General features: G+C 50.9%; 42 protein-coding genes (1 of these 42 cut by a window edge). 14 read left to right on the plus strand and 28 right to left on the minus strand.

Annotated features, from left to right (window positions below):
• Both DFP94_RS19720 and DFP94_RS19725 read left to right on the plus strand, forming a co-directional pair.
• A protein-coding gene (locus DFP94_RS19720; protein WP_114498192.1) for a heme-copper oxidase family protein crosses the window boundary here: on the plus strand, positions 1-1000 show its 3' portion. Its footprint begins 242 nt before the window's first position; 1000 of the gene's 1242 nt are visible here — the last part of the coding sequence; its start codon lies off the left edge, out of view; the stop codon is at positions 998-1000.
• Between the two features lie 17 nt (positions 1001-1017).
• Entirely contained in the window at positions 1018-1317 is a 300-nt protein-coding gene (locus tag DFP94_RS19725) for a metal-sulfur cluster assembly factor (RefSeq protein ID WP_114498193.1), read from the plus strand.
• A 313-nt stretch (positions 1318-1630) separates the two neighbouring features.
• Here the strand turns inward: DFP94_RS19725 and DFP94_RS19730 are convergent, their stop codons facing one another.
• The 3 genes from DFP94_RS19730 to DFP94_RS19740 form a co-directional block, all read right to left on the minus strand.
• Positions 1631-1999 (minus strand): cupredoxin domain-containing protein, encoded by a 369-nt coding sequence (locus DFP94_RS19730; protein ID WP_114498194.1) that lies wholly within the window; start codon positions 1997-1999, stop codon positions 1631-1633.
• A 173-nt stretch (positions 2000-2172) separates the two neighbouring features.
• Positions 2173-3630: an N-acetylglucosamine-specific PTS transporter subunit IIBC gene (nagE, locus tag DFP94_RS19735; protein ID WP_114498195.1), complete on the minus strand. Its 1458-nt coding sequence runs from the start codon at positions 3628-3630 to the stop codon at positions 2173-2175.
• Between the two features lie 29 nt (positions 3631-3659).
• A complete protein-coding gene (locus DFP94_RS19740) occupies positions 3660-4160 on the minus strand; it encodes a PTS sugar transporter subunit IIA (RefSeq protein ID WP_114498196.1) in 501 nt (166 codons plus the stop codon).
• Between the two features lie 414 nt (positions 4161-4574).
• Between DFP94_RS19740 and DFP94_RS19745 the strand changes: the two genes are divergently transcribed.
• Positions 4575-6737 carry a YhgE/Pip domain-containing protein gene (locus tag DFP94_RS19745; RefSeq protein WP_114498197.1) on the plus strand — a complete coding sequence of 721 codons (2163 nt, stop codon included), beginning with the start codon at positions 4575-4577 and terminating at the stop codon, positions 6735-6737.
• Positions 6738-6779: 42 nt separating this feature from the next.
• On the opposite strand, the gene DFP94_RS19750 is transcribed toward DFP94_RS19745, so the two are convergent.
• Both DFP94_RS19750 and hrpB read right to left on the minus strand, forming a co-directional pair.
• Positions 6780-7322, minus strand: coding sequence for a general stress protein (locus tag DFP94_RS19750; protein ID WP_114498198.1), 543 nt, complete (start codon positions 7320-7322; stop codon positions 6780-6782).
• 73 nt (positions 7323-7395) lie between these two features.
• Positions 7396-9942 carry an ATP-dependent helicase HrpB gene (gene hrpB, locus DFP94_RS19755; protein WP_114498199.1) on the minus strand — a complete coding sequence of 849 codons (2547 nt, stop codon included), beginning with the start codon at positions 9940-9942 and terminating at the stop codon, positions 7396-7398.
• A gap of 172 nt (positions 9943-10114) precedes the next feature.
• Here hrpB and DFP94_RS19760 point away from each other — a divergent pair, with 172 nt between their 5' ends.
• Positions 10115-11443, plus strand: a complete 1329-nt coding sequence (locus DFP94_RS19760) for a hemolysin family protein (RefSeq protein ID WP_114498200.1) — start codon at positions 10115-10117, stop codon at positions 11441-11443.
• Between the two features lie 14 nt (positions 11444-11457).
• Complete coding sequence (gene gluQRS / locus DFP94_RS19765) at positions 11458-12423, plus strand: tRNA glutamyl-Q(34) synthetase GluQRS (RefSeq protein ID WP_114498201.1); 966 nt, start codon at positions 11458-11460, stop codon at positions 12421-12423.
• 131 nt (positions 12424-12554) lie between these two features.
• Here gluQRS and DFP94_RS19770 read toward each other — a convergent pair whose 3' ends face one another.
• The 5 genes from DFP94_RS19770 to DFP94_RS19790 all read right to left on the minus strand — a co-directional run bounded on the left by DFP94_RS19770 (position 12555) and on the right by DFP94_RS19790 (position 16310).
• Positions 12555-13361 carry an SDR family oxidoreductase gene (locus DFP94_RS19770; protein WP_114498202.1) on the minus strand — a complete coding sequence of 269 codons (807 nt, stop codon included), beginning with the start codon at positions 13359-13361 and terminating at the stop codon, positions 12555-12557.
• 102 nt (positions 13362-13463) lie between these two features.
• Positions 13464-14093, minus strand: a complete 630-nt coding sequence (locus tag DFP94_RS19775) for an ABC-2 transporter permease (protein ID WP_245954995.1) — start codon at positions 14091-14093, stop codon at positions 13464-13466.
• 1 nt (position 14094) lies between these two features.
• On the minus strand, positions 14095-14961 hold the full coding sequence (locus tag DFP94_RS19780) for an ABC transporter ATP-binding protein (RefSeq protein ID WP_114498204.1): 867 nt from the start codon (positions 14959-14961) through the stop codon (positions 14095-14097).
• Positions 14958-15344, minus strand: a complete 387-nt coding sequence (locus DFP94_RS19785) for a GntR family transcriptional regulator (RefSeq protein ID WP_114498205.1) — start codon at positions 15342-15344, stop codon at positions 14958-14960. The genes DFP94_RS19780 and DFP94_RS19785 overlap by 4 nt, the downstream gene beginning before the upstream one ends.
• A gap of 135 nt (positions 15345-15479) precedes the next feature.
• A complete protein-coding gene (locus tag DFP94_RS19790; protein ID WP_114498206.1) occupies positions 15480-16310 on the minus strand; it encodes a hypothetical protein in 831 nt (276 codons plus the stop codon).
• Between the two features lie 358 nt (positions 16311-16668).
• On the opposite strand from DFP94_RS19790, the gene DFP94_RS19795 reads away from it, so the two are divergent.
• Positions 16669-16908, plus strand: a complete 240-nt coding sequence (locus DFP94_RS19795; RefSeq protein ID WP_114498207.1) for a hypothetical protein — start codon at positions 16669-16671, stop codon at positions 16906-16908.
• 51 nt (positions 16909-16959) lie between these two features.
• Here the strand turns inward: DFP94_RS19795 and DFP94_RS25600 are convergent, their stop codons facing one another.
• The 5 genes from DFP94_RS25600 to DFP94_RS19815 form a co-directional block, all read right to left on the minus strand.
• The gene (locus DFP94_RS25600; RefSeq protein WP_181873231.1) at positions 16960-17100 is read right to left on the minus strand and encodes a hypothetical protein; all 141 of its coding nucleotides are present in this window, start codon (positions 17098-17100) and stop codon (positions 16960-16962) included.
• A 119-nt stretch (positions 17101-17219) separates the two neighbouring features.
• On the minus strand, positions 17220-18431 hold the full coding sequence (locus DFP94_RS19800) for an MFS transporter (protein WP_114498208.1): 1212 nt from the start codon (positions 18429-18431) through the stop codon (positions 17220-17222).
• A gap of 219 nt (positions 18432-18650) precedes the next feature.
• Positions 18651-19733, minus strand: coding sequence for a ribosome small subunit-dependent GTPase A (gene rsgA, locus DFP94_RS19805; RefSeq protein ID WP_114498240.1), 1083 nt, complete (start codon positions 19731-19733; stop codon positions 18651-18653).
• 452 nt (positions 19734-20185) lie between these two features.
• The gene (locus DFP94_RS19810; RefSeq protein WP_114498209.1) at positions 20186-20884 is read right to left on the minus strand and encodes an HAD family hydrolase; all 699 of its coding nucleotides are present in this window, start codon (positions 20882-20884) and stop codon (positions 20186-20188) included.
• 135 nt (positions 20885-21019) lie between these two features.
• The gene (locus DFP94_RS19815) at positions 21020-21493 is read right to left on the minus strand and encodes a DUF3939 domain-containing protein (protein ID WP_114498210.1); all 474 of its coding nucleotides are present in this window, start codon (positions 21491-21493) and stop codon (positions 21020-21022) included.
• 219 nt (positions 21494-21712) lie between these two features.
• Between DFP94_RS19815 and DFP94_RS19820 the strand changes: the two genes are divergently transcribed.
• The 3 genes from DFP94_RS19820 (at position 21713) to DFP94_RS19830 (ending at position 24135) form a co-directional block, all read left to right on the plus strand.
• Complete coding sequence (locus tag DFP94_RS19820) at positions 21713-22705, plus strand: YpdA family putative bacillithiol disulfide reductase (RefSeq protein ID WP_114498211.1); 993 nt, start codon at positions 21713-21715, stop codon at positions 22703-22705.
• A 41-nt stretch (positions 22706-22746) separates the two neighbouring features.
• Entirely contained in the window at positions 22747-23199 is a 453-nt protein-coding gene (locus tag DFP94_RS19825; RefSeq protein WP_181873232.1) for a DUF441 domain-containing protein, read from the plus strand.
• Positions 23200-23400: 201 nt separating this feature from the next.
• Positions 23401-24135 carry an SDR family NAD(P)-dependent oxidoreductase gene (locus DFP94_RS19830; RefSeq protein ID WP_114498212.1) on the plus strand — a complete coding sequence of 245 codons (735 nt, stop codon included), beginning with the start codon at positions 23401-23403 and terminating at the stop codon, positions 24133-24135.
• Positions 24136-24292: 157 nt separating this feature from the next.
• Here the strand turns inward: DFP94_RS19830 and DFP94_RS19835 are convergent, their stop codons facing one another.
• The gene (locus DFP94_RS19835) at positions 24293-26044 is read right to left on the minus strand and encodes an ABC transporter ATP-binding protein (RefSeq protein ID WP_114498213.1); all 1752 of its coding nucleotides are present in this window, start codon (positions 26042-26044) and stop codon (positions 24293-24295) included.
• A 17-nt stretch (positions 26045-26061) separates the two neighbouring features.
• Positions 26062-27024, minus strand: coding sequence for a phosphotransferase family protein (locus DFP94_RS19840; protein ID WP_114498214.1), 963 nt, complete (start codon positions 27022-27024; stop codon positions 26062-26064).
• Between the two features lie 201 nt (positions 27025-27225).
• Between DFP94_RS19840 and DFP94_RS19845 the strand changes: the two genes are divergently transcribed.
• Positions 27226-27741: an ADP-heptose synthase gene (locus tag DFP94_RS19845; RefSeq protein WP_114498215.1), complete on the plus strand. Its 516-nt coding sequence runs from the start codon at positions 27226-27228 to the stop codon at positions 27739-27741.
• A gap of 151 nt (positions 27742-27892) precedes the next feature.
• Here the strand turns inward: DFP94_RS19845 and DFP94_RS19850 are convergent, their stop codons facing one another.
• Positions 27893-28189, minus strand: a complete 297-nt coding sequence (locus DFP94_RS19850; protein WP_114498216.1) for a HesB/YadR/YfhF family protein — start codon at positions 28187-28189, stop codon at positions 27893-27895.
• Positions 28190-28717: 528 nt separating this feature from the next.
• Between DFP94_RS19850 and DFP94_RS19855 the strand changes: the two genes are divergently transcribed.
• The 3 genes from DFP94_RS19855 to DFP94_RS19865 all read left to right on the plus strand — a co-directional run bounded on the left by DFP94_RS19855 (position 28718) and on the right by DFP94_RS19865 (position 33046).
• Positions 28718-30475, plus strand: coding sequence for an ABC transporter ATP-binding protein (locus DFP94_RS19855; RefSeq protein WP_114498217.1), 1758 nt, complete (start codon positions 28718-28720; stop codon positions 30473-30475).
• 1 nt (position 30476) lies between these two features.
• Positions 30477-32540: an ABC transporter ATP-binding protein gene (locus tag DFP94_RS19860; protein ID WP_114498218.1), complete on the plus strand. Its 2064-nt coding sequence runs from the start codon at positions 30477-30479 to the stop codon at positions 32538-32540.
• Positions 32541-32683: 143 nt separating this feature from the next.
• Positions 32684-33046: a RidA family protein gene (locus DFP94_RS19865; RefSeq protein ID WP_114498219.1), complete on the plus strand. Its 363-nt coding sequence runs from the start codon at positions 32684-32686 to the stop codon at positions 33044-33046.
• 133 nt (positions 33047-33179) lie between these two features.
• Here the strand turns inward: DFP94_RS19865 and DFP94_RS19870 are convergent, their stop codons facing one another.
• From DFP94_RS19870 to DFP94_RS19880, 3 genes are all read right to left on the minus strand, one after another.
• A complete protein-coding gene (locus tag DFP94_RS19870; protein WP_114498220.1) occupies positions 33180-34067 on the minus strand; it encodes a protease complex subunit PrcB family protein in 888 nt (295 codons plus the stop codon).
• A gap of 129 nt (positions 34068-34196) precedes the next feature.
• Entirely contained in the window at positions 34197-34532 is a 336-nt protein-coding gene (locus DFP94_RS19875) for a four-helix bundle copper-binding protein (protein WP_114498221.1), read from the minus strand.
• Positions 34533-34698: 166 nt separating this feature from the next.
• Positions 34699-35739: a CobW family GTP-binding protein gene (locus tag DFP94_RS19880; protein ID WP_114498222.1), complete on the minus strand. Its 1041-nt coding sequence runs from the start codon at positions 35737-35739 to the stop codon at positions 34699-34701.
• A 195-nt stretch (positions 35740-35934) separates the two neighbouring features.
• Between DFP94_RS19880 and DFP94_RS19885 the strand changes: the two genes are divergently transcribed.
• Positions 35935-36447: a MogA/MoaB family molybdenum cofactor biosynthesis protein gene (locus DFP94_RS19885; protein WP_114498223.1), complete on the plus strand. Its 513-nt coding sequence runs from the start codon at positions 35935-35937 to the stop codon at positions 36445-36447.
• Positions 36448-36550: 103 nt separating this feature from the next.
• Here the strand turns inward: DFP94_RS19885 and DFP94_RS19890 are convergent, their stop codons facing one another.
• From DFP94_RS19890 to DFP94_RS19920, 7 genes are all read right to left on the minus strand, one after another.
• Complete coding sequence (locus DFP94_RS19890; protein ID WP_114498224.1) at positions 36551-37087, minus strand: hypothetical protein; 537 nt, start codon at positions 37085-37087, stop codon at positions 36551-36553.
• 176 nt (positions 37088-37263) lie between these two features.
• Entirely contained in the window at positions 37264-38256 is a 993-nt protein-coding gene (locus DFP94_RS19895; protein WP_114498225.1) for an acrylyl-CoA reductase family protein, read from the minus strand.
• Between the two features lie 79 nt (positions 38257-38335).
• Positions 38336-40642 (minus strand): thiamine pyrophosphate-dependent enzyme, encoded by a 2307-nt coding sequence (locus DFP94_RS19900; protein ID WP_114498226.1) that lies wholly within the window; start codon positions 40640-40642, stop codon positions 38336-38338.
• Between the two features lie 26 nt (positions 40643-40668).
• Positions 40669-41676 (minus strand): 2-oxoacid:acceptor oxidoreductase family protein, encoded by a 1008-nt coding sequence (locus DFP94_RS19905; protein ID WP_114498227.1) that lies wholly within the window; start codon positions 41674-41676, stop codon positions 40669-40671.
• Positions 41677-42090: 414 nt separating this feature from the next.
• Positions 42091-43545, minus strand: a complete 1455-nt coding sequence (locus DFP94_RS19910) for a nicotinate phosphoribosyltransferase (RefSeq protein WP_114498228.1) — start codon at positions 43543-43545, stop codon at positions 42091-42093.
• A 61-nt stretch (positions 43546-43606) separates the two neighbouring features.
• Entirely contained in the window at positions 43607-44386 is a 780-nt protein-coding gene (locus tag DFP94_RS19915; protein ID WP_114498229.1) for an NUDIX domain-containing protein, read from the minus strand.
• A 106-nt stretch (positions 44387-44492) separates the two neighbouring features.
• Positions 44493-44894: a PaaI family thioesterase gene (locus tag DFP94_RS19920; protein ID WP_114498230.1), complete on the minus strand. Its 402-nt coding sequence runs from the start codon at positions 44892-44894 to the stop codon at positions 44493-44495.
• Positions 44895-45092: the final 198 nt, after the last annotated feature.

Here is a 45092-nt window from a genome sequence, read left to right on the forward strand (position 1 = left end):
TTACATCCATTATTTCCTTTTTACCATCGGACTCTTCGGCCTTCTGTTCGGCTTTATTCAAGGGGAAATATCCTGGATCGCCGGTTTTGCCACCCTGGCCTTCGCCGGAATTATCGTCTTTGTCTGGAACATGGCCGTGACTTTAATCCGGGCGGCCAAATGGAACTCAATTACGATCAGTACGGGTTGCGCCGTGCTCTACCTTTTGCTGACGGGATTGTTCGGTATGGCCATGGGCCTGGATTTCGCTACAGGCTGGTTCGGCGAATTCCACGAAAACCTGTTCGGCGCGCATATCTGGCTCGGGACGCTCGGCTGGTTTGGACTGCTGATCACTGGTTTCAGTTATAAACTATTCCCGATGTTCTTCCTGTCCCATGACTACAAAACCTGGCTTCAATACATTACCGTAGGGTTATGGAATATAGGCGTGCTGCTTGGAGCTATCTCCTTCCTGTTTGGTTTACACAATATTGTGTTATGGATCTCCCTTTTGATCATCGTGCTTGCCCTGGTTACCTACAATATTCATCTGCTGCAAATCCGGAAAAAACGTCATAAACGCAATCCCGGCGCCGGGATTAGCTGGTCGCTTTACGGCAACCAAGTCTTTGCGGTATTTGCCGTCGCCCTGCTGCTGAAATTGGCAGGGTCACCAGATCAGTTGATGAATACAAAGACCATGCTCATGGTCGGCTGGGTATATCTGAGCGGCTGGGTATCCTTCATGGTTCTGTGCTACTCGTCCAAAATCGTTCCTTTTCTGTGGTGGACCCACAAATACGGCAAACAGGTCGGCAAGCCCGGCACACCCGTGATGGCCGACTTATTAAACGAAAAGAAAGCGAGCCTAGGCCTGGCACTGATTGCTGTTACCAATCTGTCCGTCCTGGTCGGAATCGCATTGGATTCTCAAATCGTTATCGCCATATCCGGCGTTGCATTTTCCCTGGTTTCCCTTGCTTATATTTCTCTGATAGCACTCGTATTTTCCCGATAAATGGAGGTATGGATAACATGGATAGAACAGAGCAAATTCGTGAGTGGCTACGGGAGGTTTACGATCCCGAACTCGGCGTCAACATCGTGGACCTTGGCCTTGTCTTCGATATTCGCGATCAAGGTGATCGCATTTATGTTCAGATGACGCTCACAACCCCGGGATGTCCGATGCATGATACGATCGTGGGCGGCGTCAAACGCATTCTGGAGGAACAGCCGGAAGTCAGCGAAGTAGAAGTGGATCTCGTCTGGGAGCCCCACTGGTCACCCTATATGATGTCCGAAGAAGCCAAAAGACAGCTCGGCTATTTCTAATTCGTAACCCGGTCAAACTAAAAACTAAGTTGCACAAACAAACGAGCCGCTAGAATATTTTCTAGGGCTCGTTTTGGTATGCCTTGGCGGCGGTGTCGGAGGGCATTTAACTGGATATTCTGCATATAATTTACTAATTTATAGAATTATTATATAAATAAAGGGAAAACCCCCATCTAGTTTGCCACATATCTCCTTGAAGACGTCTTTGCGGCATAATTAACTGGAGGATTTCCATTTAATTCGCGGATTAAGCCACTCGGTTGAAGTTTAACTGGAGGTTTTCCAGTTGTTCATCCCTCAGCTTTCTGTTTTATTTAACGATCAGCTTTCCAGTCATTTGTTTATGGTTTTTCCCGCAAGAAATATTGCAAGAATACACAAACTCTCCCGCTTTGTCCGCCACGAAAGTAATGCTCTTCCCGCCTCTTACCTCTTTGTTATAGCCCTTAATTTTCAGGGAATGCATACCCTGATCGTTCTTGAGCGTAATCTTGACGGTATCTCCCCGCTTCACTTTGATTTCCTGTAAATCGTATCCGGTACTCCGGGCGTGGACGGTAAACTGTTTGACTGGTCCGCCCAAACTCCCGCCGGCTGATTGATCCTCAATCTTCCCGCAGGCCGACACGGTAAGTGCTGCGACTATCATGAAACATACAACAAGATATCTTCGGATCATGAGTTATTCCCCCTTACTGCTCTTTCTTTCAGTTTAGGAGAAACCCATAAGTAGGATCGTGATTAGCGTCACAAAGTCCTTGTCATTAACCATAATCTCTACTCATCGCCGTAAAATAAGGCAGGACGGATTCAAAAAATCCATCCTGCCTATGGGAATTTAGGGAGTTAGCGTTATAACATTTTCTTGATTTCGTCTTTGATCGCTTCGGATTGCGGTCCGAATACGACTTGCACGGCGCCTTTGCCGAGTCTCATGACGCCGGATGCGCCAAGTTGTTTCAAAGCTGCGTCATTGACCGCCTTGTCGTCTTTCACAACCAGACGAAGGCGAGTGATGCAGGCATCTACGGATTCGATGTTCGAAGGTCCGCCGATTTGAGTCAGGATTTTGGCGGCGCGGCTGTCTCCGGATATGGAACCTCCGGCACTTGTTTCCTCTTCCAGTTCAACAGTTTCATCTTCACGTCCCGGTGTCTTGAGGTTCATCTTAACAATCAGGAACCGGAAGATCACGTAGTAAATGACGGCGAAAACCAGGCCAATCGGTATTAACAGCAATGGTTTCGTGGAGATCTGATAGTTGATGGCGTAATCGATGAAACCGGCCGAGAAGCCAAAGCCGAGCTTCATCCCCACCGCGTAGGATACAAAGGCTGCAATTCCGGACAGGACGACGTGAACCCCGTAAAGTACAGGAGCTACGAACATAAACGCAAATTCAAGCGGTTCGGTAATCCCCGTCAGGAATGAAGCCAGGGCGGCGCCCAAAAAGATCGAAGCAACCGTTTTGCGTCTTTCGGGTTTAGCCGTGTGAATAATTGCAAACGCAGCTGCCGGAAGCCCGAACATCATCACCGGGAAGAAGCCCGTCATGAACATGCCGGCTGATTTATCCCCAGCGAAGAAACGGTACAAATCGCCGTGAATGACATCGCCCGCCGCGTTGGTGAAATCACCAATTTGGAACCAGACGATGGAGTTAATAATATGATGGAGACCAAACGGAACGAGTAGACGGTTTGCCACCATGTGAATAGCAGAACCGATACCGCCGAGACTCGTAACCCAGTTGCCGAATATATCGAGTGCGGCTTGAATCGGCCCCCAGATCAGCCCGCAAATCAGACCGACGACTACCATCGTAATAGCTGTAACCATAGGCACGAAACGTTTTCCGCCGAAGAAGCCCAGCCAATCCGGAAGCTTGATGTTATGGTATTTTTTATAAAGGAATGCCGCGATACAACCAACCAGAATTCCGCCGAGAACGCCCATGTTCAATTTTGCATCTGGCGATTTCATCAAATCGGGGAATATGCCCGGTACGATGGAAAGAACCTTAAGCAGGATCAAATGTCCGATTACGGCTGATAAAGCAGCTACGGCATCGGCAGCCAAGCCAATCGCAACACCGACTGCAAAAATCAGCGGAAGGTTATCGAATATCGTTCCACCGCCTGCATTCAGGAAAGGAGCGATGTAAGTATTCAAGAAGCCCCCTACACCGTCACCCATGTGGAAATCCTTGATGTAATCAATGTTGCCGAACCGTAACAAAATGGCCGCCGCCGGCAATGTGGCGACCGGAAGCATAAGCGACTTCCCTATTTTCTGGAGAAAAGCCAGCATGTAACAATCATCCTTTCAAAAATGTGATGTTATGACTTCAAAACCGCCTTTAAAATGACGTCTCTGCCTGCCGTCACAGGCCCGGTGATTTTCTCCAGGTCGCTAGCCACTTCGTCAGCGTTTGTTACAATGATCGGGGTGATAACCGGATATCCCGCTTCTTTGATTTTGGCGATATCGAATTCGATCAGGATTTGCCCGGCTTTAACCGCATCTCCGGTAGTTACATGGCATGTAAATCCTTCCCCTTTGAGCGACACGGTGTTAATGCCGATATGGAACAAAAATTGCATCCCTGATGCATTCTCCACCATCACCGCATGACTGGACTTAATGACATGGACCACGGTCCCGTCAAACGGCGCGATCAATTTGCCTTCCGTTGGCTCGATAGCGATTCCCTGCCCCATATGCCCCCCGGCAAATGCTTCATCCGGAACTTCCTTCAACGAAACGGCCCGGCCCGTCACTGGTGCTACCATGTCTACAACTTGATTTTCAGCAGATTTCTTTCTCCATTTTGAGAACATTTTGCGGCCTCCTATTTAAGTGGGTGACTACAGCACTAGGTTTGAGCTGAATCCTCACTATTTACTACCGATGACATGTTTGCATACGTTCTATTATTATGCCTGGCGGGTCGTTGTATTATTTCAAAAGGCAATAAAAAGAGCCAAGAAAAGAAGCCTATGGTCTAGGTCTGCTTTCCTTGGCTCATGCCCATTAGTAGTAACGGTAACACGCCATATGAAATCGGTTTTTTGTTATGTGCTAATCATAAATCAAGCATCTTCACTCGTCAACAGAAATTTTGAAAGCGGTACCTATTCCATAAATGGCCAATATACATAGCTTGTCTGCTACTAAAGTCCCTATTCCCGTACACAAGAATCGAAACCATTTCAAGTGGGATACTAACGCACAAAAATGAAACGGAGCAGCCAATGAAATCCATATTCTCCATCTATGCAAAAGATCTGCGCGGCATTGTGACGAACTGGGCAACTGCGGTGATCATTGGAGGATTGATTATCCTCCCTTCCCTGTACGCCTGGTTTAACATTAAAGCCTCCTGGGATCCTTACGGACAAACGTCCGGGATTCAGGTCGCCGTCGTGAACGAGGATACAGGCACGACTATGCGTGGACAACCATTGCGAATCGGTGACGAAATCATCGGTTCGCTGAACCAGAATCATAATATCGGATGGAACTTTCTCGGGGAGAAAAAAGCAATGACCGGTTTGAAGCGGGGGCAATATTATGCGGTAATTATCATCCCCTGCAACTTCTCGGCAAGAATAGCATCCGTATTGACGCCTAATCCGGAAAAAGCCGAAATTCTGTATTATGTCAACGAAAAAATTAATGCGGTTGCTCCCAAAATCACGGCCAAAGGCGCAAGCTCCGTCATCAGCGAAGTGAACCGAAATTTCATCAAAACGGCGAACGGAACGATATTCAGCATTTTTAATCAAATCGGTCTGGAGCTGAAGCAGGAATTACCGTTAATCCGCAAAATAAAAACCTTGGCTTTCCGGATTCAGGAGCTTTACCCGGAAATCAATCAAGCCGCCGGTACCGCGGTGCAAGATTTGCATACGAGCCGGGAAATTCTCGGCAATGTTCAGGCGGAGCTGCCGCATGCTGCGGATTTGGCTGCAACAGGTCAAGCATGGTCCGGAAAAACCTCTCAGTTTTTGGACGAGAGCGGCAAGGTTCTGGAGGCAGCCTCCCCTGCCGTTGAGGAAACGCTAAGCACCATGGCTAACACTGCGGAGGCCGTAGCCCAGTCGACCGGCTTGCTTTTAGCGGCGCTAGATCAGGACGAAGATGTCACCCCGTTCCCCTCCAAGCTATCGGATAAGCTCGCTCCGATTATAACAACTGTAGCGGATTCAACGGATTCGCTCTCCGCTATGCTGTTGCGTCTGGAAGCCGCTGCTCCAGGGGACAAGCTAGCCGGAGTGATAACTTCGCTTCATCTGGCCGGGGAGGAATTCAGGCAAATGGCCCAGCTTGTTCAGGACTTCAATAACCAGGCAAAAGAAACCAAAGCCAACGCCAAAACCTCGCTTAAAAATCTGAACGATCTGGCCGCATCGTCTGCCCTCCGGCTAGATCGGCTAGCTGGCAGCTATGATACCGAGATCTATCCGGCCATACAGTCGGTAGTCGCGAAACTGAAACAGGAAGCGGAACATGCCGGTGATATGCTGAAGAAAGCGGAGTCGGATTTACCCGTCATTGATAAGGTACTTACGGACGCCGCGAAAGGATTAACCGTCGCTGTTAGCGGTGCCGAAGATATTGTTAAGGATTTGCCGGCGGCCGAAATAAAACTGAGTGAAGTTACAAACCGGATCACCTCGCTCGAAAAGGAAGGAAGTCTGGAGGATCTGATCGGTCTGCTCAGCCTGAATTTTTCCGCAGAAAGCGAGTTCTTTGCCGAACCGGTCATATTAAAAGAGAACCGGGTATTTCCCCTCCCTAATTACGGGTCGGCGATGTCTCCCTTTTTTACGACATTGTCGGTCTGGGTCGGAGGATTGCTGCTCGTATCCATGCTTACCGTCGAAGTTCATGATACTTACAGCGGTATCCGCAGTTACCAGGAATATATCGGACGATTCCTCACCTTTTTAACGCTGGCGCTACTCCAATCCGTGTTCACGACCACAGGGGACTTGCTGCTGCTTGGCACATATGCCGCGGATCCGATGCGGTTTGTTATTTACGGCCTGCTATTGGCCGGGGTATTCATGCTGATTATCTATACGCTCGTTTCCGTCTTCGGAAACGTGGGCAAAGCAATGGCTATCGTCCTGCTCGTGCTGCAACTGGCTGGATCGGGAGGAACTTTTCCGATCCAGGTCACCCCGCCTTTTTTCCAGGCGATCTATCCCTTCCTCCCTTTTACGTACGGCATCAGTCTGATGCGCGAAGCGGTCGGAGGCAGTGTACGGGATATTGTAACGAGGGATATTATCGCGCTGCTGATCTTTGCCGGATTGGCACTGGCGCTCGGCCTCGGACTGAAGAAAGTCGTTAATAAGGCGGCCGCCAAGTGGGTGAAAAAAGCCAAATCCGGCCATTTGATCCACTAGGCGCCCGCCCCTGAAGTCACTTACGAAAAATGATGTTTATGCCTATAACCTGCCGGAAGGATCCTCACGATACGGATCGGCCAACCCGGAAGCATAAATGTCCGAATTCAACGAACGATTTGTACGGAATGTATCATAGACGCTAACGCTACGGTTATCTTCCTCGACCAGAACGAGAATCTTTCCTTCGTCCAGATAAGACTCGTACGCCTTCGCTTCCTCCTCGGGAATGCCAAGGCCAATCAGACCTCCGGCCAATCCGCCCGCACCTGCGCCCGCGGCCATGCCGGTCAAAGCGGCCGCAATCGGACCCGCGGCAACGATAGGACCGATTCCCGGAATCGCCAAAGCTCCGAGGCCTGCCAGCAGACCGGCTACACCGCCCAATACTCCTCCGGTGGTAGCACCTACGGCTACGCCTTCAGGGGCCTTGCTTCCGGTTTCATCCTGAATCGCTTCCCGGTCGCGCCGGTCGCGGGACAGTACCGAAATTTCTTCCGCCGAAAAGCCCTGTCGCTGAAGCGACTCAATCGCGGCTGTAGCTTCCCTTTCGCTATCGAAAACACCGACTATTTTTTTGCTCATAGGGATCAACCTCCTGGTATGTTGGTTTCCCTTTATTACCCGAAGGTCTTTCACCTCAAACGGAATCTTTCCGTTATTGCCCGTTACCGGGCCGGACGCGTCTGGTTGCTGTCGCCTGCAGGGGGTCCTCCGGCCAATAATGTTTCGGGTAACGCCCTTTCAAGTCTTTCTTGACTTCAAAATACCCGGACTTCCAGAAGCTGGTTAAGTCTGAGGTCACTTGCACCGGTCTGCTCGCAGGGGACAACAAGTGCAGCGTTACGGGAATCCTTCCGTATCCGATTACCGGTGTCTGCATCATCCCGAATACTTCCTGTAAACGGACGGAAGCATAAGGGGCTTGCGGCCCGTCATATTGAACCGGAATCTTCGAACCGCTCGGTACCAGCAAATGGGTCGGTGCCTCTACGTTCAGCTCCTGGGTATGCTGCCAGCCCAACCGGTTTTCCAATATCGTAAAGAGGGATAGTGATTGCAAATCACTTTTTTTGCGGAACCCGGCAACATAAGCACCGAACCACTCCTCCGCCTCTGCCGATAAAGCTTCATCGGATACATCCGGCCAACGTTCCTCGTTAAGCCGGCGCAAAAACATGATTCTGGCTTGAAACTGCCTCGACTTGGCATTCCAGGGCAAAATCCGGGCGCCTTGCTCCGCCACTACCCGAAGCAATGCAGCTTGGACCCTGTCCGGCGATGGATTCGGGTCGGGATGATCTTTCAGCATGATAGCTCCGAAGGACAACGTAATCCGGGCCCGGACCGCCCCTACTTGGTCGTCCCATTCGGCCGTCTTCTCCTCCAGCAACTCGTCGCGGTAAAATTCGGTCAGCCAGCTCTCCTCCAGCGGCGCAGCCAGCAGAATCCGCCCCTCCGTTCCCTCGTCGTCGACATCGGCGATCGCCAAAAACGGTTCCGCGCTCAGCGGCTGCTGGCGGATGAAAGCCGCGCCCCGGCCGCTGCGCAGCAAATAGCGGCCGTCCCCCCGGCGCCGCGCGATTCGGTCGGGATAAGCAAACGAGACGAGCAGGCCGCAATACCTCCACCAGTCGCCCGCTCTATCCGATTCGGAAGCACCTTCCGAGAACTGGGTCTCCAGGCGGCGTTCCCACTGCCGGCTTACGGTGAGCAGGCGCTGAACATCGCCGGGATCTGCTGTCAGTCCGGCGGCATGATCCCGTGGACCGGATTCCCCGGCCACGGCCATCAATAAGGCGAGGCGGCTGCGCAGGTCGCCGTCGCTTCCAGCGGCCGGGCCTTTGGCGAGGCCCGGCTCTTCCAGCAGGGCGGCCAGGCGGCAAGCCGCCCGGCCGAGGCCGAGCGGCTGCGCGCGCAGCAGCATGTGCGCGAGCCGCGGATGCAGGCCGAGCCCGGCCAGGCGCCGGCCGTGCACAGTGATGCGACCGGCAGCGTCCAGCGCGCCGAGCTGCCGCAGCAGTTGCAAGGCCTGCCCGTAAGGCGCGGCCGGCGGCGCATCGAGCCAGGCCAGCTCGGCCGGCGACTCCGCGCCCCAGGCGGCCAGCTCCAGCGCCAGGGGCGTCAAATCCGCCTCCAGCATTTCCGGAGGCGTGCTTGGGTCAAGCGCCCGGTCTTCCGCCTCGTTCCAGAGGCGGTAGCATGTCCCGGGCGCCGTGCGACCCGCGCGGCCGCGCCGCTGGTCGGCGGAGTCGCGTGCGGCGCGAACCGTAACGAGCCGGCTCATGCCGGTGCGCGGCGAGAACAGCGCGGTCCGGCGCAGGCCGCTGTCGATGACGACAGTTACGCCTGACACCGTCAGGCTGGTCTCGGCAATCGACGTAGCCAGCACGACCTTGCGCCCGCCTTCCGGCGCCGCTTCGATCGCCAGCTGCTGCCGCTCCTGCGACAGCGCGCCATACAGCGGCGCGACCGTCACGCCCGCTGGCATCTGTCCGGCGAGCGCCGACTCCACCCGGCGGATCTCCCGGGCGCCGGGCAAGAAGACCAGCACGCTGCCCTCATGATCGGCCAGCGCCAGGCGCACCGTCCGTACGACCGCCGCTTCCAGCGTCTCCTGCTGCGGACGGCCCACAAATATCGTCTCCACCGGGTACATTCTGCCCCGGCTTTGCACGACCGGCGCCTGCCCCAGAAGCTCCGCCACGGCCCCGGCATCCAGGGTGGCGGACATGACGAGCAGGCGCAAATCCTCGCGCAGCAGCTGCCGGCTTTGAAGCGCCAGCGCCAATCCCAGATCGGCGTGCAGGCTGCGCTCATGAAATTCATCGAAGATCACCAGTCCCGTGCCGATCAGCGCGGCATCCTGCTGCAGCATCCGGGTCAGGACGCCTTCCGTGACGACGAGAATCCGGGTACGGGCAGACACCCGGCTGTCCGTACGGATCCGGTAACCTACCGTCTCCCCTACCCGCTCGCCGAGCTGCTCCGCCATATAAGCGGCAGCGGATCTGGCAGCGAGTCTGCGAGGCTCCAGCATAATCATTTGCTGTCCCTCCATCCACGGCTCGTTTAGCAGCGATAGCGGCGTCCGCGTCGTTTTCCCCGCCCCGGGCTCCGCGATCAGCACCGCCATTCCCGGGGACCGCAGATGCTCCCGTAGATCCGGAAGGATTTCATCTATTGGCATCGCAAGTCTATTCATCATTCTCTCCTTACGAGGTTACACTATTTCTTAAGTTCGTTTCTCGTAGCATCAGCTACGGATATTCCATTTTATCACACTCGCGGACAACCGTGTTTGCTTTGAAGCCCGGGGGCCTGTTTTGTATAATTAGGAAAGGTCCGCCGAACACCAGGGAGGTATTATCAATTTCATGTTTTTGGACGGAACCCTTTTGAGCTTCCTGCTGGTCATCACACTGGTGGCGCTGACTTCTTTTTTCGTGGTTGCGGAATATTCCATCCGCAGACTGCGTGCCGGCCGGGTGGACATTCTGCTCCGGGAAGGCCGGAGAGCCGCGGTCCCGTTTGCGAAACTGATGCGGCGGCCCCAGCAGGCGCTTTCTGCCTGCCAGCTTGGCGTCACGATGACCTCACTGATTCTGGGCTGGCTAGGACAACCGCTGGCAAAACATTTGCTTCAGCCGTTGTTTCTGCTGGTGAGGCTGCCGGAGAAACTGGAAAGCATTCTTTCTTTTGTCATTGCCTTTCTTGTCATTACTTATTTGCACGTCGTGCTCGGAGCCTTAGTCCCCCGGATGTTAGCCGCTCAGAAAGGCGAAACCTTCGCGCTCGCGGCATCCCGTCCGTTGCTCTGGTTCGCGACCTTGATGTCGCCCTTAGTCTGGCTGCTCAACCGGTCTTCCGGCCGGATCGTCTCCTTGCTGGGGCTCCGGGCTCATCTGGAACTGGACGACGCGCATTCGGAAGAAGAATTGCAAGCCCTGCTCAGCGCAAGCCTGGAGCAAGGGGAGATCAACAGCAGCGAATATAACTATTTGAGCCGGATCTTTGCTTTTGACGAACTATCGGCCAAAGATATCATGGTACCCCGAACGGACATGGTATGCCTTTACGCCAACAAGTCGCGGGAAGAAAATCTCGAAATTATAAAAGCGGAACAGTACACCCGATTTCCGGTGATCCGCGAAAACAAAGATGACATTATCGGAGTTATCAATACGAAACAGCTGTTTTTAATCCATGAAGATGAACCGGACGCTCCCTTGGAATCGCTGGTTCGCCCGGTCATGACAGCATCGGAAAACATTTCTTTGACCAGCCTGCTCTCCCGCATGCAAAAAGAACGTTCTCATATCGCCTTGCTGATCGACGAATACGGCGGTACCTCAGGGATGATTACGATCGAGGATTTGCTGGAGGAAATCGTCGGGGACATCCGTGACGAATTCGATGCCGAAGAAGAGCAGGAAATCATGATCCTCGAAGAGAACCATTTCATTGTGGACGGCAAAGTCTCAATATCCCATATCAATGACCTACTGCTTACCGAGTTGGAAGACGACGATACCGACACGATCGGCGGCTGGGTCTATGGACAAGACATGGATATCGAGGAAGGCACCGTTCTGAATTACGGCGATTTGAGCTTTACCGTGTTGGAACGCGTAGATAGCCGCATCCGAAAGATCGAAATCGAAAAAGCCGTGGCGGATGACGCAGAAAATATTGAAGGAATTTGAAGGAAGTGAAGCCCATGAGACGAGGCCGTTTTGCACCTACGCCATCCGGCCATATGCACCTGGGAAACGCAAAAATCGCGTTGTTGTCCTGGCTGGAAATGCGGGCGGCAGGCGGAATTTTTATGATACGCATCGAAGATATCGATATTCAGCGATCCAGGCCGGAAATTACGGAATGCATTCTGGAAGACCTGCGCTGGCTCGGACTGGATTGGGACGAAGGGCCTGGCGCGGATGACGACTCCGGCCCTTATTGGCAAAGCCAGCGCCTCGATTACTATAAGGAGGCTCTATCCCGGCTGCAGGATACGGGAAGACTATATCCCTGTTACTGCAGCAGAGCCGAATTGCTGGCCGTGGCCGGCGCCCCGCACGGTCTTTCCTCCGAAGGCGCGCCTTATCCCGGAACATGCCGAGGGCTGAGCCCCGCTGAGCAGACGGAACGGGCGGCGCGCAAAACGCCGTCGCTCCGGTTTGCGATGGGGACGGAGCCCGTCCGCTTTCACGACGGCATCGCCGGGCCGCAGACCTTCCCGCCCGGTAGCGGCGGCGATTTCGTCGTGCGGCGCGCAGACGGCTTGTACTCGTACCAGCTCGCCGTCACGGTAGACGATGCCCTGATGGGCATCACCGATGTGCTGCGTGGCGGCGATCTGCTGGATTCAACGCCGCGCCAGCTTGAACTTTACGCCGCGCTTGGATTTAAGCCCCCGGCCTTTACCCATGCGCCGCTGCTCCTTGGCGAGGACGGCCGACGGTTGGCTAAGCGGCACGGCGATCTGGGCATCACCAGCTTGCGCGCCGCCGGAAGCAAGCCGGAAGCGGTGATCGGATGGCTGGCCTATATAAGCGGCCTGATAGACCGGTTCGAGCCGCTCACCGCACAGGAATTAATCCCTTGTTTCTCTTTAGACAGGGTGTCCAAACAAAACTTTATACTGCATCCGGAAATCTTGAACCAGCTTATCTCCTTACAATGAACCACGATGTTATTTTCTGCGTAAACCAAGCACTCAAATATTACATTTTACGTCAAAATAAAAACCGGCTTCCCTTTGTCATTAAGTTTCCATAGGAAAGCCGGTTTTCTGTGATGTTTTTGCCGTTCGCCTTACAAGAGCGACTCGGCACCGTCGATGACGATGCGCGCGCCAGTTACATGAATGGATTCGTCCGAAGCAAGGAAGGCAACCAAATCCGCGACATTTTCAGGTTGGCCCGGTCCGTCCGCGAGCGGCTGCGCTCCTTCGGGATATTCCACCGGGATAATAATCTCCTCCAGTTCTTCGCTGATTTCCGAGGTGGAATCGATGTTGGTGGCAATGGCTCCGGGGCAAATCGCATTGACCCGAATTTTGTACTTGGCCAGCTCAAGCGCCGTCATTTTGGTAAAAGCGACCTGGCCGGCTTTCGTCGTACTGTAAGCCGACATGCCGAATCCGGCAAACCGGTCGTTCCCGTTGATCGAACTCGTAATGATGATGCTGCCGCCCCCCTGCTTTTTCAAATAAGGCACGGTATATTTGACGGTCAGGAATGTTCCGTTTAAATTGATGCGCAGCGTTTTTTCCCAATCTTCAAAACTCATTTCGTCCACCGGGGCCAACGATCCGTTGATTCCCGCATTCGCGAAAACGATATCGATGCCGCCGAACACTTTGGCCGCATCATGGACCGCCTTCTCCATCCGTTCCGGATCGGAGACGTCCACGTCAAAAGCGCGCGAGATACCGCGGTAAATGTTGTTGATCTGGTGTTCCGTGCTGCGGGTGCGGTCATTCATCAGATCAAAGAGTGCGACCTTGGCCCCTTCTTTTGCCAGCCTGATCGCAGTCGCCTTGCCGATTCCGGAGCCCGCTCCGGTTACGATCGCTGTCTTGCCCTGAAACCGCTGACGATTACTTTGATTCTCAGCCATGATGCCACACGCTCCTATTTTCATGAATTGGGTTAAAGACTTATGTCAAGTACCTGTCTCAAGATTACCCAAAAAGAGGTGCGGTTTAATCATTTGCTAAGCTTACAAATCCTTTTTCCTGAAAATGGAGACGGAAATCAGATAAGAAATGACCAGCGCCAAAACGGTTGCACTCGCAAGGAGCGCCCCGGAAGCCAAAGCATGAGAGGAAAGCCAACCGAGCGGCGCGGCCATGTCATCGCTGCTTAACAAAGCGGTCACCGCTCCGTTTCCGACCATGATAATCAACATCATAGCAATATTCAGGAACTGGGTGCCCCTGACGCCGAGCCAGTAATACAGCGGCAAATACAAGGAGATAAACAAGATCATCGAGATCAGCGTACCGAGTACAAAGGGGAGATCGATTCGCACCGTTCCGAAATCGATCATATCTGTGGCCACATTCAGGATTATGCAGATAGCAATTGACGAGACGAGAAAAATAAGTGAGGATGCATACTTCGACAATACAAGATAACTGCGTTTTACCGGAAGCGTGACCAGAAACTGCTGGTTTGGCAGTCTCGCATCGGATCCGATCCCCAGAATCAACACCAATCCCGGGAGCAAGCCGTAAAGGAGCGTCGAATTATTGCTTTGAATAAAGCCTGAAAATACGAAGGCATAAATCAAAACCAGCCACATGTAACGATAAACCAGCATTATATCTTTGCGGATCAAACATATCATTCTAGGCACGCGGCTTCCCTCCCTTTGCCGTAAAATACATAATATCTTCCAGGGTAGGCTGCTCATACAGGGCTTTGTCGCCGAATAATTGTTGCGCCCTCTTCCGGTCGCTGGACAACCCCTCAAATCCTAGATCACTTTCCCGGATGCCGAGCAGTTCATTACGGATATCGCCATCCAGCAAATCTTTGCCGCCTTTTACGATCAAATAGCTCTCCAGGATATCATCCTTTGTATCCGAAAATACGAGACGCCCCCGGTTAATAAAGGTTACGTAATCGGCCACCCGGTCAAGATCGGTCGTTAAATGGGTAGAAAAGAGAATCGTATGCTCCTCTTCGAGGATATATTCCGCAAGCAAGTCCAGCAATTCCCGCCGGAAGACCGGATCAAGGCCGGCTGTCGGCTCGTCCATAATCAGGAGCGAAGGATGATGGGACATCGCCAGCGCAATCGAATATTTCATCTTCATGCCTTTGGAGCAGTCTTTAATTTTTTTGCGCGACGGGAGTTCAAACTGATCCATATATCTTCTATACAATTCTTCATCCCAACGAGGATAAAAAGGGGCAACGATCCGCTTCATTTGTTCCAGCGTCAGATAGTCGTAAAAAATATTTTCATCCGAGATATAGCCGATATCTTGTTTATAATCGCCTTCCTGCGGTCCCACGCTCCGGCCGAACACGGAGACCTCGCCCTTGTCCGGAACCACCATTCCCATAATGGTTTTAATAAGCGTGCTTTTTCCCGCGCCGTTAGGACCGATCAAGCCCGTAATATAACCGCGCGGAACCGAAAAAGACATCTCCGACATCGTAAAGCTGCCATAACTTTTGCCGAGCCCTTCCACTTCAATCGCATTCATTCCTCATGGCCTCCCTCATTCTCCAGCAGTCTGATCCACTCGATCAATTCATCGACACTTACCGGAATACTACGGCATTCCTCCAGCAACTCCCTGAGTTTGTCTTCCAGCATTCGGATCCGCTGTTCACGGATGAATTCCTGGTTTCCTCCGGCGACAAACGAACCCTTGCCTACCATGGAATCAATCAGTCCCTCTTGCTCCAACTCGTTGTACGCCCGTTTCGTCGTAATCACGCTGATCTGAAGATCCTTTGCAAGCTGGCGGATCGAGGGGAGCGGGGTGCCGGGGAGTAGTTCTCCCTGTAAAATACTCCCCCGCATCTGCCTGACAATTTGCATGTATATCGGCTCACCTGAAGAAGTTGACAGCAAAATATTCATAGCTCACCACCCCTAATTCTGTATTACATGATATATTGTATATATTCAATATACACAATATATACGATATATTCAACTTTTTTTTGCAAAAAAAAGAGCCCCGGCTTAATGGAGCTAAATTCGTAATGAAAAAATTTAATGTCCGTCCTCCACGTGGCTGCTTGGTTGTCGAAACCAGAGCTGAAGCATTTCCTGAAATTTTTCGTTCGGTGTCGGCGTAGCGATTAGCCAGTCCTCTTCTTCCCTTGAACTGGCGCGGATCAACCAATTCATATGATGATTGTTGATAAATTGTGCCCTTTGACTCTCCCACCGTTCCCCTTTGCGGGCAAAAAACTGGAGATCTCCATGCGAAATGCTGGTCTTCATGCATTTAGCCAAGGCAATGATTCCCTCCTGATCATCGGATACTTTGGATAGTTCCGACAAAATCTCCTCCAGCTCCAATTTATCCAAGTGGGCGACGATTTCCGCAAACTGCCGTCTGGAAAGCATCAAAGCAGGTAATTCGCCGGGAGTACGCCGGTTCCATTTCATCTTTCCGGCCAGCATGCCGCAGGCCTCGCTTACACAGCCGATCTCATCTACCCTATGAAGGCTCGAATTCTCTGGCAATCGTTCCAGCGCGACAACCCGCTCATTCGTAATATGTAAAAATTCTTCAAAAGTTTGAGTTCCGGTTTGGTATTTCATCCAGCAGGCCTTGTCCGAAAATAAAACGGCTGCCAGGCTTGAAAACATCTGCTGCGTGATCATCATGCCGTTCGCTGCCCGGTTAATAACGCCTTTCATTATCAGGGATTCTTGGACCTCTTCCCGATCTTCGTCCATTCCGCCCTGTAAATACCCCCTAAAAGGACTTTCCGTGCCGTCCAGGCAATCCGCCCCAAGCAAATCCGCCAGATAATATAATTCTTTCGATTCCAGCGTTACGGCTCCCAGGGGAGATGTATCAGTAATGATCATTCAGCCTACCTCCTTTTACCTACGTCATATCTTTGCTGACTTCTTATCCAATAGGGTCCTTGTAGTTCAGGATGTTGTTATCATATCATTCTTTTAAATTCAAGTTGCCCAAAAATTCATGGTAATCTATTACAACATACCCAATTAAATAGGAATTGAATCGCACTTTTTTCTTAAATATATGAAACTTATTTCCTGAACTATTCGTAATAAATGAAAAGGCAGTTCGAGAATCTAGCATTTTCCCGCTGCCTATCGTCACAAAACCTTAATTTAATTATAATCTTATCTTAATCTTTTTTTAAGAAATGTGATTTACAATGTGTAATATGAGACCACTGTATAGAGGTGATTAGCTATGAAAATCTTAATTACTTTCCAAAACACCCAAGTTCCCGTATATTTCAACACCGATACCAAACAACCCGTTCAACGTACTTTGAAACTCCTGACCAGTGCGTTGGAGAACAAATTCCGCACCGGTAAGCAAGCGTTGAAGAAATGCCTGAATTCGTTGATCAGCATCGAAATTGAAGGTTCCGAAGCCATCCTGCACAGTAAAAGCGAATTCGACTCTTTGGCTCTGTCGCTATACTAAGCGAAGAATCATGAGTATTGATAGCAAAAAGAAAGAGGCCCCAGACGGCGGTTAATAAACTGCCGTTTTGTGGGCCTCTTCTTCATGCATGGCTTTTTCAATCCGGATTAAAAAGAGTCTCAGGAGATTCAGACGCATCGGTTCATAGGTGCAGGTTTGAATTTTTTTGATAATAAACCGGTCTATGGCCATATCTTTTTCCTCCAGCACGTTATTGAAACGTTACAGGAACAAATTTCCTGCTTCGCTCTTATTCCTAAATTAACCCATTTTAAAAGGATTAAACGAAAAAACGCGCCTGACAAGGATTCTTAGAGTTCGACATGTTTCTGGCGGCTTGCGTTTCGGACTGTGCCCCGTCTCATAAGAAGCAGACAAGCCGTAGCCATCAGAAGCGCGCCATTCAAAACGAACACGACAGGAATGGGCACCCAGCCCGCCAACACACCGCCGGCAATCGGTCCCGCCATATGCCCGAGTTGTGCTGACGATTGATTCAAGCTGAAAGCTCTGCCGCGAAATTCAGGTGCCGTTGCTTCAACAATCAGCGCGTTAAGCGCCGGGAAAACGGCTGCAAAGAACAGGCCGTAGATGAAACGGAGAGAACCAAAACCAATCAGGCTATGGAAGAACAGTTGCAGAATATTTCCGATACCACCGCCCAAAAGTCCGATCATCAGCGTGTTTCGGTACCCGATCCGCTCTCCAATCTTCCCCCATACAGGCGCTGCTAGTACCGTAGCAATCCCCACCGCCGAAAAGATAATTCCGGAGCTGAGCGATGCATCCGAAGAGGAAGCTCCCAAGTCTAGCACATAAAGTGAAAGCAGCGGCTCCAGCACCATGACGGAAGCCGTAACGATTAACACGACGCCCAAATGTCTCATGAAAGCCGAGTTCGCCTTCGCTTCCCTAAGATCGTCGATTACATGCGAACGTTCTCGGGTTCGGTCAAAGTTCTCTTCCTTTACGAACAGCCAGGCGATAATCGCGGAGAGCAGCACTACGAAGCCCGCCGCCAGGAACGATTCGCGGTATCCCAGATACTTGCTGACAAAACCGCCGATCATCGGTCCGATGATCCCGCCGGCCGCGCTGGCGGTCGACATGATTCCGAGCGAAAAGCCCACCCGCTTCTCGGGCGTATTCGTGGCGACCAGAGCAATCGCCGCAGGGATATATCCTGCAAGGAGACCTGATAGTATGCGCACCGCAATCAGTTGTATCGGATTCTGTACTAGCGAGTTAAGAAGATAAACCGCACATAGTGCAAACCCGGAACGAAGAAGCATCGGCTTGCGGCCATACTTATCCGAAAGCGATCCCCAAAAAGGAGAGATCAGCGCACCGGCCAAAAAAGTGATTCCAAATGCAAATCCCGACCATAGGGTCAAATGTTCGGTGACGCCCAGATCATTCGCTATAAATAGAGACATAAACGGGATCACCATCGAATAGGCCATACTGCAAAAAAACGCGCCAAGCCATAAAACGTACAAATTTCTTTTCCAGGGGAATTCCATCGTTATCCACCCCCATTGTTGTAAAGACTATTTTCCCCGGGTAGACAGCTATTGTTCTATTGTACCACTTTATGGACAAGGCAGATTTGAAAACTTTACGGATGCAGGAAGCAGCGGTCGTGAGGATATAAAGAGAGTAGTCATCCCCGGGGGCATGACTGGGCCTACTGGGATTCCCAAACCCAGAAGGCTGCCGCTTTAATCTAGCGGCCAGTCGATTCAATCCCGTTCCAGCTCAAACCGTCTTCGCTGCTCGCCTTTACCCCGGCGGGTTTCTTTTTTGCCGGATGTTTTGCGGTCGTTTCGCTGGCGAGCCTGCTCTTTAGTAGCTTGATACTTCAATTCACGCTGGGTTTTACGGTAATTCTCCAGCCGCTTCTGATCCAGATCTCCGCTTCTTACCGCTTCCTGCACCGCGCAGCCCTCTTCCCGCTCATGACGGCAATCTCCGAACCGGCACTGCGCCGCGAACTCTTCTATGTCCGTGAACGCTTCCGACCAGCCCCCGCCGGCATCATCCCAAAGCTGCAGTTCGCGCATTCCCGGCGTATCGATCATCACGGCTCCCTGCGGAAGCACGAACATTTCACGGTGCGTGGTCGTATGGCGGCCGCGGCTGTCGCTTTCCCGGATTCCCTGCGTGAACTGCTTCTCCTCCCCGGCCAACCAGTTCAGAATCGTCGATTTCCCGGCACCGGAAGATCCGGTAAGCGCCACCGTCAAGCCGGGCCGAAGCAAAGCTTCAAGTTGATCCCGCCCCTGATCTTCCATGGCACTGACGGCGATCACGGGAACTCCCGGAGCAATCGACTCCGTCTCCTTCACAAATTGCTCCGGATCTTCGCATAGATCCGCTTTGCTGAGCAAAATAACCGGATTTGCTCCGCTATTCCAAGCCATTACGAGGTAGCGTTCGAGCCTGCGGAGATTGAAATCCAGATTCAAAGCGGCCACGAGCAGCAGTACGTCTACATTAGCGGCAATAATTTGTTCCGTCGGCACCGACCCGGCGGCCCGGCGGGAAATTGTACTAAATCTCGGCAATATTCCGTGAATGATGCCGTCTTTCTCTGATTCCGAAAAGAAACGCTGCGCAATCCAATCGCCTACCGCCGGATACGCGCTCCGGTCTCCAAGCTCATGCTGAAGCTTACCTGACAATTCCGCCCAGCCTTCGCCCCGTTCGGTCATTACCCGGTACTTATGCCCATGATCTGCGATAATTCGGCCAGGTTGTGCTCCCTCGAGCTTTAGCTCAGCAAAGGCTTCCTCCCATTTCTGGTTCCAGCCTAGTACGGCCATACTCAAATCTTTATTGCTTCTTTTTGACTGTAAATTCAAATTGGTTTCCTCCCGGTTAGCTGTTTGTGGTTTTAGAAAACAAAAAAAGACGCGGGTCAATTCACCCGCGTCTTCGAATATGGACATAGAACCCCATTTAACTTAAATAGCAAGGAAGATCGTTATCCATCATTTCGTATCCGGAAATATGAAAAGCTCCGGATACGAAAAAACGCAGGACCTGTACGGTCCTGCGGCAATATCCATTTATCGAGGCGTTAATTCCCGTTGTTCAAATAAACAACCCATTGGCGCCCGTTAAAAGTTATCCCGTCCAAAGACCGTAATCATGTATTGGATCGCAGCGAACATATCATTGTTAACTTCGTACATAATTACCAGCCTCCTTAAAAGATTTGTCTACATCATATTCGAACCCGGAAACATTTGTCAACCTGCCATTGCCAATATTTTTAAATTTCGGGTAAACAGCAGGCTTGAAGCAATGGGGCAACCTCGCTCAATTCGTTGATAGTGCGCCAAGGGGCCCCGCCTTCGAGATCCTCGAACCAGACATGTTTCCTGAGCAACCAGACGCCGCGTATCCCAACCTGGGAGGCTCCCCAAATATCGTTTCGCGGATGATCCCCGACGATAATTGTCTCCTCCGCCGCTACCCCTAATCTTTCTAACGCATTCCGGTAGATGCGCTCATCCGGCTTTTTAATTCCGATATCACCGGATACGACGACGGCATCGAAATACCCGCGAAGGTCCAGCAAATCGATTTTGCCATGCTGTAAATGACTGAACCCGTTCGTAATGATGCCAAGCTTCAGTCCAAGAGACCGGCACGTTTGCAGCGCATCCACTGCATGCTCCATCACACGGGCGTGGGACATATAATTTTTATCATAATAGGTTTTCAATTCGGTTAAATCAGGCTTCACGGTCCATGGCAACGTATCGATCAATTCCCGGAAAAAGCCTTCTTTCGGCCGATACCCGTCCACATCGCTTTCGATCATATAAGCAACGATCTTGTCGATCTCCTCCTGATCTTTGACACGCAAGCGCTCCCGCACCAACTGCTTAGCGAATTCCCGGAAAGTCCAATCCCGGTCCATCAGCGTATTGTCCAAGTCAAACAAGACCGCATTAATTCTCTCCATACCATCCCTCTATTTCTATCGTTCTCCTTTTTATATTGTAACAGCGTATTGTTCATTTTGCAGGCAAGGAAAATAAAAAGCACAAATCCATAGGCCGGACCTGCGCTTTTCAAATTGAAGCTTAATTTAATTTAATTAAATAATCTGCTTCGGCCGATGACTCAGCAGCATTTCCTGATCCGTGATATATAACGGAAACGGCGGTATTTCCTTCAGGTAATGCTCTCTTTGCAACAACCTGTAGTCCACTTGATGCGGTTGATCCGGCTTCAACACGGGAAGCTTGCCGGTTTCCTCCACATAAACGTCCACAGCAACTTGCACGAGATCCAGGAAATAAGGGATTTCCCGATCCTCTTCTTCGAAGATCTCGTAAGTTTCACGGGATAAATAAAACTTCTGCTCACTGACTCCGCCCAAATAACGCGACAATCGTCTTAAATCCAGACTTCCATCAGGCAAAAGCAGCGATTTGCGATTAATGCCTTCCGGCATCTCTGCCTCATATCGCAGAACGCCTAGTTTGACATCTTCGAGCGTCACCTGCACGGCAGGAGGAGAACCGGCAGCAAGACGGCGCTTACGGCTATTTTTTGTCCAAAACAGCATGACAGGTACCTCCTAACTTGGATTATTTGTATGGGAAGCGCTTACAATATTATTGTATCCTGATTCACCTGTTTTGAACGCTAATTTAGCTAAACGTCATAGAATAGTCATACCCTGGACAAGCCAATCGGCGCCAAACGCACGTCTCTGGATATTCTCCGGCGTTTGCGGTAGGATGATAATGTTCAGCAAGCCAAAATCATACCTAGGAGGACTCTCATGCAGGACGTCATAATTATCGGAGCGGGTCCTTGCGGACTCTCCGCGGCCATTGAATGCCAACGGCGCGGCTTACATACGCTCATACTTGAAAAGAACTGCCTCGTCCATTCGATCTATTCTTATCCTACGCATATGCAATTTTTCAGCACTCCGGAAATGCTCGAAATCGGGGATATTCCATTCGTTTCTCCCAACGAGAAGCCTTTTCGTCACGAGGCGCTTGCTTATTACCGCCGGGTAAGTCAACATTACGGCTTGCAAATTGCAGCCTATGAAGAAGCCACCAGGATCGAGCGCCAACCCGACGGCACCTTTATTGTCCATTCCGTCACGCGTAGCGGTGAACCATGGGAATATCCTACCCGTTATGTCGTTATTTCCACAGGTTACTTTGACCATCCTAATATTTTGGGAATTCCGGGAGAAGATACCGATAAAGTATCCCACTACTTCCAGGAAGCCCATCCTTATGCCGGCATGAAGGTTGCGGTCATCGGGGGCAGCAATTCAGCGGTCGATGCCGCTATGGAACTGGTTCGCGTCGACGCTGACGTCACGGTCATCTACCGCGGCAAAGAAATGTCCCAGTCCGTCAAACCTTGGGTGAAACCTGTCTTTGAAAGCATGGTCAGCAGAGGGAAAATCAAACTTCTTCTGGAGTCAAAGGTCGTTCAGATTCGCGAGCGGGAAATTATCGTCGAATCCGCAGAATACCGGGAAAAAACTTCGCTGCCGAATGACTTTGTATTGGCGCTGACAGGGTTTTGCCCGGACCGGAAGCTCATGCTGGATGCCGGGGTGGAGATGTCCGGCGAAATGGAAAAGCCGGTGTTCGATCCGGTTACCATGGAAAGCAATATTCCCGGCATTTATGTCGCCGGCGTCATCGCCTCAGGCCGCAACGCGAACGAAGTGTTCATTGAATCCGGCCGCGGGCATGGCCGCCAAATTGCGGAGCATATCGCTGGATTGATGGAGCTTGAAGCCTAGCCTGGACCGCCGGGAAACCCGGTATAAGGAGAATTCTTAAGATGAATCAAATCGATGTTGTTTCGCTTCTACTATTATTCATGGCCGCACTAGGGATCTTTAGCAGCAATATGCCGATTACCGTGGCCATGATCGTTCTTCTGCTGATCCGGGTCTTGCATATGCACTATGCTTTTCCCTGGCTGGAGAAATACGGCCTGACCGTAGGAATCATCATTCTGACCATCGGCGTAATGGCGCCCGTAGCCAGCGGAAAGCTTTCGCTTCAAATGCTGTGGTCGTCTTTTTTTCACTGGAAGTCGCTGCTCGCCATTGCCATAGGCATGCTCGTGGCCTGGCTAGGCGGACGCGGAGCCGCGCTTATGGGCAGCCAACCGACCGTAGTCGCCGGTCTCTTGATCGGCACCGTGCTCGGCGTCGCCTTCTTCCGCGGTGTGCCGGTCGGCCCGCTGATCGCGGCGGGGATATTGTCGCTGCTGATCGGAAAGGTGTAAGCAAATAAAGAGGTTGATCCCATGGACAAGGAGTGGGACAACCTCTTTTTATTAAAAGCATTAAAGAATGGAATTAAGAAGATTATATCTTTTTCTTCATGGACTAACGACCAAGTTTAGTTGGAGAAGGCATTAAAAAATGATCATGATACAATGTTTAGTTAGGTGGAGAAATAAACAGAGGCGGAGAGGAGATCTAAAATGCTTAATCATAGAAAAGTAATCATAACAGGTGCGGCTTCTGGAATTGGAAAAGAAATTGTTAAACACTGCTTACATGAAGGTGCTTCAGTAATTGCATGTGATATTAATGAACCAGCCTTACGTGATCTAAAGAGGGCTATGGACAACCATGATGCTTTACATATATATCAGTTAGATATAAGTAAGCATCAAGAGGTCGTTAAATTTTTTGAATATGTTGAGAAAGAACATTACGACATAGATAGTTTAATTAATAATGCAGGGATTTATTTGGCGAAAAATATACTGGACTATCAAGTGGATGAAATTGATAAAGTCCTAAATATAAATCTTAAGGGGGCTATTTATTTTTCCCAAATGTTCGGAAAGAAACTGTTCCACAGCAAACGTAATGGAGTTATCGTGAATATGTCTTCAGTTTCAGGTATGGAAGGCAGTTCAGATGCAATATATGGACTATCGAAAGCAGCAATATTGGGTTTAACCAAAAGTTGTGCAATGAATTACTCGCCATATATCCGTGTTAATGCTGTTGCTCCTGCGATGGTTAATACTCCTATGATGGATTTAATACCTGATTGGAGGAAGGAACAATATTTAAGCCATCAGCTCATTGATACGCCTGTAACACCTGAGGATGTTGCTGATACTGTTATCTTCTTATTATCAGATAAGTCCAAGCATTATACAGGTGCAACATTCGATATTAATAATGGCGGATACCTAAGATAATTCCAATTTCTTGTTAACTAATTTGGGAGAGATAATTTAATTAGCCGCCCGTTCAAGTGGGCGGCATTCTTTTTTTCAAAATCAATATTTCGATGCTTGATAAATTAATTCCGCCATACCGGATTACTCCGAATCGGGGCGGACCTTTGAAAACTTATCAAGCGTTCAAATTCTGAATACTATACAGCTGCGCGTAAACGCCATCCTCCTTGGCCATTAGCTCTTCATGCGTACCGCGTTCCGCGATCGAGCCGTTCTTCATCACGATGATGAGATCGGCATGCGTAATCGTGGATAGCCGGTGGGCGACGATCAAGGTAGTACGGCTCTGAGACAAATGCTGAAGCGATTGCTGGATTAAATGCTCCGATTCCAGATCGAGCGCCGAAGTCGCTTCGTCCAGAATAAGGATCGGCGGATCCTTCAAAAAGACGCGGGCGATCGCGACCCGCTGCTTCTGGCCGCCTGACAGCTTCACCCCCCGCTCGCCAACCTCGGTGTCATAGCCTTGCGGGAGCGCCTCAATAAATTCGTGGGCATTGGCTGCTTTCGCAGCGGCCACCACCGCCTCCTCATCAGCATCCGGATTGCCCAGTTTGATGTTATCCCGCACGCTGCCGCTGAACAGGAAATTATCCTGCAGCACCATGCCGATCCGGCTGCGTAAGCTCTCCATCGTCCAGTCGCGGATATCTCTACCGCCAACCATAAGCGTGCCTTTCTGAATGTCATAAAAACGGGGGATCAGTCCGACCAGGGACGATTTTCCGCCCCCGCTCATTCCGACAAAAGCAACCGTCTGTCCGGGGTTCACTTGCAGTGAAATATTTTTCAGCACCCAGCTTCCCTGATCCTGATATTTGAACCAAACGTTCCGGAAGATTATGCCATGAGTACCCGCCGGCATGACCGCCGCATCCTTGGCATCGGTCATATCATAAGGTTCATCCAGAAGCTCCAACACCCGTTCCCAGGAAGCGGAAGCCTGGGTCAAGATCGTGGAAGAGTTGATCAGACGCTTCAACGGCGCATACAAACGGTCCAGGTAACCGAAAAAGGCGACGAACGTTCCCAGCGTCAGACGGCCTTGAATCACCTCATATCCGCCGTACCCGATTACCAGCAACGGTGCGATATCCGTCAAAGTGTTGATAATAGCGAACGTCCAAGCGTTCCAACGGCTGTGTGCCATCGCCCGGCTCAAATATTTACCGTTAATGCCCTCAAATTGGCGCGCTTCATGGCGCTCCAGGGCAAAACTGCGGATCACGGAAATTCCCTGAATACGCTCATGCAAATAAGCCTGAATACCGGCCAACGCGGCGGAGCGGTCCTTGGTAAGCTTTTTCAGCCGTTTGTACAGCACTTTCACCGCCAGCGCATAGAGCGGAAATATCGCAATCGCTACGAGCGTAAGCAGCGGATTGAGATAGAACATGAATCCGAGTACAAACACCAGGGTAAAAGAATCCAGCCAAACGTTCATCATGCCGACTTCGACGATATTTTTCGTTTGTTCCGCGTCGTTGATAAAGCGGGAAATGACCTCTCCCACCTTGGTGTTTTGATAGTACCTGAGCGATAGCCGCTGCAAATGGGCATAGAGTTTGTTGCGTAAATCGAACAATATTTTGGCCGTAATGAATTGGGCAAAATACTGTCTGGCATATTCCACCGGCCCCCGTACGATGACGAAGAGAAATAATGTACCTCCGAGTACCGTAAGAAGCCGGTTTATTTTCTCGCCGATGTCCACGCTAGGATTGAGCAAAATATCGTCAACGACATACTTCTGGACCAACGGTAGCAGCGAGGGGATGCCGAACTTCAGGATTCCGATGATCAAGGTTAAAATAATCCACTTCGTATAAGGTTTTACAAACTGAAAATAAGCTTTCCAATGCATCAACTTGATTGCACATCCCTTTAGTTATCTCTTCTTCTAGCTTTCTTCGCCAAACTTTCCGCATAATCATCCAGACGCGACTGGATCAGGCCTGCATTCAAACCTCGAAATCCGAGGTCTTCCCATCCTTTATATACCCCTGGAGGCCCCGGCAGCACCTCGATTAAACAAAGCATGTCCCAATATGGATTAGCTGCCTCCGCTACACTACCTTTAGAATCCAGATATGCTTTCAGAAAAATATCCGCCGTTTCCGTTCCGTACAACTGAACCAGGTTCAGCCGGCAATGTCCGGTATCGATCCCCGCCGGACCCTGACACGCATTTACCCAGTCGACGACACCGCTCACGTGCTCATCCTGCCAAAGCACGTTGGCCGGGTGAAAATCCCGATGAATCAATCGGGGCGCATAACCGGGAAGCGGGCCTTGGAGACATTCAATTATTTTAGCCCATGCGGCAGGCTTGGTCGTCCATTCCGGAATTTGAAGCCGCTCTATCTTATTGTACGTAAAATAATTCCACGATATCGGCTCGGCTTTCGACGCATGCAATTTTGCTGCAATCCCTGCCAATCCCTGAAGCCAGGGAAGCGAAGGGGCTTGCGGCGGTAGAACCACCCGACCCGGCAATCGGCTCATCAGCACCGTCGGCAGCCCGCAGCGCTTGCCGTCAGGATCTGCTGCGATCCATTCAGGCGATGGCAGCCCTGTAGGCCTGGCGGCCTGCAATGCCGCTGTTTCATGCAGAGCCAAATCGGGCTCAATCTGGAGCCAGTTCGTATCCGTAAACTGCCGAATTACCCAATGGATTTGCTCGTTATTCTCACCGTGGTAAACTTCCAAAGCAACTACCGCGGAGGAAATCCCGCCTTGAAGCGGAGTTACCTGCACCACCCGGGATTGTGTCCCGGCTTGCTCCTCTATCCATGACAGCACTTGCTTTGGCAACGCCGGATACCCCGGCCGATCGAAAACTTCCATTCCGTGCTCCCTTCCGCTGGACAACCGCTCATTTTTTGCGTAATGCTGTATTTGTCAACTCAATAATGATATACTCCATATTAACATGTCACTGCCTGCAAGAGCGTTATTAGTTGCGGTGTAGCATGAGCAGAACCCGCTCGGGCCGCGCTACTTAGGAGACAGTCAACCATAGGCGGCAGCCGCATTAGGAGGATAACCATGTCACGTCGATTTGTCATCGAAGCCGTGATGGTGGCGATTTACGGTGAATTGCTGGTGCCTTCAGCACCTGTCGAATATATTGTCCCTTACACCACCGTCATGGAGCTTTACGAATTTCAAAATAGTCCGGAACCGTTGATGAACGATGCTTCGGACGACCTGCATGTCAAAAACAAGATCAGCGAGCTGATCTCCTATCTTGAGGAACCGCTCAACCGCAAGAAACTGGAACGTGCGCTATCCGTGCCATGGTCCAAGAGCCCGGCCATTTTGTTCGGCGATAACATTTCCTGGATCGTCATCAACGCGGTTGATAATGAACAGTTCGGGGAGTTGCTCGATCCGATCGAAACCGAAATCGTGCTTACCGCACAACGGGAAAATGCACCGGTATTAACCGATCAGCTTGAGCTTATCCGTCGTATAATCGAAGCCGAGGCTCCCGTTCAGGTGTTTGATATCGGCGATTTCGACTTTGCGATGGAGGACAGCATTTTCTCCAACCTGAATTAAAGTCTTATATTCGGACCCTTTGCTGAACCGGAGCAATGTTTTCCCTCTTCCAAGCGTTTTCATTATGGGCCGATAAACATAAAAGGATCGGGCGATGTCCTTCATCGCTCAATCCTTTTTTTCTTCTCCGGGGAATTTCCTTAACCTACGTTCAAGGAGCTATTGGCTCGTATTCATATTCAATATCGTCTTCAGTGGAGTTATAGGCGACCTTAAGGTTGTATCCATCCAGGTACCACTTGTCCTGATCCTCCATGAAGAACGTAATTCCCTCCGCTTCGGAGGAAATTCCCGGCGAAACCGGATGATCTGACTGAATGCCGAGTGAAAAACCGGGATGGATATGACCGCCGGCGCTGTAACGGGCAAATAATCGAACCGACTGGCCTTGCTTCAGATCAAGCTCTTTTTTGAACCACTGTGCGGCTTCTTTGGAAATTTCAATCATCTGCGTCCCCTCCTGTTCTCTCCTTATTTTAGCCCAATCCTTATAAATTGCAAAAAATAAATTGACACCTTTGCAAAACCGATGATAAAATCGTCAACATACGAGATCGAAGTTTGAATTAATTACCATTCAGAAAGGGGGTACGGTGTTTATGTTTAACAATTTTCCCGCTCACGTTCAGAGCGACCGCAAACAACAGAATACCGTAGTAACCCCTGCAGGCTTCAATGGAGCGTTGTTGTACCGAATCCTTTCGTACAATTAGGCATGTGAGAAAAGCAGCTTATCCATTTCGCGGCGGTTACTTGCGCAGGTCGAGTAGCGTATGCGACATATGTTAAAGTTATTAAGGCATATCGTTTACGGACGATATGCCTTTTTTGCTGTTTTCATGCTATTGGAATGCGCTTGAATAGCTAAGCGCCCTGGCAACTGCATCACCTATTGGGAGTAAAAGGCGGTTTCCGGCACCTGTAGAGGTTAGAAAGACAACAAACTGGATGTAGAGAAAAGGAGGAAACCTTCGCTATGTTTTCTGTACTAAAAAATTTGGGATGGTTCTTTAAAAGAGAAAAAAGGCGGTATATAATCGGCCTGATTCTGCTAATCGTGGCAGGAATCATTGAACTCGCACCGCCAAGGCTGCTTGGCAGCGCTATCGACGAGATCGTGGCCGGCACCGTTACCTGGAATTCGCTGACCATTTATATCTTGCTCATCATCGCCGTCCTCGCCGTTATTTATCTGATCACGTACATATGGATGCATAAATTGTTCGGTGGCTCCAATCTGGTGGAGCGTTTGCTGCGTACCCGATTTATGAACCATTTGTTGGGCATGACGCCCCCGTTCTTTGAACGTAGCCGGACAGGCGACCTGATGGCCCGCGCGACGAACGATCTGCGCTCGGTAGCGGCAACCGTCGGCTTCGGGATGCTGACGCTGACGGATTCCACCGCTTATCTGTCGGTCATTTTTATTGCGATGAGTACGCTGATCAGTTGGAAGCTGACCTTGGCCGCGATCATCCCTCTTCCCTTTATCGCGCTGGCGATGAAAATTTACGGCCGGATCATTCATGAGCGTTATACGCTTGCCCAGGATGCCTTCGGGGACATGAACGATCAGGTGTTGGAATCGGTAGCCGGCATTCGCGTCATCCGCGCCTATGTTCAGGAGCGGAATGACGAAAAACGGTTTGAGGAGATTACGAACGACGTGTACCAAAAAAATCTGGCCGTGGCCAAAGTGGATGCCTACTTTGAACCGACCATCCGCCTTTGTGTCGGGCTCAGTTATGCGATCGGCCTGACCTACGGCATTTATCTCGTATTTAACAATGAACTGACCCTAGGCGATCTCGTATCTTTCAACATGTACCTGGGGATGATGATTTGGCCGATGTTTGCGATCGGCGAACTGATCAACGTCATGCAGCGCGGCGGCGCTTCGCTGGATCGCGTGAACGAAACGTTGAATGTACGCCCCGACGTCGAGGACCCGGAGCATCCGGTGGATATCGCCAAACCGGAAAGCATCGAATTCAAAGACGTCACGTTCCGCTATCCGACCTCGACCATTAACAATCTGGAGAATATCGGCTTGACCATCCGGCGCGGCGAAACCCTCGGCATTGTAGGCAGAACCGGCAGCGGGAAATCGACGCTGTTGAAACAATTGCTGCACGAGTATCCGTCCGGAAGCGGTGAGCTTGCGATCTCAGGCGTTCCGATCGGGCAGATTGCCCTAAACCGGTTACACGGATGGATCGGCTATGTGCCTCAAGAACAGGTGCTGTTCTCCAAAACGGTCCGGCAAAACATCCAGTTCGGACTTTCCGACGCGCCGGATGAAGTCATCATGGAAGCGATCCGGACCGCAGCCTTCGACCAGGACCTCGGCACATTGTCCGATGGGCTGGATACGCTTGTCGGCGAAAAAGGCGTCGCCCTGTCCGGTGGCCAGAAACAGCGCGTCTCGCTGGCAAGAGCGTTTATCGCCGATCCGGACATCCTGATTCTTGACGACGCCCTGTCCGCGGTCGATGCACGGACGGAGGCCCGGATTATCGGGAATATCCGAAGTAAACGCTCCGGCAAAACAACGCTCATTTCCACGCACCGCTTATCGGCGATCGAACATGCCGACTGGATCGTCGTGCTGGAAAAGGGGCGCATCATCGAGCAAGGTACCCACGAAACGCTGCTGCAGTCCGGCGGCTGGTACCGTGAACAATATGAACGCCAGCAGGTGGAATCCAACCTGACTGACGGGGAGGTGTCCTAAGATGCACACCCATACGGGAAAAGCACTGTTTAAATACGCCTTAACGGCGAAAAATACATTCATTCTGGCTTTAGTCATGCTGGCAATCGGTGTGGCCGCCGAACTGGCCGGCCCGTTTCTGGCCCGGACGATGATCGACGATCATATGCTGGCGATCGAGAAGCCGTTCTTCGAAACGGCGAAAGCCGGTGACAGCACCGTCGCCTATGACGGAGTCAATTTCAAACGGGGCGATCGGTTTGCCGACGGGGAAGTCCGCGGAGCCGAGGCCCGCATTTTACAAGTCGGCAAATCCTTCGTTTTCGTAAACTCCGCGGTACCCAACGTCTCCGGCGACCGCAGCTTCAAAGACGGTATTCTAAGCTTCTCCCATAACGGAGAAGTCACCGAATATCCGGCCCAAAAGTTGGGAGCATCCGAAGTGTTTGCTTTTTACAAGCCCGAAATCCCCGGCATTCTGACATTGGTCGGCTGGTATTTCGTTTTCCTGGCCGTCTCGATTGTCATGGAATTCGGCAAAACTTACTGGCTGCAATCATCGGCCAATAAAGTCATTCAAAAATTGCGGATGGACGTGTACGCTCATATTCAGCGTCTGCCGGTTCATTTCTTCGATAATCTTCCGGCAGGGAAAGTCGTCTCCCGGGTCACGAACGACACAGAGGCGGTGAAGGATCTGTTTATCGCCGTATTGGCCAACTTTTTCTCGGGTATCATCAATATGCTCGGCGTGTTCGTCGCCCTGTTCCTGCTCGATGTCCGGCTTGCGCTGATCTGTCTATTCGTCGTACCAATTATCTGGCTTTGGGTGGTGCTGTACCGGAAATTCGCCACCAAATACAACACGATCATCCGCTCAAGACTGAGCGAAATCAACGCCATTATCAATGAATCGATTCAGGGCATGTCGATCATCCGGATTTTCCGCCGCGAGGCGCAAACCAAAGCAGAATTCGAAAACTTGAACGACGATTATATGAAGCATCAGAACAAGATGCTGAATTTGAACGCATTTACTTCGCATAATCTGGTTAACGTAATCCGAAGCCTTTCGTTCGCCGTAGTCCTCTGGTACTTCGGTTCCGCGCAATTGACCGGCGCCGGCATCATCTCGCTCGGCGTGCTGTATGCCTTCGTCGACGTGCTCGGCCGTTTGTTCCAGCCGATTACCGGAATGGTCAACCAGTTGGCGGCTCTGGATTCCTCCTTGGTCTCGGCCGGCCGTGTATTCACCCTCATGGATGAGCCGGGCGAACCCGTCACTGACGGATCGATGCCGCGTTACAAAGGAAATGTGGAATTCAAAGACGTATCGTTCGCTTACAAACGGGATTATGTGCTGAAGAATATTTCATTCGAAGCGAAGCAGGGTCAAACCGTGGCGCTCGTCGGGCATACCGGCTCAGGCAAAAGTTCGATCATCAATCTGCTGTTCCGGTTTTATGACCCGCAAAAAGGCAGCATCACGATTGATGGACAGCCGGTAAAAGATTTGCCTAAACAGTGGATCCGCCAGCATATGGGGATTGTACTGCAGGATCCTTACCTGTTCACCGGCACGATCGCTTCGAATGTGAGTCTGGGCGACGAGCGCATCTCCCGCGAGACAGTTGAAAAGGCCCTGGAGGATGTTGGAGCGAATCGCATCCTCGCTCACCTGCCTAAAGGACTCGATGAGCCGGTCGTCGAAAAAGGCAGCACCCTGTCCGCAGGCGAACGCCAACTGATTTCGTTCGCGCGTGCGCTGGCCTTCGATCCGGCGATCCTCATTCTCGATGAGGCTACCGCCAACATCGATACGGAAACCGAAGCACTGATCCAATCCGCGCTCGAAGTGCTCAAACGGGGGCGGACGACCTTCATCATCGCCCACCGGTTGTCCACGATCCGCAGCGCGGATCAGATTCTCGTCCTGCACCGCGGTGAAATCGTCGAATGCGGCACGCACGAGGAACTGCTCGCGCAAGGTGGTCGCTATTATCAAATGTACCGCCTGCAGCTGGGTACAACGGAAGCCCCGGCATCCCCCGGGCCCGCTATGCAAGCGGCAGTAAACCGGATTTAATATCGCACGAACCGGCAAACCGGCTGGATACGGGGCTTCCTCCCTGTGCCGGCCGGTTTTTTCATGCCAAAAAGTATATTGCAAATCAAGAACAAATGTTCTATAATTGTGAAAGTTGTTACAAACTTTCTGGAGGCTATCGTATGATAAAAAGAATCCCCACCCCATTCAGCTATTCTTCAGCAGTATCTGCCGGAGATTATGTATTTATCGGACTGCACCGTGGCATTGGCGAAACGTTTCAGGAGCAGATTCATGACCTGTTTACACATTTGCAAAGAACGCTCCGGCAGTGTGATACGTCTCTAGATCAGATCGTCAAAGTTTCGGTCCATTTGAAGCATATTGAAGATCTGCCGGCCATGGAGAAAGTGTTTCTCGATTATTTTGAGCCGGATCAGTTTCCTGCGAGAATGACGACGACCACAGCATTTATTGATGACGATTGCCTCCTCATGATCGAAGGGATTGCGTACAATCCAGGTTTGACCTCCACTTCTACCTAAACGGTTCGCTAATGTTCCCGGTATTAAGGTAATCACATCTGGGATTCCGGCGGGAAGACTAATCCTTCTACTAAAAGCTGTCTAACGAAGTCTTTAGGACTTCGTTAGACGGCTTCTACATCAGACTCTGTTATTATTTCTGTTGCGCAATTTCAACCGTATAGTTACTCGAAACATACGTTTCCGTTTTGGAATCCGTTATGACTTGGGGATAGAATTTACCTGCTTCCGGAGATAGCAATTCATAATATACGATCGCTTTATTCTCTTTCGTAAATTCCACCTTCGCCACACGTATGCCGTAGCCCGGATGCGGCTGTTCATATCGGGTCAGAACGACCTTGTTAATCTGATCATTAACTTTCTCGATAGTGAACGATACGTTTTGCTGGGCGTTCTCTTCATTCTCCTTATATTTCTCCACATATTCGGCTGCATTATACACTATCCGTGCGGCTTCAATCCGCGTCATGGTAGCCGTCGGATAGAACTTGCCCTGATCGTCCAGCTCCGTAATTTTCATGAGCAGCAATCTCTGAATGCTTCCGGAATAAAGAACATTGCCTTTATCCGCATCCTTCACTTCAATATACATTTTAATCATGGGATAATTTCCGGTTGCGGAGATCGCCTGATCCAAAATATACGCAAACTGCTCCTTGGAAATCTCACTATTCCATTTAAAATTGTCCGGCAGCTTGATTCCATGCTCTTCTGCAGCCTTCTGCGCTGAGGTATACCATGGATTTTTGCCATGATCATTTTTGAATGGTTTGATATCATTTTTATTCTGTAGTCCGAGTGCATTGAGAATCATGTATACCCCCTGAGCACCGGTCAATTTGCCGCGGGGAACAAACTTGTCTTTCGAGATCCCCTGAATAATCCCTTTTTGCTGCAGGGACTCCGTAATTTTTGCGTCTTGTCCTTGGACATCGCTAAACGCCGATGCCGATGAAGCCAGCAACAAGGAACCCGATAAGAGCAATGCGGCCGCTGTCTTGATTTTTGTATTTTTCATTTGTAATCACCTCTGCCCCCTAGACGCAGCAAGTTTCATAAAGGTTGCATGTTTCTTCCTTTCATTGAGCCCTGTCGGAACTCCTCTCTCTAAAGAGAAAGAATTCCGGACTTTATGATTTTGCAGATCTTAGGCTGCTCCGTTCATTTTACGGCAAATTTCCGCGCACTGGCGGCACATGGCTGCGCAATCCTTGCAGTGCTCATGTTCATGCTTTTCACATTCCTCCGCACACGCCTCGCAGGCTTTGACGCAAAGCTGACAAATTTCCTTCGCAAACGGCGTGTTCCGGGACAATGCTTCGGCGGTAAAAGCGCAAATGTCTGCACACTCACGGTTCAGCCGGATACAATCTCTCAGCATGGCCAATTCATATTCTTTCAGACTGGAGACATAGCAGTAATTACATGCATTCATACATTGGAGACACGCATCGATGTATTCACGGTATTTTTCCTGGATCATAGTTCAATAACCTCCCGATGTTGAGTTGCAAATGTAAACACGCTCTTTATGTATTACCATGTTCACGAGACTATGAAACGTTAAGGAAAGGATACCCCGCTGCTTTTGCCTTGCTTCAGAATTTGCTTCGGCTCTGCTTCAGGTCTGCTTATGGTATGCTTTATGCTTACTCAGGTTTCTCTTCCATGTCTTTCAATCGTCCGGCAAGTGCCGTCTGATCGAAATGCTCGCCAATAAATACGGCTACATCCGGAACATCGCCCTGTGGAGTTATTTTGAGATAATCAGCCTCACGGTACGCATATTGAAACAAAAAGCGGCTTGAAGTATCGGAAAACCGCAATATCCCTTTCCCCCTATAGATTTCACGGGGCAAGTCCTTAATAAATTGTTCGAACACCACACTGTTCACCGGCCCTGAAAAATAGTGGGTATAGACGGTCACATGATCGTGAGAGGCGTGCGAATGAGTTGCAAGGGAATCTGTTGCATGGTAATGTTCGGCTTCCTCATGATGTTCATGGACAGGGTCAAGTTTTTGTTCATGAACGTGCTTGGGACTTTCAGGAGGGAACTGATCCTCCTGATGTTGTCTTTTTTCCAGCAGGTATGGCAGGTCTACCTCGCACTTGACGGCCGGGATGACACGGGCATACGGATTCAACTTGCCCAGGAGTTCCTTCATCTCCTGCTGCGTTTCCGGAGATATACGGTCGATTTTGTTCAGGATCAGGTCGGAACCGCAGCGGATTTGCTCCAGCATCAGCCGATAGGTTTTCCCTTGCTGCGATGCATACAGCTCCGCCAGATGAGCGGCATCCACGACCGTAATCATCGGCCGGATATCCAATTTCATATAAAGCGACGATTCCGTCACCGCATCGAAGATCTCCATCGGGTTGGCTGCCCCGGTCGCTTCAATCACTACCACATCCGGCCGTTCCTGTTTAACCAGCTCATACAGTTGCACGCTCAAATCTCCCCGGATCGTACAGCAGATACAACCGCCAAGCATTTCAGCCATAGGTACCTCTTCCCTGATAAGCTGGCCGTCCAGGTTTATTTCTCCCAATTCGTTCATAATGACAGCAGGTCGCAAGCCGAGGTCTTTCCAGTAGGATAACAGGTGCTGCAGCAAAGTTGTTTTACCGCTTCCCAAAAATCCGGACAAAATATATATAGGCGTGGTTCCATGTTCTACTTCCATAATTACCTTCCTCCGTCATTGATCTCTCTTCCCATGAAAGCGAGTTTACACCAAGGCGATAAATCACGCAACTTTCAGAAGTGAAGTTCTTCCGCCAAGTTCGTCATTATCTGCCAAAAGCCATTATGAACGATATTCGCGGAATATGGTAAAGTATAAATACAGCATCCTACATGCAGAAAGGATATAGCGAAAATGAGATCCGTTGATGAACACCGGAATGAAGCCCCGCAGCAGGTGTCTTGCATGGTCGTAACCGTATCGGATACCCGCACGTCGGAAAATGATTCAAGCGGCCAGTTGATGCAGCAACTCCTTACTGAACATGGCTACGAAGTTGTTAGATATGAGATAGTCAAAGATGAATACGACGGAATCCGCCAACTACTGCGCGAAGCGGTATCCAGCCGTTCGGTCGAGGCCGTGCTGCTTACCGGGGGGACGGGGATTGCGCCGCGGGATACGACTTATGAAGCGGTGCGCAGCCTGCTAAATAAGGAATTGCCGGGCTTCGGCGAAATATTCCGTTATTTAAGCTACACCGAGGATATCGGCCCTGCCGCGATATTAAGCCGGGCGATTGCGGGTACGATCGGCAATATGGCCGTGTTCTCGATGCCCGGTTCCAAGGGAGCGGTTAAGCTTGCCATGGAAAAGATTATTCTCCCGGAACTACGGCACGTAATGCGGGAAATATACAAGAAATAAATCTGCCGCTCTTTAAGCGAAAACAAAACAACTTGAACCTGAAAACAATGAAACCCCTCCTCGCAGAATGAAAATGATTCCGCAGGGAAGGGGTTTATTTTTATTAGGGGTTGTCTTGATCGTTCATCCGATCCAGCACCTTGTCAAAGACCGACTTTATGTCCTTACTGTACTTACTCTTCTGGATCCCGCTTGAAGCATATACGAGCGCCGTGTTCCCTTTTTGGGAAATGACGGACGTTTCGCTTGCCGCCGCAGCCGCCGTCGATCCATTCTTAACCCCATACATTTCCCCGATCTCCCGAATCCGGTCGCTCTCGCTAGGGTAAACATGAACGAGCAAAAAATGACGGGCATCGCCATTGATAAAATAACTGTAGCTGATATTGCCGTCCAGCCCTTCCGCATACGTTTCGTGCGTGAGCCGGATGCTGCGCTTGGAGCATTCCGCCTTCAATGTTTGGAGAAGCGCTGTGTTTAGCGTAGTCCCGCTGAGCAGTTGTCGCTCATTTCCCTTCGCATAACTTTTCATATTGTACTTGTCCAATTCGTCCCGGGCCATCCGCTGTCCGCCCTCGCTGCAGCCTGCAGCGAGTGACAAAGCCAGCAAGGAACTCAACCCTATCAACCACCATCTCATAGCTATCCCTTCCCTTTCAAGGCTCGCTTTTTTCGATGGTGTTAGAATACCTATTTCGCGTCCAATTTATACCATAGTCCTTGGATAATCACCAGTAGATGAATGCAGGGTATCTTCATATAAAAAGGCCCATGCCCAATTGTTGCGGCATAAGCCTTTCTTGCTGATTTCTTGGATTACATTAGCGAAATAACCTGACGGCCTACAGCCTTCCCTTCAAGCACCGTGCTCAAAGCTTCGGGTAGCCGGTCGAGACCATAGACTGTTACCCAATGTCTTAATGCAGTCTCCGGCTTCCATTCTCCGGCCAGACGCTCCCACAACTTCAGCCGCATAGGCATCGGGCAGAGTACGGAATCAATCCCTAACAGATTGACGCCCCGTAAAATAAACGGATATACGGTGGCGTCGTAATTACCGCCGGCAGCCATACCGGACAAGGCAAGCGAACCGCCGTATTTCACGCTCTTCAGCAAATCGCCCGTAACGGCTCCGCCCACAGGATCGACCACGGCGGCCCACAATTCCTTGCCTAGCGCACCTTTGGAGCCGGAGGCGGCTTCCTCCCGGCTGAGCACCCGGGCCGCTCCAAGAGCCTGCAGCTTGTCTGCCATAGCAGCCTTGCCCGTTACCGCCGCCACTTCAAAACCAAGCTTGCCCAGCATGGAAACTGCCATGCTGCCGACGCCGCCGGTTGCTCCGGCGACCAGCACCGGGCCGCTTGCCGGGGTAACCCCGTTCGCAAGCAGTCGTTCCACTGACAAAGCTGCAGTAAATCCGGCAGTTCCGATACCCATGGCTTCCAGCGGCGACAAGCCCGCCGGCAGCGGCACCAGCCAGTCCCCTGGGACTCTGGCGAACTCGGCGAAGCCTCCTTCGTGGCTTACGCCGAGACCATACCCGGTGCAGAGCACAAGATCGCCCGGACGAAACCGTTCATCCCGGGAATCCGTTACCTCTCCGGCCAGATCGATGCCGGGAATGAACGGATATTGTCTTACGATTTTCCCGTCCGGGATCGAAGCTAATCCGTCCTTGTAATTCACGCTGGAATAATGAACGGAAATCGTTACGTTCCCCTCCGGCAAATCGTTCAAGGTTATTTGTTCGCTTCCAGAACGAAATCCTGATTCATCTTTATGCACGCGAAAAGCCCGAAACTGCTCCATGGTGCCTTCCTCCTTAGAAAATGAGCATGACGTCTACCGCGACTACTATTCTGACTGGACTATATTCTATCGTGCTAACCTACAAGAAAGGATGCTCGTGCTTCACCAGCAGAACTTGCCAGCGGCGTTCCACTTCCTGCTCGAACGCCTTGAGCGCAGCTTCATTCTCCGGCTTGAGCAAATGGCGTGTTTTCCCCATCGTTTTCAGCCAATCGGTCAACGGAACGCGCTTCGTCTTCTCTTCCGGATTGTAGGTGATACTTGTTTGTCCATGCTCCACTTCATAAAGCGGAAAGAAGCACGAATTAACGGCCGCATCCACGATATTCGTTCCCTCATCATCTTTGCTGATCCAGTTCAGCGGACAGGCTATCAATATTTTACCATAAACGAGCCCCTCGTTCTGGGCGTACCACTGCGCTTTTGCCGCTTTTTTCACCAGATCCTGAGGATACGCCTCACTGCCGGTAAATACGTAAGGAATATTGGTTGCCGCCATAATTTGCGCGGTATCCTTATGATGGAACACTTTACCCTGCTGCGCCGAACCGAGATTGGACGTTGAAGTCCGGTGACCGAGCGGTGTCGAATAGGACAGCTGTGCGCCAGTATTCATATAACCCTCATTGTCGTATTCCACGATAATCATCTTATGATTCCGCAAAGCTGCGCCAATGGCCGGTCCCATCCCGATATCCATGCCGCCGTCTCCGGTTACCATGACAAAGGTGAAATCGTCTTTCAGGCCGAGCCCGTCGAACTCGCCTCTTCGTTTGCGTTCCCAGAACATTTCCACCAGCCCGGACAGCGTGGCTGCCCCGTTTTGGAACAGGTTGTGGATGTAAGTCGCTTTATGAGATGAGTACGGATAACCCGTTGTCGTAACCATGGCGCAGCCCGTATGGAACAGCGCTACGATGTCTCCTTCAATGCCTTTAAAGAACAACTCCAGCCCGGAAAAAATACCGCAGCCCGGACAAGCGCCGTGTCCCGGTGCAATCCGTTTCGGCTTTTTGGTCAAAGCGCGAAGCGGAGGAATCCGGACACCCAGCTTGCCGGTTTCTTCGTTCCGGGTTACCGTGATTAGTCCGGTTTTCAAGTCTTCGAAGCGTAAGGGATTCAGCACGCGTGTCGGTGCTTTCTCTCTGTCGCCTGGTGTATGCCCGTAATAATCGAACGCTACTTCAACCCGGTCCTGCTTCGCCGCTTCGATGGCCAGCGAGAACAGATGATGACCGTCCTCTGCATAAAACTCCTTACCGCCGAGGCCGTATACCCGGCTCACTACCTTGGTCGTGTGGTTTCCGAGCGTAAACAAGGCGGCCTTGATTTCATTGCTCATATTGCCGCCGTGAGCTCCGTAGGAATCGCCTCGGTCACCGATAGTAACTGCCTTGACGTTCTTCAGCGCCTCGGCAATTTGTTTTTGCGGGAACGGACGAATGATGTTTGGGGCGATCGAGCCTGCCTTGATGCCTTGGCGGCGCAAATCGTCGACGACATCCTTGATGATTTCCGAAGCGGAGTTCATCAGGAACACGGCGACTTCTGCATCTTCCATCCGGTACAGGTCCAGTATCGGATACTCCCGTCCAGTTAATTCGGCATACTCGCCGGCAATTCGTTCAAACACGGCCTCCGCATTGTACATAGCCTGCGATTGCTGATAACAGTTGTTAATATAGTCAGGTTCGTTCATGTAAGGACCGACCGTAATCGGATTGTCCCGGTCCAGTGTATGCAGGAAACCGGCTGGCGGATGCTCGCCGACAAATTTAGTTACGTCTTCGTTGTTAGCGAATGTGCTGACGCGGCGTTTTTGATGGGACGTGAAATAACCGTCCGAAGCTACGAGCACCGGCAGGCGAACTTCAGGATCTTCCGCTAGCTTGATCGCCATGATGTTCATGTCGTAAACAGCTTGGGGATCACGGCACATCAAGATCGGCCAGCCCGTGTTCAGTGCAAAATACAAATCCGAGTGGTCGCCATGAATATCGAGCGGTCCGGAGACCGAGCGGCAAACGAGGTTCATAACCATCGGGAAACGAGTGCCTGACTGAACAGGCATTTGTTCCAGCATATACATATATCCGTTGGCGCTGGTTGCGTTAAATACGCGACCGCCCCCGGTGGAAGCCCCGAAGCAAATCCCGGCCGAGCTATGCTCGCCGTCCGAGGGAATCAGCTTGATATCGTGCTGCCCGTTTGCTTTCATGAGATCCAGGAATTGCGCTACCTCCGTAGACGGAGATATCGGAAAGTAACCCATGATGTGATAGTTGATCTGATGGGCGGCATAGGCCGCCATCTCATTACCCGATTCGAAAACGACGCGTTGTTCCACTTTGGCCGTTTTGCGTTCTTTTTCCATATTGATTGCCATTTAGGTAACCGCCCTTCCCAAAAATATTAGTGGACCGCCAAATCGAATAAATGAGGAATCCGATGCTGCTCGGCATACCCGTCGTCTTCCCGCTCTCCGGACAGAGCGTCCGTAGGACAGGCATGAATGCATTTCAGACAACCCTTGCAATATTGGTAGTCGATGCCTTTCAGGAACATTTGCGGACGGCCCTTCTTGTCCGGCAACTCCTCCCAGACGAAACAGTTATCCGGACAAACATTGTCGCACTGAGCGCAATGAATGCACGATTCTTCCTTAAAATGAGGCATCATCCCGGAGCGGGATATGCTGAGATCCTTAAGCATGCTGTTGCCCGGGTTCGTAATCAGTCCGCCGATCGGTTGCGTCTCGTAGCCCAAGACAGGCGTGTCCGCACGGACAAAAGCAGGCATGGCCGCTCCCTCCGGCAACGTAAACGTCTGAATAACCACTTCCTGATAACCGCGTTCAAACGTTGCTAATGCGGGTGCTACCGTCTGAGGATATTTCTTCTCCAGCGATTTACGGATAACGCCCTTCATCGTTTCGGGATCCAGAAACGGACATAACCGGAACATCGCTCCCAACATCGCCATATTAACGCGATTGTTCTCATCCAGTGCGATACCGGTTGCATCGATGACGGCGATCGTCCCGCCGATCAGCTTCATCTTTTCTTTTAATTGTTCAGGCGTTTTACGCGAGTTTACGAGCACGGTGCTGTCCTCGTAAATTCCGCTGATGACATTGACCGTCTTCGCCAGCGCCTCTTGGAATATACTAACAATATGCGGCCGCTCCACCGGAGAAGTATCACGGATGGAAGTCTCCATATCACAAAAACGGATATGGGCTTTTACAGGTGAACCCTTTTTCTCCGAGCCATAGGATGAGAAGCTGACGCCATTCAGGCCCGCACCTTCCACACCGGCTTCGGCAAGCATTTTCCCGGCAAGATTAGCTCCTAATCCCCCAATGGATTCCAAGCGGATTTCAAAAAAGCCCAGTTCGTTCAGTTTGGGTAATTGTACCACGCGTTTGACTCCCTTCTTCGCCACTGCGAAATCATAACGACGTAAAATGAGTAAAAAATGTCACACAAAATAGTGCCTTGATTAATGTTTATCATAGAAACAGTGTGACGAATGTAACAAATGTCATATGGACAATCTCGGAGTAGCAATTGTGCGGGGGTTGTCATATTCACTCAAGAATGTCGAAAAAAAGGGGGACCGGTTTGAAAAAACTCGATTTCTGCGCTTTCCCGAGAAATAATTTTTGAAACCATAAGAAAAACGTCTATCGACATACCTCCGAAGTAGACAGACTGCAGTTAGCGGAAGTTTTTCTTGCGATGATAGAATCGTTCAGCTCCGCTGAAAACTTATAAATTCTATAATCTTCAAAAAAACCCCGGAAGTCTCTATCAAGACATCCAGGGCTTCACTTTATTCTTCCAGTTGGCTCATATGTTCCTCGATCATTCTCTGCTTCAGTTCCCAGGCTTCCTGGCTCAGATTGACCCGATAGATTTCCGGGTTTAACTTACGCAAATACTCCGGCCAGAACATGTTCAGTTGATCCTGGTGATGATTACGAATTTCTTCCAACTGCGGGAGATCATAAACTAATTCGCCTCCCGCAAAAACCGGCTGCAGCATTGATATGGCTTCATAGTCCTTGACCGATTTCTTGAGATAGGGATGGACCGGATCAAACAGCCGCAGCTTCCCGCCTGACCTGGCCTGGTCTTCATGCGGCAAACAGATATAATCGGCAATCGCCTTGCCGCTCTCCTTGCTAACGATGCGAAGCAGATCCTTCTTACCCGGGGAGGTCACCTTTTCGGGATTGCCGGAAATTTTAATCGTCGGCTCCATGACTCCGTTCCGTTCCCGTTCCACCAGCTTGTACACCCCGCCCAGCGCCGGCTGGTCCGCCGCCGTAATCAGTTGGGTACCCACGCCCCAAACATCGATTCTGGCCCCTTGGGCCTTCAGATTGAACATTGTGTTCTCGTCAAGGTCGTTTGACGCCACAATTTTCACGTAAGGCAGTCCCGCCTCGTCCAGCATTCTACGTGCCTGAATGGATAAATACGTGAGGTCCCCGCTGTCCAGCCGGATGCTGCCAAGCCGCTTTCCTTCAGCTTCAAGCAGCTTGGCCGTACGAATCGCGTGCGGAACCCCGCTCTCCAGCGTATCGAAGGTATCGACCAAAAGCGAAAGATAATCCGGCAAGGCTTTGGCATAGATCTCAAACGCTTCTTGCTCGGAATCAAAAATCTGGACCCAGGAATGGGCGTGCGTGCCTTTCGTCGGAATGCCGAAGGTTTCGCCCGCCAGCAAATTGGATGTGGCGTCAAAGCCGGAAATGTAAGCCGCCCTTGCGCCCCAAACCGCCGCATCGGCCTCTTGAGCCCGGCGGGAACCGAATTCCAACAGTACATCCTTCTCGGCAACGCGTTTGATGCGGGAAGCTTTCGTGGCAATCAGCGTCTGAAAATTCATAAAGTTAAGCAGTGCGGTTTCAACGAGCTGCGTTTCCATGATCGAGCCTTCTACCCGGATCAGGGGCTCATTAGGAAAGCAGAGATCCCCTTCTTGAAGCGAAAAAAGGTTTCCTCGAAATCGAAAATCCCGCAGCAGTTCCAGAAACTCGGGCTTGTAGTTTTCCTCCTGCTGCGCTAAGTACGCCAGATCCTTGTCGGTAAAGCGCAGGTTCGAGATATATTGGACAATACGTTCCAGCCCCGCAAAAACGGCATAACCGTTGCCAAAGGGAAGCTTGCGGAAATAAGCTTCAAACACGGCTTTGCGGTTATGGCTTCCGTTAATCCAGTGCGCATAAATCATATTGATTTGATATTTATCCGTATGCAGCGCCAAATGTTCACTTAGCATGGTGTCTCATCCTCTCTGGCTGTCCCGGATGACAGAAAGGGCAGCAATTTCTTATATGTATCTAGGTATAGATCGACAGCTGAGGCGTGAAATCCGTAAACCGGTACAACTGTGCGGGACGCTGCGAATATTGATTCGACAGCATCGGTTTATCGTTCTCGTCGCGAACTTCTTCGAGTATACCTTGGCGGCTTCGCGTCGAAGTAATTTTGCGGATGAAATTCAGCTCGGCAAAATCCGGAACCACCGTCTGGATGACCTGGTACAGCTCGCCCAGCGTAAAATGAGGCGGCAAAAACTGCCTGGCGATCGTCGTTTGCAACATTTGCTGCTGAATTCTCCGGTACGCGTCCTCAAGAATTTCGCGATGATCGAAAGCCAGGTCCAACTCTTCCAGCGCTTCCCTAACCGTAAACAGGCCCACTTCCTGCGCATCGTCGGCCGATTGGCGCTTTTCCAGCACCCATTCCTCCACTAACGCAAAAAAAGCGTGCGAAATAATCCAGCCGCGGGGGTCCCGCCCCGGTTTGCTATATACCCCTAAATACTCCAGATGGTGACCGTCGACTCCGGTCTCCTCCTTCAATTCCCGGCGCGCCGTCTCAAACAGCGACTCGTCCTCTTGCGAAAAACCGCCCGGAAGCGCCCAGGCGCCGGCAAATGGCCAACTTCTGCGGCGAATCAGCATCACCTTGAGATCAAAGCGCGGCAATGACTTTGTAGAAGCTTTACGCTCCTGCCTCGTCAGCGTAAACATGACTATATCAGCCGGAATGCCGTCCGGTGTCCGATATTTTTTTACTTCGTCTTCCCGGTAAGCGTGCTGTTCCTCATTGCTCATTACGATCACCACATCAGTCGTTTGATAACGCAGTGCCTGACCGGCACGGGCGTTCCAGATATTTCATCACATTAATAACTCAATTCATTCTATTACGGACAAACGGTTATCCCTGCTCTCGCGGCAAGCGAAAAGTTGCCGTAGCGATACAGCCGAGCACGCCTTCGTGATTCTTCACTTCCGCTCGCAGCGTCATGGTGCGACGGGTTTCATGCAGTACGAACGCCGTTGCGATCAGTTCACCTTTGCGCATCGGGCTTAAAAAATTCACATTCAAATGGGTCGTCACACCAAAGCTGCCTTCTTTCACGACGGCCACCAGCGTCCCCATCGCTTGATCCATCATCGATGACAGCACGCCGCCATGTACGATGCCCATGGAATTCAAATGGGGATCCCCGGCTGTTACTCCGATCTCGACATGACCCTGTTCGGCGGAAATCAGCTTCATTCCGAGCATGCCCCAAAACGACTGCTCTTCTTTACGCATGACCTCGTTCCAATCCATGAATCGTTACCTCCTGATGTCTTTATGAATATCTTGATAAGGCTATTATGACCATGCCCGTATTATAACCCTTTTTTGTCATGGCTCCGATTCACATATATTAAGAATCATAACCACCCGTCCAACGGGTGGTTTGCTCTTGGGGTATAACCCCCTGTTGCCAAACTGCGCCTAAAGACGCTAGCCTGACCATCAAAT

It is taken from the genome of Fontibacillus phaseoli (assembly GCF_003337355.1).
GTDB classification, from domain to species: Bacteria; Bacillota; Bacilli; order Paenibacillales; family Paenibacillaceae; genus Fontibacillus; species Fontibacillus phaseoli.

Excerpts from the sequence above, each read along its gene's own strand:
- DFP94_RS19725 (WP_114498193.1), top strand. The coding sequence starts at position 1,018 with ATGGATAGAACAGAGCAAATTCGTGAGTGGCTACGGGAGGTTTACGAT.
- DFP94_RS19730 (WP_114498194.1), bottom strand. The coding sequence starts at position 1,999 with ATGATCCGAAGATATCTTGTTGTATGTTTCATGATAGTCGCAGCACTT.
- nagE (WP_114498195.1), bottom strand. The coding sequence starts at position 3,630 with ATGCTGGCTTTTCTCCAGAAAATAGGGAAGTCGCTTATGCTTCCGGTC.
- DFP94_RS19740 (WP_114498196.1), bottom strand. The coding sequence starts at position 4,160 with ATGTTCTCAAAATGGAGAAAGAAATCTGCTGAAAATCAAGTTGTAGAC.
- DFP94_RS19745 (WP_114498197.1), top strand. The coding sequence starts at position 4,575 with ATGAAATCCATATTCTCCATCTATGCAAAAGATCTGCGCGGCATTGTG.
- DFP94_RS19750 (WP_114498198.1), bottom strand. The coding sequence starts at position 7,322 with ATGAGCAAAAAAATAGTCGGTGTTTTCGATAGCGAAAGGGAAGCTACA.
- hrpB (WP_114498199.1), bottom strand. The coding sequence starts at position 9,942 with ATGAATAGACTTGCGATGCCAATAGATGAAATCCTTCCGGATCTACGG.
- DFP94_RS19760 (WP_114498200.1), top strand. The coding sequence starts at position 10,115 with ATGTTTTTGGACGGAACCCTTTTGAGCTTCCTGCTGGTCATCACACTG.
- gluQRS (WP_114498201.1), top strand. The coding sequence starts at position 11,458 with ATGAGACGAGGCCGTTTTGCACCTACGCCATCCGGCCATATGCACCTG.
- DFP94_RS19770 (WP_114498202.1), bottom strand. The coding sequence starts at position 13,361 with ATGGCTGAGAATCAAAGTAATCGTCAGCGGTTTCAGGGCAAGACAGCG.
- DFP94_RS19775 (WP_245954995.1), bottom strand. The coding sequence starts at position 14,093 with ATGATATGTTTGATCCGCAAAGATATAATGCTGGTTTATCGTTACATG.
- DFP94_RS19780 (WP_114498204.1), bottom strand. The coding sequence starts at position 14,961 with ATGAATGCGATTGAAGTGGAAGGGCTCGGCAAAAGTTATGGCAGCTTT.
- DFP94_RS19785 (WP_114498205.1), bottom strand. The coding sequence starts at position 15,344 with ATGAATATTTTGCTGTCAACTTCTTCAGGTGAGCCGATATACATGCAA.
- DFP94_RS19790 (WP_114498206.1), bottom strand. The coding sequence starts at position 16,310 with ATGATCATTACTGATACATCTCCCCTGGGAGCCGTAACGCTGGAATCG.
- DFP94_RS19795 (WP_114498207.1), top strand. The coding sequence starts at position 16,669 with ATGAAAATCTTAATTACTTTCCAAAACACCCAAGTTCCCGTATATTTC.
- DFP94_RS25600 (WP_181873231.1), bottom strand. The coding sequence starts at position 17,100 with ATGGCCATAGACCGGTTTATTATCAAAAAAATTCAAACCTGCACCTAT.
- DFP94_RS19800 (WP_114498208.1), bottom strand. The coding sequence starts at position 18,431 with ATGGAATTCCCCTGGAAAAGAAATTTGTACGTTTTATGGCTTGGCGCG.
- rsgA (WP_114498240.1), bottom strand. The coding sequence starts at position 19,733 with ATGGCCGTACTAGGCTGGAACCAGAAATGGGAGGAAGCCTTTGCTGAG.
- DFP94_RS19810 (WP_114498209.1), bottom strand. The coding sequence starts at position 20,884 with ATGGAGAGAATTAATGCGGTCTTGTTTGACTTGGACAATACGCTGATG.
- DFP94_RS19815 (WP_114498210.1), bottom strand. The coding sequence starts at position 21,493 with ATGCTGTTTTGGACAAAAAATAGCCGTAAGCGCCGTCTTGCTGCCGGT.
- DFP94_RS19820 (WP_114498211.1), top strand. The coding sequence starts at position 21,713 with ATGCAGGACGTCATAATTATCGGAGCGGGTCCTTGCGGACTCTCCGCG.
- DFP94_RS19825 (WP_181873232.1), top strand. The coding sequence starts at position 22,747 with ATGAATCAAATCGATGTTGTTTCGCTTCTACTATTATTCATGGCCGCA.
- DFP94_RS19830 (WP_114498212.1), top strand. The coding sequence starts at position 23,401 with ATGCTTAATCATAGAAAAGTAATCATAACAGGTGCGGCTTCTGGAATT.
- DFP94_RS19840 (WP_114498214.1), bottom strand. The coding sequence starts at position 27,024 with ATGGAAGTTTTCGATCGGCCGGGGTATCCGGCGTTGCCAAAGCAAGTG.
- DFP94_RS19845 (WP_114498215.1), top strand. The coding sequence starts at position 27,226 with ATGTCACGTCGATTTGTCATCGAAGCCGTGATGGTGGCGATTTACGGT.
- DFP94_RS19850 (WP_114498216.1), bottom strand. The coding sequence starts at position 28,189 with ATGATTGAAATTTCCAAAGAAGCCGCACAGTGGTTCAAAAAAGAGCTT.
- DFP94_RS19855 (WP_114498217.1), top strand. The coding sequence starts at position 28,718 with ATGTTTTCTGTACTAAAAAATTTGGGATGGTTCTTTAAAAGAGAAAAA.
- DFP94_RS19860 (WP_114498218.1), top strand. The coding sequence starts at position 30,477 with ATGCACACCCATACGGGAAAAGCACTGTTTAAATACGCCTTAACGGCG.
- DFP94_RS19865 (WP_114498219.1), top strand. The coding sequence starts at position 32,684 with ATGATAAAAAGAATCCCCACCCCATTCAGCTATTCTTCAGCAGTATCT.
- DFP94_RS19870 (WP_114498220.1), bottom strand. The coding sequence starts at position 34,067 with ATGAAAAATACAAAAATCAAGACAGCGGCCGCATTGCTCTTATCGGGT.
- DFP94_RS19875 (WP_114498221.1), bottom strand. The coding sequence starts at position 34,532 with ATGATCCAGGAAAAATACCGTGAATACATCGATGCGTGTCTCCAATGT.
- DFP94_RS19880 (WP_114498222.1), bottom strand. The coding sequence starts at position 35,739 with ATGGAAGTAGAACATGGAACCACGCCTATATATATTTTGTCCGGATTT.
- DFP94_RS19885 (WP_114498223.1), top strand. The coding sequence starts at position 35,935 with ATGAGATCCGTTGATGAACACCGGAATGAAGCCCCGCAGCAGGTGTCT.
- DFP94_RS19890 (WP_114498224.1), bottom strand. The coding sequence starts at position 37,087 with ATGAGATGGTGGTTGATAGGGTTGAGTTCCTTGCTGGCTTTGTCACTC.
- DFP94_RS19895 (WP_114498225.1), bottom strand. The coding sequence starts at position 38,256 with ATGGAGCAGTTTCGGGCTTTTCGCGTGCATAAAGATGAATCAGGATTT.
- DFP94_RS19900 (WP_114498226.1), bottom strand. The coding sequence starts at position 40,642 with ATGGCAATCAATATGGAAAAAGAACGCAAAACGGCCAAAGTGGAACAA.
- DFP94_RS19910 (WP_114498228.1), bottom strand. The coding sequence starts at position 43,545 with ATGCTAAGTGAACATTTGGCGCTGCATACGGATAAATATCAAATCAAT.
- DFP94_RS19915 (WP_114498229.1), bottom strand. The coding sequence starts at position 44,386 with ATGAGCAATGAGGAACAGCACGCTTACCGGGAAGACGAAGTAAAAAAA.
- DFP94_RS19920 (WP_114498230.1), bottom strand. The coding sequence starts at position 44,894 with ATGGATTGGAACGAGGTCATGCGTAAAGAAGAGCAGTCGTTTTGGGGC.